This window comes from Alteromonas marina (genome assembly GCF_000808575.1).
In the GTDB taxonomy this organism is placed as follows: domain Bacteria; phylum Pseudomonadota; class Gammaproteobacteria; order Enterobacterales; family Alteromonadaceae; genus Alteromonas; species Alteromonas marina_A.
In genome coordinates this window covers 230,687-288,357 of the sequence record NZ_JWLW01000066.1, presented here as the reverse complement: position 1 = coordinate 288,357, position 57,671 = coordinate 230,687, and the positions used below count along the sequence as shown (strand labels likewise).

The window sequence follows — 57,671 nt, the reverse complement described above, 5'->3', positions numbered from 1 at the left end:
GGAAAGGGGCGTATACGGATTTTAATCGGGAAGATTTTAGTCGCAAAGGATCGCGGAGAAGGATACTCAAAATTCCAGGAAAAAGGGGAGCCGTTAGGTTCCCTTTTTTTGCGTTTATTAGAATCAATCCGTATGCACTTGTTGTAAAACTTGACCTAAATGCTATTAGGAGCCGCCAACGCTCTTCGACATAGAAGCTTAAACCCTATGCGGCGGCACCTCTGTTCGCATAACCCTTACACCTATCAATTCAACTTCCCCAGTATATCGGTCCTCACCATTACTCGAAAACTCAAAGTTGAATACACTGTGCCAGTCAGGCTTTCCATATTTGAATGAAAATCGTGTTTTGGCTCTCGCCACACTCAGCAATTGTAAACCGTATTTATCGCAGTATTGCTTAAGGTAAGTGTTTGTTTGCTCAGAAATGGCTCGAATGCGCCAAAACTGGTAGCCAGTAAACCCAATAACCATCCACACCACTAACTCAAGTAACGTCATTTACTTTCTCGCTTGTGCAAACAATTGTTGAAATGCATTGCTGAGAATCTGAGGGTTGGCTTCGGAATGCAGGAGTGTTAGCACTTGTCTGCGTAACTTCGGGATTTGAACTAAATCTGAAAAGAACCCTGCAAATAAGGCGCCTTTATGACCCTCTTTTTCATCAACGTTTGCCGCCTGCTCTAAAAAGGCACTAAGCAGTAGTGGTTCCATTTGCTCGAAATGACGTGCTGCAATAACGCTTAAAATATCAAGCCTCTGCGACTTTTCGCTTTTTAATAGTTCGAGTAGTTTGTTGTTAATGGTCGGGTTAAAGGTACCCTCTGACGTGCCTCTTAACGCCGCTAAATTGATGTCGTCACTTTTATCTATCTCATCCAAATACGCCGCTAATAAATTTTCAGGCAGAGAAACGCTTTCACTCATTTCCATCAATGTGTTAAGGAAAACGTCCGAGTAAAGTGAGGTGTTGTTTTTAATTGCCTGCGCTAATACATCTTGTTTGGGGTGATGGCTTAGGCTATGTACAAAGTCGGCCACGCTCTGCATGGATATTTGCTGCCAATCAACAAGTTGCGGGGCTTGAATGTAGGCCTCAACTTTCTGCGACTCTTCACTTAAAGGTTGGTTTAGGGTGCGTTTAACTAATGCGTTAAATTGAGCGAGCTGCGATTGATTGGGAACAAACGAATAAGGATTATCAGGCAAAGTTTGCGCGTTTTCAGTATCTTCAGCAACAGACTGACCAAGTGCATCAACTATGATCTCTAGAAAATGATTTCTTGCTGCGGCCACCACTAAGCCTTGCTCATCAAGCGGCAGTTTCACAAACCAAATATAGTGTTGCGTGGAGGCATTTTTATTCCAAAAGACGATGCCGAACCACGCATGCTGCTGACGAGGGTAGGGCGCGTAAGCACTGCCGTTTTCTATTTCTAGAAAGGTTTGACTATCGGTGGGTTCAAGGCGACGACCTAAATCAAAAACCTGATATTCAGTGCCTGCATGTAACAAAAACTCGCTGATAGAATTAATACCGTTAGCGCTCATAACTCGTTCCAAAATACTGCTTTAATCAAAATTTGCCAGGCTGTCACATCTATTCAAAGGGGCACATCGATGAGATACCGCCAACAAAGACGGGTAATGGTATCACAGCAGAAGAAATTCAACGATAAGACACGCGGACTTATGTTGACCTTTAGCCCCTGATATACTGCGCGCTTCGAAATAGAAGCGTTTTTGAATTGCGGAGAGGATGTGATTAAAACGAATAGCACTCATCACATAGCATTAAGTAAAGCATTGATACAATTAGAAACAGACATGTATCAGGATGGTATTTGGCCAAATGAAGAGCCTTCGGAACAAGACCTAAATAATGCTATGGAAAGTGCGGTTCCTTTTGCGGTCGACTGTTTAGCGTTTGAGAGTTGGTTGGCTTTTATTTTTATACCCAAAATGCGCATTTTGTTGAAACAGGAAATGCCTTTACCACCCATGCAAATTGCGCCCGCAGCAGAAATATATCTGTCATCGGCGCATCAGCGCACTCTGTCCCAGCTTCAAGTTATTGATAATATTGCCAATGGAGACATTGGGTGAGTAAACACAACGCACTATGCAGAACGATTTAAAAGGCCAATTAACTGTGCATTCAGATGAGCAAACAATAGGAAAGGTAGACGTTGGTGAGGAAGATAGCGTTAATGCTCTTCATTTACCTGTGCTGTACCAAGATGAACATATCATCGCGATTGAGAAGCCGCCTGGCCTACTAGTACACAGAAGCCCGATTGATAGACATGAAACGGTGTTCGCAGTACAGACACTTAGAGACCAAATAGGCCAGCACGTCTATCCTGCTCATCGTTTAGACCGACCCACTTCAGGTGTGCTGGTGTTTAGCTTTAGCTCAGAAATTGCAGCAAAGCTTGGACAGCAGATGATGGACAAGCAGGTAGTAAAAACGTATCACGCTATAGTTCGCGGTTTTGTGCATCACACAGGGTATATCGATTACGCCCTAAAATACCGCTACGACAAAATTGCAGACAAGCATAAGCGCCCGCAGCAGCCGCCACAACCTGCATCAACTATGTATCAGTCAGTGGCAAAATTCGAAGTGCCTGAGCCTGTGGGCAAATACCAAAGTGCACGATATTCGCTAGTTAAGCTTTCTCCTAGTACCGGTCGCAAACATCAGCTTCGTCGGCACATGGTTCATATTCGTCACCCCATTATCGGCGACACGACCCACGGGGACGGTAAACAAAACAAATTCGCCAAGCAGCACTTTAATTTTAACAATTTGGCCTTAAGTTGTACTCAAATGGGCTTTTCTCATCCTATCACTGGAAAGTGGGTAACGATTAATTCACAGATGCACAGTGAAATGCGACTATGGCTCGAAAAATTAGCGCCGTTTTGCGTTTAGGTTGATAAAATAGTAAGAATTTCCGCCTGTCGACAAAGGCGACGATCATTGGTTTAAGAGGTAAAAATGGCAACATTGAAAATTATTGCGGGTACAGTTTACGGCAATGCGCAACACGTAGCTGAGCAGGTGGAAGAGAACTTAGCTGAACAGGGCGTGGATTGCTCACTTGAAAGCGACCCGTCGGTTGCAGATTTTACTGATGCTGACGCACTTTTGATCATTACCTCTACAACAGGGCAGGGCGATGTACCACCAAACCTTGAGTTTGTGTTTTCAGATCTGAAAGACGAATCGCCTATGCTAACCGGCAAGCCATTCGCGGTGGCAGCCCTAGGCGATAGCAGCTATGGCGAAAGTTTCTGTGGTGCAGGTAAACAGTTTCATGCGTTGCTTACCGAGCTACAAGGTAACGCCGTTGCCGATATGTTAGAGGTTGACGCGATTGAAACCCTAGAGCCCGAAAAAGACGTAGTTGAGTGGGTCAACACCATTAAAGACAAGCTGTTGGCTTAATTCTTAGAGATGTTCTGATTACGAAAAGAAAGAGGCGCATAAGCGCCTCTTTTAATTTGTGAGTCTTTCAGCATGTGGCTCGGCTAATTGAAATTAACCCGAGCCGTTAGCGATAAGCCAGAAGTACTGCTTATTCTACGCCGCGAAGTAGCGCGTTGATACCTACTTTCGCGCGGGTCTTCGCATCTACTTTCTTCACGATGATAGCGGCGTAAAGGCTGTATTTACCATCTGCGCTTGGCAGGTTGCCCGCCACTACTACTGAACCTGCTGGTACACGGCCATAGTGAACTTCACCGGTTTCGCGGTCATAAATACGAGTGCTCTGACCGATGTAAACGCCCATTGAGATAACAGAACCTTCTTCAACAATCACGCCTTCTACGATTTCAGAACGGGCGCCGATAAAGCAGTTATCTTCAATAATGGTGGGGTTAGCCTGAAGTGGTTCTAATACGCCGCCAATACCCACGCCACCTGAAAGATGAACATTCTTACCAATTTGCGCACACGAGCCTACCGTCGCCCATGTATCAACCATAGTACCTTCGTCAACGAACGCACCAATGTTTACGTAAGAAGGCATAACAACCGCGTTCTTACCTACGAATGTACCGGTACGTACCGCTGCTGGTGGAACAATACGCGCGCCGTCGGCTGCAAACTGTTCAGCAGTATAGTTTGTATACTTAAGCGGTACTTTGTCATAAAACTTACTTTCGGCGCCTTCAATTACATCGTTGTTGTGAAGACGGAAGAAAAGTAGAACAGCTTTTTTAAGCCATTGATGTACTACCCATTCGCCAGCAATTTTTTCTGCAACGCGTGCTTTACCTGTGTTTAAAAGGTCAATAGCTTGTGCTACTGCATCTCTCACTTCATCAGGTGCAGATGAAGGGCTAATGCTATCGCGATTTTCGAAGGCGTCTTCAATGATGGCTTTCAATTCATTCATGGTATTGTGATATCTTCAAGTTGATCGAGTTTAAACAGGATACGCTTTTTAAGGTTCACCTGTTGTTCTTGGGTTAATGCTTTGCCAGCCTCATTGCTGACGATAAAAATATCTTCGGCTCGCTCGCCAATGGTGGCAATTTTCGCAAGCTTAAGCGTCATATTAGTATCAACGAATGCGTGACCAATTTTAGCTAAAATGCCCGGAGCGTCTAGGGCTTCTAACTCAATAAGCGTGGCTTCATCGTTGATATTGAAAAAGCGTACCTTAGTAGGCACGTCAAGTTGTTTCATTTGCCGAGGCAATTTACGCTTATTTTCGTGCGAACGCCCCGGCTTTTCAAGTTGGGCAGAAATAGCATTTTCAATGGACGCAATGCGAGACTCTGAGCTTATACGACTGCCGTCATTTTCAAGAATAAGCATGCTATCGAACACATAGCCATCTCTGGTAACGGTAACGTGGGCGTCGTGAATTGAACAGTTGCGACTGTCTAGCACTGAAGCGACTTGCGCAAACAATGCTTTTCTATCTTTGCCGTAAACAAACACCTCAGTGCCACCTTTCGCACTGTTATCATTTGCCTTTACTAACAGACCATCGTGCTCTGGTGTTAGCCATTCATTCTGAGCTTTAATAATTTCATCAGTATGCCACGCGATTTGCGTAGGCTTAAAGCGAACAAAGTAATCGTCGTCCAGGCGGGCCCACAATGCATCAATAGCAACAGGCTCAATAGCGCGCTCTTGCAAAATTTGCCTTGCTTGGTGTTTGTGAGTAGTTACTCGCTCGTTCAATGTTACTTGACACTGTAGTCCATTATCCAATGCCTTTTGCGTCATTAAATATAATTCGCGAAGTAAAGATGCTTTCCAGTCGTTCCAAAGATTGTCATTGGTGGCACGAATATCGGCAAGGGTGAGCGTATAAAGCAAATTAAGGTGATTGTGGCTTCTTACCGCGCCAGCAAACTCGCTTATAACGTCAGGGTCATAAATATCACGGCGTTGGGCTACCACTGACATTAGCAGGTGGTTTTCTACAAGCCATGCAATCATTTCAGCATCGTCGCTGGGAACATCGTGTTGCTGACAGAACTTTGCTACATCTTGGGCGCCTAATGTGGAATGATCGCCATTTCTACCTTTGGCGATATCGTGGAAAATAGCAGCGATGTAAAGTATTTCAGGTTTGTCGAGGTTTTTGCAGATTCTGCCGCAGCGCGGAAAATCTTTGTTTTCTTTCGAGAAAAAATAATTTACATGCTTCACTAGTCGATGCGTGTGCTCGTCAACCGTGTAGGCATGGAATAAGTCAAACTGCATCATACCTACAATGGCATCCCATTCAGGAAGATAAGCTTGTAAAATGCCGTATTGATGCATGATGTCCCATGCAAAATCAAAGAACTCAGGCTGTTTCATTAAGCGCATGAATTTTTCGCGGCACAGCGGGCGCTCAACATAGTATTCTGCTTCAAAAGCGCGGTGAGCGTTGCGCAGCTGACGTATGCAAATCGTACTGAGGCCTTGTACCTCTGGCGTGTTGGCCACCAAATGCAGAAAGTCCAAGATTGCTTCGGGAGAGGAGAACACGGTTTCGTGTCGTGGCGATATCATATTATCGAGCAGCTCGAAATCTTCGTTTATGATCACGCTCTTCTGAACGCTTTGGTTCAGCATGTCGTACTTGAAGCGCTGAAGCAGCATTTGATTCAGTTCAGACACCCGCGCCACGGTGCGGAAAAAGTCCCGCATCATTTTCTCTACTGAAGCCTTACCTTCTTCACCGTAGCCCATCATTTTTGCAACGTCAGGTTGGTAATCGAAAAGCAGACGGTTTTCGCTTCTGCCGGCAACTAGATGCAGCGCACAACGCATTTTCCAAAGATGCATGCGACAGGCAATTAATTCACTGTGCTCTTGCTCGGTAAAGTAGCCATGACCTACTAGATTCCAGCCGTCGTATTCTTTGAAATGCTTTTTCGCTACCCAACCAATAGACTGAATATCACGCAAACAGCCCGGGTTTTCCTTGATGTTCGGTTCAAGGTTATAAGCGGTACCGTTGAATTTGGCGTGGCGTTTTTTTTGCTCGTCATACTTGGCTGAGAAAAACGCTTTGCTCGACCATGAGTTTCGACCGTTAACTTCATCCCACAATTTATCAAAGGTGGCTTCACTGCCGCAAAGTAATCGGCTTTCCACTAAATTGGTCGCTATCGTTATGTCGTCTTTCGCTAATTTAACCGTTTCTTTTATGGTGCGAACCGATTGGCCAACGTCTAATTTGATATCCCACAAAAGGGTGATGAACATGCCGATTTTTTCTTGTACATCGGGCTTGAGCTTTTTTCTGCTAACAATGAGTAAATCAATGTCTGAGTGAGGTTGTAAATGACCACGGCCATAACCTCCTACCGCGCAAAGCGATAATTCGTCAACGGTATCTAAGCCATATAGCTGCCAAAGATGGCAAAGCAACGCATCGACAAATTGTGCCCGTCCAGTAACAAGCTGATTGACTGGCGTAGCGTCGAAAGACTCAGTGATCCACGCGTAACTGGATTCCACGCACAATTTGATGATAGGGATCTCATCAACAGAATTTATGGTGTCGATATTCTTTATCAGTGATTGCAGCGTCAAAATACACCTTTGAGATAGACTTCTTTTTGGACGCTATGAACAATAGCATGAATTACCAGTAGTTCGCAGTACCAAATTTATGCATAAGTTATGTTGAATTGTGAATATTTATGGTTTTTTGTTATAGGTGTGTAGCGAGTTAAATAAGAAAGGAAAGGACGATTCACTGTCGCCATTTGAGCGTGGGAGTTCGATTTAACGAGCCAATAAAAAACGGCCGTGAGTTAAACGGCCGTTTTATTCAAATCGTTACAGCGCTATCGTTTGGTGACTGCGCTGTAAATAGGTTGTTCGACACGCTATTCGTGCTATACCAACAGAACTAACCGTGCGAAATAACGCGGTCTAAGGTCTCTTCCTCTCGAAGCGTAAGAATTTCAACACCAGTTTCAGTAACTAAAAGAGTGTGCTCCCATTGAGCACTTAAGCTTCTGTCTTTCGTTACAACAGTCCACTGATCTGGCAGTACTTTTGAATAACGCTTACCTGCGTTCACCATAGGCTCGATGGTAAAGCACATGCCTGGTTCGAGTACATCGCCCGTACCTGGCTTACCGTAGTGAACAATTTGCGGTTCTTCGTGGAAGCTTGCACCAATACCGTGACCACAATATTCACGAACTATTGAATAGTTATGCGCTTCTGCGTGGGTTTGGCAAATGTGACCAATATCACCAAGGCGCATGCCCGGCTTCACCTGCTCAATTGCTTTGTACAAGCATTCTTGAGTAACGCGAATTAGGCGTTCGGCAAGGATCGAAGGCTTACCTACCACGAACATTTTTGATGTATCGCCATGATAGCCATCTTTAATAACTGTCACGTCGATATTAATGATGTCACCGTCTTTCAGTTTCTTATCAGAAGGTATACCGTGACAAATGCAGTGGTTCACTGATGTGCAAATAGACTTTGGAAAAGGCGGGTGGCCATAATTCAACGGCGCGGGTACCGCTTTTTGCTCGTTGACGATGTAGTCGTGGCAAATAGTATTTAGCTCATCAGTGGTAACGCCTTTTTTTACGTAAGGCCCTATCATAGTGAGTACTTCTGCTGCCAACTTGCCGGCTACGCGCATTTTTTCGATTTCTTCTGGGGTTTTGATAATAGCTGTCACAGCGCCTCTCAAATCGTTTGAAACTAGTTTGATGAAGAATTTTGATTACTTACACATTATAACACTATTCAGGTCAATCTTAGTAAGGTGATGATATTGTTGGCGTTTATCTGCTAAATGCAGAGATGGAAAGTGATCCTGTTCAGGGGGGCATTCTTTCTTTAACCTAAATACTTCAAATTGTCGCTTTTTACCCTCAAAACTTGAGGCTTAGATGGGATTGTGATATAAAGCGCGCGCCCTGACGGAAAGCTCATATTGCTCTGTGTAATTGGCACCGTTTTAGAGGGTAAATTTATTTTATTAAAACACACATATACCGTCACTTCGTATCGGGGTGTTCAGTTCCGCTTAGGTTGGCCTGAATCGATACAAGGGGTATATGGAGGCCTAACCCCAAGAGGAAAATAAAATGGCTAATGTTTCTATGCGTGACATGCTGAAAGCCGGTGTGCATTTCGGTCACCAAACTCGTTATTGGAACCCAAAGATGAAGCCTTTCATCTTCGGCGCTCGTAACAAAGTTCATATCATCAACCTTGAAAAAACGGTTCCACTTTTCAACAACGCACTTAACTACCTTTCAGGTGTTGCGTCTAAGAAAGGTAAAATCCTTTTCGTTGGTACTAAGCGCGCCGCTGGCGAAGCAGTTAAAGATGCTGCTCTTAAGTGCGACCAGTACTACGTAAACAAGCGTTGGTTAGGTGGTATGCTGACTAACTGGAAAACAGTACGTCAGTCAATCAAACGTCTTAAAGATCTTGAGCAGCAAAGCCAAGATGGTACGTTTGAGAAACTAACTAAGAAAGAAGCACTTATGCTTCAGCGCGAAATGGACAAGCTTGAAAACAGCCTTGGCGGTATCAAAGACATGGGCGGTCTTCCAGACGCAATCTTTGTTATCGACGCAGATCACGAGCACATTGCTATCACTGAAGCGCGTAATCTAGGTATCCCTGTTGTTGGTGTTGTAGATACTAACTCTAACCCAGATGGTGTTGATTACATCATTCCTGGTAACGACGATGCTATCCGTGCTATCCAACTTTACTTGGATGCTGCTGCTAACGCTATCAATTCAGGTCGCGAAAGCAACCTTGAAGTACAAGCTGAGCAAGACGACTTCGTAGAAGCTGCAGAGTAATTCTGACTGCTTGCTGTCATATCAAGATAATATGGCAGCGCTATAATACGAAACGTATTGAGGGGCGGTATCGCCCCTTTTACCTAACGAATTTAAAATTTAATGCTGAGGAATTGAAAAATGGCAGTGACTGCAGCACTAGTTAAAGAACTGCGCGAACGTACTGGCGCAGGTATGCTGGATTGTAAAAAAGCCCTGGTTGAAACGGATGGTGACATTGAGTTAGCCATTGAAAACATGCGTAAATCAGGCCAAGCGAAAGCGGCTAAAAAAGCAGGCCGTATCGCAGCTGAAGGTGTAATCCTTACTAAGGTTGAAGCGGGTCGCGCGACTATGCTTGAACTTAACTGTGAAACTGACTTCGTAGCACGTGACGAAGGTTTCCTTAAATTTGGTAACGAGCTTCTAGAAGTAGCAGCAGCTAACAACATCAATGACATCGAAGCGCTTAACGACGCAGACATGAACGGCGTTAAAGTTAGTGAAGCGCGTGATGCACTTGTTGCTAAAATCGGCGAAAACATCTCTCCTCGTCGCGTTATCAACGTTGAAGGCGATACACTAGGCGCGTATGTACATGGCGGCCGTATTGGTGTTATCTCTATCCTTACTGGCGGTGACGAAGAGCTAGCGAAAGACGTTGCAATGCACGTTGCAGCTGCAAGCCCGCAGTTCGTTAAGCCTGAAAACGTTCCAGCAGAAGTTGTTGAGAAAGAGAAAGAAATCCAAATCGAAATCGCTATCCAGTCTGGTAAGCCAGCTGATATCGCTGAGAAAATGGTTGCAGGCCGCATGAAGAAGTTCACTGGCGAAGTGAGCTTGACTGGTCAGCCTTTCGTTAAAGATCCTTCAATCTCTGTTGCTGAGCTTCTTAAGAACAACAGCGCAGACGTAATCAACTTCGTACGTTTCGAAGTTGGTGAAGGTATCGAGAAGAAGACTGAAGACTTCGCTGCTGAAGTAGCTGCTCAAATGGCTGCTGCTAAGAAATAATTGAGTGTTTATCTTTTGCATTAAGCAATAGTTAGATAAACTACAAAGCACCTCTTAGGAGGTGCTTTTTTATAGCTGAACATCTTTGGTATTGCTAATGCACTACGTAAGTGTGAAGCTAGGCGAAGTATGTACGCGCCTGCCTGACAAACGAAAGCGCTTTGTCCTATGTTTTTTACGTCAATGCTTTATTGAAAGACATAGGACAAAACGGGTTTACGAGGACAATTCAAACTATGAGTATCACACCAAAATCAGCATACCGACGCATTTTGTTAAAGCTTAGTGGTGAAGCCCTAATGGGGGCGGAAGGCTTTGGCATAGACCCTAAAGTGCTAGATAGAATGGCACAAGAAATTAAAGAGCTGGTTGAGCTAGGTGTTCAAGTTGGCCTCGTTATTGGTGGTGGTAACTTGTTTCGCGGCGAAGGCCTAGCAAAAGCAGGTATGAATCGCGTAGTGGGCGATCACATGGGCATGTTAGCAACGGTGATGAACGGATTAGCCATGCGAGATGCGCTTCACAGAGCGTTTGTTAACGCGCGAATGATGTCTGCCATTCCACTTAACGGCGTATGTGATGCTTACAACTGGGCCGAAGCGATTAGCCTCTTAAAATCAGGCCGCGTTGTTATCTTCTCTGCCGGTACAGGCAACCCTTTCTTTACTACAGATTCAGCGGCTTGCTTACGTGGCATCGAAATTGAAGCCGATGCGGTATTAAAAGCGACAAAAGTTGATGGTGTTTACAGCGATGATCCGGTGAAAAACCCAGAAGCAACGCTTTATGAAGAACTGACGTACCAAGAGGTACTAGAAAAAGAACTTAAAGTGATGGACTTGTCAGCGTTTACTTTGGCGCGCGATCATAGCTTGCCAATTCGCGTATTCAACATGAATAAGCCAGGTTGCCTGAAGCGTGTTGTAATGGGCGAAAAAGAAGGTACCGTTATTCGCCACGCTGACAACGATTAATTAAGAACAATAGGATACAAATCGTGATTGATGAAATTGAATTAGATGCGCAAGAGCGCATGGAAAAAAGCCTAGTTTCTCTTAAGGGCCAATTCAGCAAAATCCGCACAGGTCGTGCGCATCCAAGCCTTCTAGATGGCATCATGGTACCTTATTACGGCGTGGACACGCCGCTAAAGCAAGTGGCTAATGTCGTTGCAGAAGACAGCCGTACTCTAGCGTTAACTGTGTTTGATAAAAGTGCCATTCAAGCGGTAGAAAAAGCCATTATGCAGTCTGATTTGGGTTTAAACCCAATGAGTGCAGGTGGTTCAATTCGTATTCCACTTCCTCCTCTTACTGAAGAGCGTCGTAAAGACCTAATTCGCGTTGTTCGCAATGAAGCGGAAGGTGGTCGTGTCGCTATCCGTAATATCCGTCGCGACGCTAACGGTGACATCAAAGATCTTCTTAAAGAAAAAGAGATCAGTGAAGATGAAAGCCGTGCAGCTGAAGAGAACATTCAATCTATTACTAACGATTTCATTAAGAAAGTTGACAGCATGCTTGCTGACAAAGAAAAAGAACTAATGGAAGTATAAGTAAGTATTATGATTGGAAAGCGTTTAAGCGCAGCCAAATCGACGAAAGCAGAGGTGCCAGCAGAATCTGCTGGCCCGAAGCATGTTGCTATCATTATGGATGGCAATGGTCGATGGGCGCAAAAGAAAGGGAAAATTCGTACCTTTGGTCATAAAGCCGGGGTAGAGTCGGTTCGTTCTGTTGTGCGCTTTGCACGTCAAAACGGTATTGAATCACTTACGCTATTCGCGTTTTCAAGTGAGAATTGGAAACGTCCTGAGGAAGAAGTCAGTGTCTTAATGGAGCTGTTCAATCTTGTCCTCAATAGTGAAGCAAAACGGTTACACAAAAATGGTGTACGTCTACAGGTTATTGGTGATGTTGAGGCGTTTGATGCCAAGCTGGTCGAAAAAATTCGTAAAGCTGAAGACATGACCAAAGACAACAAAGATTTGGTCTTAAATATCGCCGCAAATTACGGTGGTAGATGGGACATTGTAAACGCGGCTAAGCAGCTTGCTACGCAAGTGAAAAGCGGCGAGCTTGATGTGGAAAGCATCTGTGAAGACGCACTGAATGCGCACATTTCAACAGCTAACCTTCCTGAGTTAGACCTTCTTATTCGCACAGGTGGCGAACACCGTATTAGCAACTTCTTGCTGTGGCAATGTGCCTATGCTGAGTTGTACTTTACCGACGTACTATGGCCCGACTTCAACGAAGACGTGTTTCAATTGGCCGTAGACGATTTTAATGTTCGCCAACGTCGCTTCGGTTTAACCGGTGAACAGGTAGTCACAGCCGATGGTTAACACCATACAGGCAATTATCAGGCTTGCCCTGGTAACGATAGCCAAGGGCAAATTATGCTAAAACAACGAATAATAACTGCATTAATCCTAGCGCCACTGGCGCTTTACGCTATTCTTTTCCTTCCCATATTCTGGTTTGAAATAGCCATTGCCGGTGTCGTGGGCATCGGCGCCTATGAATGGGCGAATATGTCGGGCGTATGTGAACGTCCTAAAAAACTCATTTATATGGCAGGTGCCTTTGCTATATGTATTGCCTTGTCTCTTATTGTTGATGCGAGCACCATTTGGTATCAGGGGCAGTTACATGGTTTATACCGTGCCATATTAACGGTTGCCGTATTATGGTGGATAGCGTCTCTGTTTATGGTGCTAGCCTATCCCAAATATTCCAAGTTCTGGAAAGACAGCCGCAGTGTTAGAACCTTATTTGGAGCGCTCACGCTTATTCCAACATGGGTAGCAGTTGTTGCGCTTCGCACGAGCTTGCACGATGTAGACCCGTTTTACGGTGCTTCACTTATTTTCTATGTGCTAGGGATCGTTTGGGCGGCAGATATAGGAGCATTCTTTGTTGGCGTAAAATTTGGACGCCACAAGCTGCGCCCGAATGTATCGCCAGGTAAAAGTTTAGAAGGCTTATTGGGCGGTATTGCAGCCTCGTTCGCTATTATCGCTTTTGCGGCTCTTCACTATCAGGTAGAGCCTTCGCGTATTTGGCTTCACCTTGCTATTGGTGGTATTACTGTTGCTGTTTCAGCGCTTGGTGATTTAAACGAAAGCATGCTTAAGCGCTGTGCGGGCATTAAAGATAGCGGTAAAATTCTCCCTGGACATGGTGGAGTGCTCGATCGCATCGATAGCTTAACTGCCGCATTCCCTGTTTTTGCGTTCTGCTATGTAACCTGGATGGCGTAATGCAGACAGTAACAGTGTTAGGGGCCACAGGCTCCATTGGTTGTAATACACTTGACGTAATAAACCGCCACCCAGAAAAATATCGCGTATTTGCTATTACTGGCAACTCACAGCTTGAATTGCTTATGGAGCAGGCACAAAAGTGCGCGCCGCGCTATGTGGTAATTGCTGATGACGCTAACTACAAACTAGCCTGTGAGTTAGCATCTCAGTATGAAGTTGATGCAGAGATTCTTGCTGGCGCTAAGGCGCTGGAAGAAGTATCCAGCGCGCCTGAAGTTGATGCTGTAATGGCTGCAATTGTTGGTGCAGCCGGCCTTTTGCCTACACTGGCGGCGGTAAAGGCGGGCAAACGGGTTTTGCTTGCGAATAAAGAAGCTTTGGTCATGTCTGGCGCTTTATTTATCGAGGCTGCGAACCAAAGCGGCGCTGAAATCCTTCCTATCGACAGCGAACACAACGCTATATTCCAGTGCCTCCCGCACGATTATGAATACGGTAATTTGGCTGCATCTGGCATTCGTAAAATTCTCTTAACGGGATCTGGTGGTCCGTTTAGAGAAAGGTCGCTTGATAGCTTCTCGTCAATTACCATCGATGAAGCCAGCACACACCCTAACTGGTCAATGGGCAGAAAAATTACAATCGATTCTGCAACTATGATGAACAAGGGGTTGGAGTTTATTGAAGCCTGTTGGCTGTTCGGTGCTGGCGCGGATGATATCGATGTAGTCATTCATCCGCAAAGTATTATTCACTCTATGGTGCAATATGTTGATGGTTCGGTAATCGCACAAATGGGTAACCCTGACATGCGCACCCCTATCGCCTATGGTTTGGCGCATCCAGAGCGAATCGAGGCGGGTGTAACGCCGCTCGACTTTTCTGACATTGCCAATTTCAGTTTTCAAACCCCGTGTTTTGAGCGTTATCCGAATTTGAAGCTGGCTATTGATGCGTGTAAGGAAGGGCAATGCGCCACAACGCGAGTGAACGCGTCAAACGAAGTGGCAGTTGAAGCCTTTTTAGAAGGCAAGATTCAGTTTTGCGATATTGCCAAAGTGAATGACGCCACGCTTAATGCTATGCCCTATGTGTCAGTGAATTCTATTCAGCAAATACTAGAGCAAGACAGCTTAGCAAGAGCAAAAGCTAACGAGATTATTCGAGGTAAATTCCAGTGCTAGCATTTTTATGGAGCCTTGGTGCATTCATTGTAGCCCTAGGTATTTTGGTTGCTGTACATGAATGGGGGCACTTTTATGTGGCTCGAAAATGTGGTGTACAGGTAGAGCGCTTCTCAATTGGTTTTGGAAAGCCTATATGGCGTAAAACAAGTAAGTCAGGTACAGAATATGTCATCGCTATGATCCCATTGGGTGGCTACGTGCGCATGCTCGATGGACGCATTGATGACGTACCGCCCGAGTTAGAAAATAAAGCGTTTAACAACAAACCCGTTCTGCAGCGCATGGCGGTTATTGCTGCTGGCCCTGGCGTTAACTTTATCTTCGCATTTTTCGCACTGTGGTTAATGTATTTGGTGGGGCTGGACACGGTTAAGCCAGTAGTTAAACAGGTTGAGTCAGAAAGCATCGCAGCTATTGCTGGTGTGCAACCTGGTGATGAAATTATTAAAGTTGGCAGTAGAAATACACCTGATTGGGAAGCGGTAAACTTAGAAATTGTCTCAAATATTGGTGCTGAAAATACCAGTGTTACGGTTAAAAATTCAGCAAGCGTTGAAAAAGAACTGACTTTTACACTGGGTTCTTGGAACTTTGACCCAGATAGTGAGTCTCCTTTAAGCAGCTTAGGACTAACCCCTTATCGTCCAGATGCAACGTTAACGGTTGGGTTTGTAGGTGAAGGGAGTGCAGCGCAGGAAGCAGGGTTAAAACCCGGTGATGAGCTTATTGCATTAAATGGAACTAAGTTGTCATCGTGGGAAAGTCTAGTTGACGTGATTGTTGAAAGTCCCGGTGAGAATATATCACTTGATATACAAAGGGATGGACAACAACTGACGTTAGATGCCACGATAGCGCGCCGTGATACACCACAAGGGCAAAGTGGGTATTTAGGTGTGAGCCCAACATTCGAGCCTTGGCCTGAAGGGTATGTGTTTACTCATCAATATGGCATTATAGAGGCTATTGGGAAAGCGCTAGATAAAACGTGGCGTCTGATGACACTTAGTGTCGAAATGATAGGAAAGCTCATCACAGGCGACGTGTCTGTGAAGAATTTAAGCGGCCCTATCTCAATTGCTCAAGGTGCGGGAACAAGTGCTGGGTATGGACTTGCGTACTTTTTGAGTTTTCTTGCCTTAATAAGCGTAAATTTAGGCATAATAAATTTATTACCCTTGCCCATGCTTGACGGTGGTCACCTCATGTTTTTTATCGTGGAGTGGATCACGGGCAAGCCTGTGCCTGAAGCGGTGCAGGAATGGGGTTACAGAATAGGTGGCGTGCTTCTCTTTATGATCATGGGTATCGCAATTTTTAACGATATCGCTCGCATAACCTGATACAAATCAGGAAGTACAAAACAGCTAATACAAAACGCGGCCAGGAAAAGAAAAATAGATGAAGTTAAAACAGTTAGTAGCAGCCGGAGCCATTCTTTCCAGTGCTAGCTTTGCCAATGCTGCGGCGCAAGACAGCGAATTTGTCGTTGAAGACATTCGCGTTGAAGGTTTGCAACGTGTTGCACTTGGTGCAGCGCTAACCTACTTGCCCGTTCAAGTTGGTGACGAGCTTAATACATTCAGGGTAACGCAGCTTATTCGCTCGTTATACTCTTCAACTCACTTTGAAAATGTAGAAATTCTTCGCGACGGTAACACGCTTGTTGTGCGTGTGGCCGAGCGCCCAACTATCAGTAATATTATCTTTGAAGGTAACGATGATATTAAAGATGAGCAGCTTCAAGAAAGCTTGGATGGAAACGGTGTTCGCATTGGTGAACCGCTTGATAAGACCGTACTAACTTCTATTGAGAATGGCCTAAAAGACTTCTTTTACAGCATAGGTAAATATAATGCTGACGTGACGGCTATTATTACTCCATTACCGCGTAACCGTGTCGATTTGAAACTACTGTTTGAAGAAGGCGATGCCGCTGAGATTGAGCAAATCAATATTGTTGGTAACGAACTCTTCTCAGACGAAGAGCTGATGGAGGCTTTCGAGCTACAATACGACACGCCTTGGTGGGATTTCTTATCAGAAACTCGCTATCAGCAACAAACGTTGCAAGGTGATATGGAGACTTTGCGTAACCACTATTTAAACCGTGGTTACCTTCGATTTAACGTTGACTCTACTCAAGTGTCGATGACCCCGGAAAAGTCGGGTATTTATATTGCCATGAACGTGACAGAGGGGGAGCAATACACCATTTCTGAAGTGGAACTGGTGGGTGATGTACTTGGGCACGAAGAATATATAGAGCGCGTATTGCCGTTGACAGAGGGCGAGCTATACAACCAAGCGGAAGTGACTTACACAGAAGAATTTATCAGTAAGTATCTTGGTCGCTTTGGGTACGCTTACCCAACAGTAACTACGGTTCCTGAAATTAATGACGAAGACAAAACGGTTAAGCTGACACTATCTGTTGACCCAGGTAAGCGTATATACGTCAACCGTATTAAGTTTAACGGTAACGTGGTAACAGCAGATAGCGTACTACGCCAGAACGTAAGCCAGATGGAAGGCACGTGGCTGTCGAATAACTTACTGGAGTCTTCTAAGAACCAGCTTTCTCGACTTACCTATATGGAAGAAGTTGAGTTTGAAACCATACGTATTCCGGGGTCGGAAGATAAAGTAGACGTTAACTTTAACGTCAAAGAACAGCCTTCGGGCTCGTTTAACGCGGGTATCGGTTACGGTGATAGAACCAAGCTAAGCCTGCAGGCAGGTATCCAGCAAGATAATTTCTTAGGTACGGGTAAACGAGTAGGTCTTAACCTGAGCACAGTTTCGTACCAGCGCAGCGCACAGATTACCTACAACGACCCCTACTTTACGATTGATGGAATAAGCCTAGGTGGTAGTTTAGGGTATAGCGAGTTTGACGGCTCCGACTTTAACGTTATTCAGTACAACTCTAAGCGTTGGTCAATCGGTGCTAATATTGGTTACCCAATTAACGAATTTAACCGTATTAATTTTGGTTTGACCTACAGTAACGTCGAGCTATTTAACCGTGGTTACTACGAGCAAACTGAGCAGTTCTACAACCAGTTTACAAACGGTGAAGACCCTGATGCTGCAATTAAATACGATAGCTACTTAGCCAGTGTAAGCTGGAGCAGAAGCACGCTTAACCGTGGTCTATTCCCAACGGCAGGTTCTTCTCAACGTGCGTCAGTTAGTATTACTACGCCAAACTCAGACGTTAATTATTTTAAAACGGTATTTGACGGTAAGTGGTATTTCCCATTATCTCGTAATCAGCGCTGGTCTTTCCTAACTCGTGTACGTCTTGGCTATGGTAACGGTTATGGCGATATCAACGGCAATGAGCAAATACTTCCGTTTACGGAAAACTTCACTGCCGGTGGTTCAGACTCATTACGCGGTTTTGAAAACAACACAGTAGGCCCTCGTGGTGTGTTTCTTGGTAACTCGGGAAGCATTAGCGGCCCAGATGGTGAAGTGTTCCCAGCAGATCCAGCTGACGCAGCACTCTCATGGTCGACGCGAAGCCTAGGTGGTAACGCTATGGTGCTTGGTGGCGTTGAGCTAATTGTTCCTACGCCATTTGTAGATGAAGAAATGGATAACTCAGTTCGCACAAGTTTGTTTGTGGATGTGGGTAACGTATGGGATACTGAGTTCGATTATGACTACTACAGTCAGTTTAATGTAGCATCAACTCAACGTGGTGAGCTATTGGACTATTCTGACTGGAGTCTGTATCGTAGCTCGGCAGGCGTATCGGTTCAGTGGATTTCACCAATGGGACCTATGGTATTCAGCTTCTCGAAAGCGATACAAGAACGTGATGGTGACGATGCAAGATTCTTCACTTTCAATATTGGTCAAACTTTCTAAGACATTAAAGCGAGCGCATCTAAGATGCGCTCTATAATAAGATTCACAAAAGGAGTTCCCTTTGAAACAGTTGGTTAAACATATCGTTGCAGGAGCAATGTTGGGTAGCGCTTTAGTTAGTACATCTGTAATGGCAGAGCAGAAAGTTGCGGTTGTCGATGTGCAAGGTATTTTCCAAGCGATGCCTCAAGCGGCTGAAATTCAAAACGCTATTCAGGCTGAGTTTAAAGATCAGCTTGAAGAAGTGAATCAACTGCAGCGCGATGGTCAGTTCTATGCAGAACGTCTTCAACGCGACGCGGCAACAATGAGCGATGCAGAGAAGAAAGAACTAGAACAAAAAATCTTGTCAGTACGTGAAGAGCTAGCTAAAAAGGGTCAACCTTTACAGCAAAATATCCAACGTCGTAGCAACGAAGAGCGCAACAAACTTCTTGGTCTTATCAAGCAAGCTATCGACTCTGTTGCAGCGAAGCAAGGTTACGACCTAGTGCTGAATGCTGGTGCAGTTGCGTTTGCAAAAGAAGAGCACGACTTATCTGAGCAAGTTCTTCAGCAAGTAAGCAAAACCAACTAATCAACTACACGAGTAGTTGTAAAATTTATCAGGCCAACTCCCCAAAGGTGTTGGTCTGATTTGTTTTTTGCGCTTAACAGCGTATGGTTGCCGCCGTTTTTAGTTTTTACGGCGAGTTTGACCAAAATACCAATCACAAACATTGGTATAAAACAGTTGTAGGTCATGCTTGTATACAGGAGAAAGTTTTTGGCCAATTCACTTAATACCATCGAAATTCAGGAAATATTGGAATTACTACCACATCGGTATCCGTTCCTACTTGTTGATCGTGTAACAGACTATGTTCTGGGTGAGTCTGTAAAGGCTTATAAAAATATCACTATCAATGAGCCGTGTTTCATGGGGCACTTCCCTGAACAGCCAATTTTCCCAGGTGTATTAATTCTTGAAGCGATGGCACAGGCCGCCGGCGTTTTAGGTTTTAAGACCATGGGCAACAATGATAAGTTATACTTGTATGCAGGGATTGATAATGCACGCTTTAAGCGTCCTGTTGTTCCAGGTGACAGGCTTGAGTTTGATGTTGCTCTGGTAAAAGAGCGCAGAGGGATTTGGAAATTTAAAGGTACTGCAAGCGTCGATGGTGACATCGCTTGTGTTGCAGAGTTTATGTGTGCGATGAGAGAGATAGCGTAACGTGATCCATCCTACTGCGGTAATTTCAGAAAGTGCAAAAATTGGTGAAAATGTCACTATAGGTCCATTTTGTGTGGTAGACGACAACGTCACCATAGGCGATGGCTGTATTCTGAAATCACATGTGGTGGTACGCGGCCCAACGCGTATCGGTAAAAACAATAAGTTTTATCAGTTTTCTTCAATAGGTGAAGACTGCCAAGATAAAAAATATGCGGGTGAACCTACTGAGCTTGTTATTGGTGATGATAATGAGTTTAGGGAAGGGGTAACCGTTCACCGAGGCACTATCCAAGACAACAGCATCACTATTATTGGCTCTCGTGGTTTATTTATGGCTAATGCACACATTGCCCATGACTGTGTACTTGGTGACGATATCATAATTGCAAATAACGTTGCTGTTGCAGGTCACGTTCATATTGATGATTTCGTTATTGTTGGAGGTGCTACAGGTATCCACCAGTTCTGCAAAATCGGCGCTCATGCATTTTTAGGGGCTGGCGGTATTATTCTCCGTGACGTCCCGCCTTTTGTAATGGTAAGTGGCCAGAAGAATATTCCTCAGGGGATAAACTCTGAAGGCTTGAAACGCCGTGGTTTCTCAAAAGAAGAAGTGCTTGAAATTAAGCGCGCCTATAAAGCGATTTATCGTGAAGGCAATACTATTGACGAGGCAGTGGATAAACTTGCTGAACCATCGGAAAAATTTGATGGTGTGGCATTAATGGTCCAGTTTTTACAAGACTCGAAGCGAGGCATTATTCGCTAATTATGTCTAAACCAATCCGTATCGGCATGGTTGCCGGAGAGCCCTCTGGTGACATCCTTGCCGCCGGAATGGTTGCAGAGTTAAAACGCCAATATCCCGATGCGGTTATCGAAGGTATTGGCGGTCCAAATATGATAAACGCGGGTTTTCATAGTCTGTTCGATATGGAAACCTTGTCAGTTATGGGACTTGTTGAAGTCCTTTCCCATCTACCTGCCATCTTAAAAGTTAAAAAGCAGCTGCTCGCACACTTCGAGCAAAACCCACCCGATATTTTTGTGGGTATAGATGCGCCTGATTTTAACTTAAGAGTAGAAAAAGCACTTAAAGTCCGCGGCATCAAAACCATGCACTATGTGAGTCCTACTGTATGGGCGTGGCGTGAAAAGCGCATTCATAAAATAGCGAAAGCGGCTAATCGCGTATTAGGTTTATTTCCTTTTGAGCAGCAGGTTTACGACAAATACAATGTTCCCTACACCTTCGTAGGGCATACAATGGCTGATGCTATAGCCATTGTGCCGGATCAACGCGCATCACGAGACGCATTAGGTATAGATGGTAATGCTCCCATACTGGCAGTACTTCCCGGCTCGCGACGCGGCGAAGTGGATACACTACTTCCAGTTTTTCTTGAGACCATAGAAGCTATTCATGCTAAACGCAGCGACATTCAATTTCTAATTCCTGCGGCTAACGAGCATCGGTTTGCGCAAATAAAAGCAATTTTGCTTGAAGCTGATAATGCAGAGGAACGCTTACCCATTCAGGTAACCCAAGGCACATCGCGGGATGCGATGATAGCTAGCGATGTTATCTTGCTCGCATCAGGCACGGCTACCTTAGAAGCGATGCTGTGCAAACGCCCTATGGTAGCTGCCTATAAACTGGCACCGCTCACGTATAAAATTATGCAGCGCTTGTACAAAGCGCCGTTTTTCACTTTGCCAAACTTATTGGCTGATGAGGCAATTATTCCTGAATTACTTCAAGAAGAGGTAAACGCAGAGAATATGAGCAATCAGTTACTTAACTTTTTCGAAAGTGATAATTCTGCCCTGATTTCCCGTTTCACCGACCTCCACCATACGCTAAAATGCAATGCTGATAAAACAGCAGCAAAAGCTGTCGTGGAGGAATTGTTTGCATAAGTTAATTGCCGGCGTTGATGAAGTGGGTCGCGGCCCGTTAGTAGGTGATGTGGTCACCGCCGCGGTCATTCTCGACCCTGAAAACCCCATTGAAGGGCTAACCGACTCTAAGAAACTGAGTGAAAAAAAGCGCGTAGCCCTTGCCCAAGAAATTCGTGAAAAAGCACTCTACTGGAATATCGGTAGAGCTAGCCCTGAAGAAATAGATAAGCTCAATATACTGCACGCTACCATGCTCGCTATGATCCGCGCAGTGGAAGGCCTGCCAGTAAGGCCTGACTTTGTGCGCGTAGATGGTAACCGGGTTCCTGCGTGGAATTTTGAGTCTGAAGCGGTAGTGAAAGGCGATAGCCTGCACGCAGAAATTTCCGCTGCGTCCATCATTGCCAAAGTAGAGCGAGACAACGATATGATTTCGCTTCACGAGGCCTACCCGCAATATAACTTTGTCGGGCACAAAGGTTACCCCACAAAAGCACACTTTGAAGCCATCGCTGAATATGGCATCTTAGATTGCTATCGAAAAAGTTTTAAACCTGTAAAAGCGCTACTCGAAGAGAAATAACATCATGTCATCGCCATTTATTCATTTACGTGTTCACAGCGACTTTTCGATGATGGACGGCCTGAATAAGGTTAAGCCTATTCTAGGTAAAGTGGCCGCGCTTGGCATGCCTGCCGTGGCGATCACCGACCAAATGAATATGTGTGGCTTGGTAAAATTTTATTCAGAAGCACATAACTTAGGTATAAAACCCATCATTGGTACCGATTTTTGGGTTACCAATGAAGTCTTTGGCGATGAACCTTTCAGACTAACCCTTATTGCAATGAACAATGAGGGATATAAGAACATTACAATTCTTATCTCCAAGGCCTACCTTCGTGGACACTTGGCACACCGTGCGGTTATCGATCAAGAATGGTTAGCAGAGCATAGTGAAGGTGTGATTGTGTTGTCAGGCGCACAGCACGGTGACGTTGGTGTGGGTTTAATGAAAAACAACGCCAAAATTCTCGATAGTGCCCTTGAGTTTTATCAAACGCATTTTCCTGACCGTTTCTATTTAGAGCTTATTCGAACCGGCAGACAGGGTGAAGAGGATTACTTACACCTTGCCGTTGAGCTAGCTGAGCAGCGTGATTTACCCGTGGTCGCCACTAATGAAGTGTGCTTCATAGACCGGGAAGGTTTTGATGCTCACGAAATTCGAGTATGTATTCACGATGGCTACACGCTTGATGATAACCGCCGACCTAAACGATACAGCGACCAGCAATATCTACGCACTGCTGAAGAAATGGTGGAGTTATTTAGCGATATTCCTGAAGCCATAGAAAATACGGTTGAAATTGCTAAGCGCTGTAACGTTACCGTACGGTTAAACGAGTACTTCTTACCGCAATTTCCAACCGGCGGCATGACCACCGAAGACTTCTTAGTTAAGGTGTCTGAAGAGGGGTTGGAAGAACGTTTAGAATTTCTATTTCCCGATGAAGAAGTGCGCAAAGCGAAACGTCCGGAGTACGATGACCGACTTCGCATCGAGCTTGAAGTTATCAACCAAATGGGTTTCCCAGGCTACTTCCTTATTGTAATGGAGTTCATTCAGTGGAGTAAGGATAACGGAATTCCGGTAGGGCCAGGGCGGGGTTCTGGTGCGGGCTCATTAGTGGCCTATGCCCTAAAAATTACCGACCTAGACCCGCTTGAATTCGACTTGCTATTCGAACGTTTCTTGAACCCAGAGCGTGTATCCATGCCCGACTTCGACGTCGACTTCTGTATGGATAGACGAGACGAGGTAATCGATCACGTTGCTGAGCTTTACGGGCGTCAGGCGGTATCGCAGATCATTACGTTTGGTACTATGGCGGCAAAAGCGGTTGTACGCGACGTAGGCCGTGTACTTGGTCACCCTTACGGTTTTGTAGACAGGATCTCAAAGCTTATTCCACCAGATCCAGGCATGACGCTTGAAAAAGCGTTTAAAGCAGAGCCACAGCTACCAGAAGTGTATGAAAGCGATGAGGAAGTGAAAGACCTTATCGATATGGCGCGAATACTTGAAGGGGTTACCCGAAATGCCGGTAAGCACGCCGGTGGTGTTGTTATTGCGCCAACCACTATCACAGATTTCTCGCCGTTGTATTGTGATGACGAAGGTAAAAACCCCGTAACCCAGTTCGACAAAAACGACGTTGAAACGGCGGGCTTGGTAAAATTCGACTTCTTAGGTCTTCGTACGCTGACTATTATTCAGTGGGCAATAGATATGATCAAAGAAGGGAAGAACGTTGATGTCGATATCAGCGCCATTCCTCTTGAAGATCCTAAGAGTTTCAGAACCCTTCAAAACGCCGAGACAACTGCGGTATTCCAGCTGGAATCTCGCGGTATGAAAGAACTAATTAAGCGCCTTAAACCTGACTGCTTCGAAGATATTATCGCACTGGTGGCCCTTTTCCGTCCGGGCCCGCTGCAATCAGGCATGGTAGATAACTTTATTGATCGTAAGCACGGACGTGAAGAAATTTCCTACCCCGATGCAGAATATCAGCACGAGTGCTTGAAAGAAATTCTAGAGCCTACCTATGGCATTATCTTGTATCAGGAACAGGTAATGCAGATAGCCCAAGAAATGGCGGGCTACTCACTGGGCGGCGCTGACTTGCTTCGTCGTGCTATGGGTAAGAAAAAGCCTGAAGAAATGGCGAAGCAGCGCGGCACGTTCGCCGAAGGTGCGAAGGGCAATAATATTGACCCGGACCTTGCGATGAAAATCTTCGACTTGGTAGAAAAGTTCGCGGGTTACGGTTTTAACAAATCTCACTCTGCCGCTTACGCTTTAGTGTCTTACCAGACTTTGTGGCTGAAAGTGCATTATCCTGCGGAATTCATGGCTGCGGTAATGTCGGCAGATATGGATAACACCGATAAAATCGTGACGCTTGTCGATGAATGTGAGCGCATGGGCATCGAAATACTGCCGCCAGATTTAAATGCGGGTAAATACAAATTTACCGTCGATAGCGAAGGTCGCATTGTTTACGGTATCGGTGCGATTAAAGGGGTAGGTGAAGGCCCGATTGAAGCGATTATTGAAGCGCGGGAGACCCAAGGGGCATTTAAGGATCTTTTTGATTTCTGCGCCAAGATAGACATTAAACGGGTAAACAAGCGAGTGCTAGAAAAGCTAGTACTAGCGGGGGCAATGGACAACTTAGGACCCCATCGCGCTAGTCTTATGGCGAGCTTACCCGAAGCCCTTGCCGCCGCTGGACAGCATGCAAAAGCTGAGTCTTTTGGTCAGTCAGACATGTTTGGCCTACTGACTACCGAGCCAGAAGACGTGAAGCAAGCGTTTGCCGACGTCCCTGAGTGGCCTGAAAAAGTATGGCTAGAAGGTGAAAAAGACACGCTAGGCTTGTACTTAACCGGCCACCCCATCAATCAGTATGCGGAAGAACTGCGTTACTACACCGACGGCCGGCTAGTTGATTTAAAACCAACCAACAAAGATCAAATGGCCAGTGCAGTAGGATTGGTACTTGGCGTACGCGTAATGACGAACAAGCGGGGTCGTCGCTGGGCCATAGTGACACTGGATGATAAGAGTGCCAGAATAGACGTACGTTTCTTCCCAGATATGTACGAACAGTTCGAAAGTGTGTTAGAAACTGACAGAATATTGCTTATAAAGGGACAGGTCAGCTTTGATGATTTCTCTGGGGGCAATACAATCACCGCCCGTGATGTAATGGACATTGTTCAGGCACGAGAGAAAAACGCGAGAGCGCTGGCACTTAATATTGATACCCAGCTGCTTGAACCGAAGAAAATGAGTCAGATGCAATCTATCCTGCAGGCATTTAACGGCGGAAGTTGTCCTGTTCAGTTAGCGGTAACCCATCCAGACGCGGAAGTAACCTTGGCGTGTGGTGCAAGATGGTACGTTACCCCTGAAGACCAACTTTTGCACGATCTCAAACAATGTTTGGGAGACAAAGCCGTTTCAATTCTCTACCATTAGGGGCAAGAGGTCGATAGATTGGACATCTCGCGTTTGCATAGACGAGCGTAGTACGAATAGGACATGAAATGAGTATACAGTTTTTGGACTTTGAACAGCCAATAGCCGAACTAGAAGCAAAAATTGAAGAGCTTAGGTTGGTGAATCAAGGTGGCGAGTTTGACGTTGGTATTGAAGAAGAAATCAATAAGCTTCGCGGTAAAAGCGCAGAGCTGACTAAAAAGATCTTTTCTGATCTTGGCGCATGGCAAGTTTCTCAACTTGCACGTCACCCAATGCGTCCTTACACGTTAGATTACATTCCTCGTATTTTTACCGAATTCGACGAGCTAGCTGGCGACCGCGCGTTCGCTGACGATAAAGCGATTGTTGGTGGCCCAGGAATGCTTGATGATCAGCCTGTGATGATTATTGGTCATCAGAAAGGGCGTGACACCAACGAAAAAATTAAGCGTAACTTCGGTATGCCTAAACCAGAAGGCTACCGTAAAGCTTTGCGTCTTATGAAGATGGCTGAGCGCTTTAACATGCCTATCATCACTTTTATCGATACGCCGGGAGCGTATCCAGGTGTTGGCGCTGAAGAGCGCGGCCAAAGTGAAGCAATCGCGAAAAATTTATTCGAAATGGCTGAGCTTACTGTTCCAATCGTGTGTACCGTAATCGGTGAAGGTGGTTCAGGTGGTGCACTAGCGATTGGTGTTGGCGATCGCGTTAATATGCTCCAATATTCTACGTACTCAGTTATTTCACCAGAAGGTTGTGCGTCTATTTTGTGGAAAAGCGCAGAAAAAGCCCCACTTGCTGCTGAAGCGATGGGCGTAAGTGCGCCACAGATTAAAGAGCTAGGCCTGATTAACAGTATTGTTGAAGAGCCTTTAGGTGGTGCACATCGCGATCACAATGGCATGGCGGCTAATTTGAAGGCCGTGATTAAGCAGCAGCTTAACCAGCTTAAAGAACTAGATAAGACTAAATTGATGGAAGAGCGTTACCAGCGTTTAATGTCGTTTGGTTATTGCTAATTTCATTAAGAAAACTAGCATAAAATTGCATTTAGCCGCTATGTACACCTGCGCTCTATCAGTTTAGACGCTTGATATAAAATCTCGCGAGCGGTGGCTTAATTCATGTTGGTTCATGTAATGTGGCATAAGAACATGGGGGTTGTTTACCATAGGTAACCAACCCCTTTGTCTTATTAAAAAGTGTGTTATTAGAAAGTGTGTTATTAGAAAGCCAGTGCTAAGCCAAGTACCCCTAATAGAAATTGAGTTGAAAGAATAAGGTATTATCGGTCTGTGACCCCTCTACAATCCCCAACAATCGAACATATCGTTAGCCGCATAGCGACATCTCTTACCGATGTAAAGCTACCACTTCAAACGCCACTCGTCGTTGCTTACAGCGGTGGTGTGGATTCGACCGTCCTGCTCCAAGCCGTTATTGCGTATAGGGAACAGTTTGATAGCCCAATTCATGCTGTACATGTACATCACGGTTTAAGTGATAATGCCGAACAGTGGGCAAAGCACTGCGAATTACAGTGTCGTCTTGAAGACGTAGCATTTCATTTGTATCGAGTTGATGTTGATACGGGGTCGAGAAAAAGCCTGGAAGCAGAAGCGCGTAAGGTTCGATACAACGCATTGTTAGAAGTGTGTGACCAAATAGGCGGTGTACTGTTATTAGGACAACATGCCGAAGATCAGCTTGAAACCGTATTGCTCCAGCTCAAACGCGGTGCTGGTCCTCAGGGCTTAGCGGGTATGGGAGAAGTTCAGTACCGAGGTGACACCTTGATAATGCGCCCTATGCTAGCACTAGAGAAAGCCGAGATTGTGGCTTATGCCGAAGAGGAAATGTTGCAGTGGGTTGAGGATGAATCTAATCAGCAAAATAGCTTTGATAGGAACTTCTTAAGGAACGAAATTATACCTCACTTGCTGGCGCGATGGCCTAAGTTGACCAAAACCGTGGGGCGCAGCGCCGAGCTTTGTGCTGAACAAAGCGCACTAGTCAGCGATTCTGCCCAAAAATATTTTGAAGATTGTAAACGAACAGCTCTCAGGCTCGACGGGCAACAACTCGCTGCATTGTCGTTACCGTGGCAGGCTATGGTCATTCGCGCGTGGTTTCGAGCTCAAGGCGAGCTGTCGCCGTCAAAAGCACAGACAGACCAAGTTCTCGCAATGCTAAAGGCAAAGCACGACGCAACCCCTGAAGTAAACTTTAAATGGGGCAGGGTAATACGGTTTGACCAAGACCTTTATTGGGTGGTGAACGCTACTCATGAAGTACCGCAAAACCTAGAATTAGCGCCCAACCAAGATATCGCGCTTCCTTGGCTTAGAGGCCATATTCGAATTGCAGTGCCAAAAGCGCGAGAAGAAGATACCGTTTCTCTGCAAACCAATGCTCGCAACCTTAAAGTAAAGCCAGAAAATGCGAACGTATCTAAGTTGCTGAAAGAATGGTTTAAGGTATGGCGCGTGCCAAGGTGGGAGCGAAACGGCGTGCCGGCAATCTTGATTAACGACGAGCCCATCGCACTGATTGTTGAAGGACGGTGTGTTTATCTGCAGCCCAAAGCGCCAGATATAGAAATAACCTTTAGTCTCGACTGAATCTATGTAGCACTAAAAGTGCCTTTTTTTGGAAAGGGCTAGATACTCTTGTTTATGGTATCCATGGCAATAATGTGCAAAAGCGGCATTGCTTTGCCGCCATCCTGATAAATTCAAATCGCGACGTTACGCTGCGTGATAGCTATTTTTGCCAGAGTTTTTCACGCGATACAGGGCGTTGTCAGCACGGTCAAACAAGCTGCTTATCGTGTCGCCGTCGCGATAAATCGCGCCACCAAGGCTGGTTGATATTCCTAAGCGAGACAAGTAGTTGGAGCTATTTATGCTCATTTGTATTCGTTGAGCGGCGCACGCTAATTGTTGCTGGGTCTGGCAGTCTAACAAGCAACAAAACTCATCGCCGCCATAGCGGAACGCTTCGTCTTCATCCCGCAAAACATTAGCTAAATGTGATGCAACATGGACAAGTACTTTGTCACCTTCACTATGACCAAAATTATCATTCACGTATTTAAAGTTATCTAAGTCGATCACCAAAAGTGCGAAAGGGTCGTCGTGTCTATGCGCCCAACCGAGTTGTCTTGTCATTGACTGCTCAAAGCCCGTACGGTTACCCAAGCCAGTTAACACATCTTTAGTTGCCATCTGCTGCACACGCATCAATGAAAGAGCGTGCTTTACTTGTTTTCCAAATAAATCATGCAGTTGGAATAGACCCTCCCGTTGCGATAACGATAAGGGTGAACTAATGTAATAATAGACATGAGCTTGATCGCCATTAACGGCATTAGCACCTTGTAGTGGTAAATCCATCAGTGTTGACGATATTTTTGCATTACCGTACACCCAACGGGAGTCAAAATCAGATAAGCTGAAACCAACAACCGGCAGTAACGTATTTAGCTGCTGAAAATACACGCCACCTAGCTCTTGTAGTTCAAGCGTAGAAAGTAGCTGCGTGATAAAGCCTGATAATTCACTAAAAGAGAGTGATTTACCTGTGCTCTCAGCAGGGTAAAAATTGTTATGTTGTGTGCTATCGTAGACTGACGTTGAAAAATCCACAGTAGTGCCCCTATACAAAATGCGTTGGTATGCAAAGAAACAAGTGTCAAAGCCCTGACGTTTCTGTGGCCACAATCGCATTTTCGCGATATTTATGACGATCACAGCGGCAAAACTTGCCGGATCTGCATTTGTAAAGGGGATACTGCAAGCTAAATGCCAACAACATGATTATGGCGCTAGTCTTTAGCTTAAAACGCAAAGCCGTCCTGTTTGACGAGTTTTTTTACGAATGGAAGTGAACGTGTTCTAGGAGGTTACGTGGGAACGAGTTTTTTGAATATCGTAATACTGATGTTTATATCGGTATGTGCCGTCGCATTATTTAAACGCATTCATCTCCCTCCAATTCTTGCTTACCTCTTTGCCGGAGTGCTCGCTGGTCCACAATTACTTTCCGTGTTTGCACACCCAGAAGAAATGCACCTGCTCGCTGAAGTAGGCATAGTGTTCTTACTCTTTTCACTAGGTCTTGAATTTTCGTTACCTAAATTGTTGGCAATGCGCTCTTTAGTATTTGGCGTGGGACTCGGGCAAATGTTATTCACTACTGCAGTGTTTACCTGTGTTCCTCTGTTTCTCGGTATTCCAATAAGTGCGTCCATCATTATTGGTGGTACGCTGGCGTTAAGCTCAACCGCTATTGTAATTAAGCAAGCCACCGAAATGGGTATTCTTAATAACAGGCGTACACAGTTAGCGGTGAGTATCTTACTCTTTCAAGATTTAGCGGTGGTTCCTTTCCTAATTGCTATTCCTCTTTTAGCACAAACTGGCGAGGTAAGTATTGCGCTAGCTTTAGGCGAGGCGTTGCTTAAAGGTGTGTTTGTCATTGGGTTTCTAATGTCAGTGGGTAAGTGGTTACTACCTTGGGTGTTTAGAGAGGTAGCAAGAACAAGGACTGACGAGCTGTTTGTTCTGACCACTATATTGATTGCCCTATTGGCAGGAGGGCTAACTTATTACTTCGGGCTATCCATGGCGCTAGGCGCTTTCTTGGCGGGTATGATGTTGGGGGAAAGCCAATACAAGTATCAACTTGAAGCCGACATTCGTCCGTTTCGAGATATTTTAATGGGGTTATTTTTTGTTACCGTGGGTATGCAGTTAGAACTCACTGTACTGTGGAACAGCCTGTTTGAGATTGTTTTTGGCGTTTTTGCTTTGATGATAGCTAAAGTCATTTTAGTAAGAGGCGCATCTCTATTAGTTAAAACCGATGCAATAGATGGCTGGTCTGCTGGGGTTAAACTTTGTCAGATTGGCGAGTTTAGTTTTGTAATTGCTGCGCTTGCTACGACACACGGCGTGCTAACGTCTGAGCAGTCATCGCTGATTGTGTGTATGGGTGTAATCAGTATGGCGTTAACGCCCTGGCTTATGAATAACAGCGTCACCATAGCAAGACGCATTGTTAACAAGGATATCTCGTTCGATGAAAATGCGAGCTTTGGTAGTGCAGAGCCGTTAACCAACCACGTCATTATTTGTGGGTTTGGCCGCGTAGGACAGTCGGTAGCTCGCATGCTGAAAATGGAAGGCATTCATTTTGTTGCTATAGATATGGACCCTGTCAGGGTGCACGAGAGTCGAAACGCGGGAGAGCCCGTTATTTTCGGTGATGCGAGTCAAAAAGATATATTGATTAATGCCAATGCAGAAAGCGCCAAGCTTGTGCTTGTTACCTTTGATCAAGTCGATAAGGCGAAGCAGGTGATAACGCAGACACGCAGTATAACGAACACTACTGATGTCATGGTGCGTACTAAGCGAGATTATCAACTAGAAAGCTTGTATAACGCAGGCGCTAATCAAGTCGTGCCCGAGTTACAAGAAGGCAGCTTGATGTTGGTATCGCAGGTGCTCCACTATGCTGGTGTGCCGATGTCGCGAATTTTGAAACGGGTTCGCGCTGAGAGGAAAGGTCGTTATGATCATCTGCATGGCTTTTACCCGGGAGAAACGACAGAAATCACCTACGGCACCGAAGACAAGTTAGAGTTTATCCATGCTGTGGTGTTGTCCGAACATGCGTCCTGTATTGGCAAAGCCATAAAAGATATTGATTTTTCGAGAATGCGAGTGGCGATTAAAGGGTTAAGGCGGGATGGAAATGAAGTTAAAGACCCAGATCAAGATGCTATTTTGAAAGCCCATGACGTACTGGTGATCGCGGGTAAACCCCGTCGGGTAGAGCGGGCGGAACGCAAGTTACTAGAAGGGAGCTAGCGCGCATTTAAATGTAGCGCGCTTGCCGGAGAATAAGTGTTGCATTATGTGAATTAAAACTTAGGCAACGCGGTCGCTTTCTAAGTCTGCAAATTGCTTTTTTAGGTCGTAGCGCTCATCTGTCACTATCTTCTCGAGCACTGAAACACGCTCCTTAAGTTCTGCAATTTCGGCTTTGTAGGCTTCGGTCTCTTTACTGCTAAGTTTCTTTTTACTTTTGTCTTTTGCACTTTCGACAATGGTAACTAACGCCCAAGCACAAATGGCTACTATTGCAATCGCTGTCATGTCCACGGTGGTATCCCTCACAAATGGCTTTAAAAGAGTGTAGGTGAAAATTTGGTTTGTTGCCTAATTCACCCAGTATTTTGTCAAATACGTATTGGTAATAATTACTGCATTGCTTCAAGTACTATAGTGGTTATCTAATATGGTTTTTAGTAAAAAATGTAACCAGTTAAGTCCTTCACACCAGCAGTGTTATAATGAGAGCTTGCAAGTAGGTTGCCAAGTGACAAAAGTCATTACATTCTAACAAGTTAGAATGTTTACCTAAGCTAAAACAAAATAATTTTTAATGAAATTCACCAAGTAAAGTAGCAAAATTGACGAATGAGTGACCAAAATAGCAACTGTTCATCTTCAGACTTAGGCCTTGTAAATAAGCAAGCGCTGCAACCAGAAGCTGTGCAAGAACAGCAGGCTGTAATTTCTACGGAAGAAATCGTGACGCAAGAAGACGAGATGTGGATGAGACATGCACTCGCGTTAGCTGATAAGGCTGAATCGCACGGCGAAGTGCCTGTTGGTGCCTGTGTGGTGTTAAACGGCAAGCTTATAGGTGAAGGGTTCAATACCCCGATAACGGATAACGACCCGTCTGCCCATGCAGAGCTGCGCGCTGTTAAAGAAGCCGCATCTTTTGTACAAAATTACCGACTTATTGATGCTACCTTGTATGTTACGTTAGAACCTTGTTCTATGTGTGCAGGTATGCTTGTGCATGCACGAGTAAAGCGTGTGGTGTTTGGTGCTAAGGATGCGAAGACTGGCGCTGCAGGTTCAGTAATGAACCTCTTACAACATCCTGCGCTTAATCATCATCTTGAGATCGTATCTGGCGTACTAGCTGACGAGTGCGCTAACAAGTTGTCAGATTTTTTTCGCAAGCGCAGGAAAGAGATCAAGGCAGCCAAAAAGGCGAAACGATTGCTAGAGGGTGATGCTTCAAGCTGATTTTATAGCTTTGTATGAAGACGTGCTTATTAGCGTGTTCGCCTTTTGGGTTCGTATGGTTTACAGGTTAAATCATAAAGAACCAAACAGCATAAAGTTAGCTTAGCTAGGTGTGCGGGTTAACTGGGTGAACATATCACTCGTAACAAATAGCTTGCGGCGTTGAAGTACTTTTTGGTGACAACGCTTAAGCATAAGTCTGCGTCTATTGTTGTTTTTCAATTTTATTCCTTTTTTCATAAATCGATTTTTTTTCATTTACTTTCCTTTCTCATATTGTGGGCACTCCTTGCTTGCCGAGGCCACTTTCTTCCGTCATACAAAGCGCTTTGTTTTTTGGCTCGATCCCCGCGTTTATCCAGGGGAAGCCTAAGAGAGCGTGCGCTCTTAAAGTGCCTAAGCTCTTTTGGGAGCTTATTATCGTTAAGAAAAACCGTTGTTTAGAGAAAGTAAGTCAGCGTCTGACTAACTTCCTTTAAGAGTACGGCATAAAGATGACATCGAAATGACAATTTTCAATAGAATGAGAAAACGAACAGCATTAAATTTTTCCCTGTTCGTCTAGCCAAACTAAGCTGTCATAATAGCGACGAATGTTTTCGACATATTGCAGCGCTTCATCGCCTCTGGCATAGCCATAGCGTGTAGTGCGGTAATATTTCTTTTGCCTCAATTGTGGCAAGCGGCGTTTCACATCTACCCACAAGTCAGGGTTACCGCCCTGTTGCTCGGTAAGTACCCGCGCATCTTCTAAATGACCCATACCGATATTATACGACGCCATGGCCATCCAAGTTCTATCAGGCTCGCTTATTCGCGCGGGTATGCGATTGAGTAAACTGGCAAAATAACGCGACCCTCCGCGAATACTTTGTTCGGGGTCGGTTCTGTCATCCACATCCCAGTCACTTGCTGTATCCAGTGTTAACATCATTAGTCCGCGGACCCCAGTTCTTGAAATGGCGTCACTGTCCCAATGACTTTCTTGATAGCTCATGGCCGCAAGTAATCGCCAGTCTAAGTCACCAGCGTACTGTTGAAATAAGGGTTTGTATTGGGCTAGAGCTGTCTCGGCGGCATAATTAAAGGCGCGACTGTCGACGTAATCAAACTGGCGAATATGACCAAAGTATTTGTCTTCTAACACCGTAAACCAGCCTGACTGATGTACGGTACCAAAGTATTCTATCAGTGCTGCTTTCACCGAGTCGTCTTGATTTAATGGGAGCGCCCACGCCATCGGCATATCTTCATGAAGCGTTTTGGCTACGGCGAGGTTAGGGTAGCGTCTGCGCTGTAAGGCCAAGCGGTTGCTATCGGCAACTGTGTATGCGATGTCGCCATTAGCAACCTGCTGCAATAGTTCTTCAGAGTCAGAATCTTCAGTAGTGACGACTTCGGTTCTTAATGAGACTTTCTGGCTATCTGTTTCTTTATCGCTAAAACCGTTAAGTAAATCTGAAAGTAGGTGTGCTTGGCTGCTTCCTGCAACTGCAATGATAGGGGAGTCGAGTTCTAACAGCTCTCTTGGTTTTGATGTGCCTGCCTGAAAAACCAGTTCTTGTTTCACGTGTTGATAGGCAGGCCCGTAAGCGAAGCGGTTTTTAAGCGATGACGTTACTGCATCGCCTGTTGCGACAATGTCTAGGTTACCTTCTTCTAATTGTTCCAGCATGACTTCGTAGCTGTAGAACGGATACAGGTCGAGCGTTACGCCAAGGTAATCGGCAAAACCCGCCAGTAATTCATATTCAAAACCTTGTGGGCCTTCTGCGCCGTTATAAAATGTCCCTGCACCATAAACGGTTCCCACGCGGATCGATTCCCGTTCCAACAATGAAGAAAGGGCAGTGGGGACTGTAGGAACGCCACAGCTCATAACAGCAATAGATAATATGATTATTAATTGTAGTTTTAATCGTTTTTTATAGTCTTGTGACTGCATAGACCTTTACTTATTGTCATTAAACCATCTAAGTTTAAAAAAAAGTTCATGTAAGCGCGTTATGAGGTTACTTACTGCGCATAATTACTCTATAATCCGCGCCGAAATACTCATCAATCCAAGAGGCAACGCGTCGCATTGGTGGTCGTTGTTTCTAACAAACCAGGTAAATCAATATGTTGGTCCTTCGAGGCGCTCCTGCACTATCAGAGTTTAACCAAACTAAACTGATTGCAAAGCTGGGTCAATCCGGCGTTAGGGTTAAAAACCTATATAGCGAATATGTTCACCTAGTCGATTCCCAAGGTGACTTGTCTAAGCAGCAAATAGAGATACTCGAGAAGCTGCTCACTTACGGCCCCGCGAGGCAAGCACAAACCCCTTCTGGAACCTTCTTCCTCATTACTCCTCGCCCCGGCACTATCTCTCCCTGGTCTTCTAAAGCCACCGACATCGCTCACAACTGCAGTCTAAAAAATATCAACCGCATAGAACGTGGTTGTGCGTTTTATATAGAAACAGAACATGCTGTGAGTGAAGATGATTTTGCGCTTATCGCTAGCTTCTTACACGACAGAATGACTGAGTCAGTGTTTACGAACACTGAAGAGGCGGCGGTATTATTTGCTCACACCGAAGCTAATACTTTTACCAGTATAGATGTATTAGGCGAAGGCAAAGACGCGCTAGTTAATGCAAATGTGTCGTTAGGCCTTGCATTGGCTGATGATGAGATTGACTACCTGTTTGACAGCTTTACTAAGCTAGGCAGGAACCCGACTGACGTTGAACTTTATATGTTTGCGCAAGCAAACTCTGAACACTGTCGTCACAAAATTTTTAACGCTAGCTGGACCATTGATGGCGAGGACCAAGAGAAGTCGCTGTTTAAAATGATCAAAAACACCTACGAGTTGTTACCTGATCACGTGTATTCAGCTTACAAAGATAACGCAGCGGTAATGGAAGGATGGCAAGCAGGTCGCTTCTTCCCGAACCCGCAGTCACACCAATACGAATACCATCATGAAAATATTGATATTTTGATGAAGGTAGAAACCCATAACCACCCAACGGCAATTTCACCTTTCCCAGGTGCGGCAACAGGCTCTGGTGGTGAAATCCGTGATGAAGGTGCTACTGGTCGTGGTTCAAAACCTAAAGCGGGTTTGGTTGGTTTTACCGTATCTAACTTGCGTATTCCTGGTGCTGAACAGCCTTGGGAATTTGAATACGGCAAGCCACAGCGTATTGTAAGTGCTCTTGATATTATGCTTGAAGGCCCACTAGGTGGCGCTGCGTTTAACAACGAGTTTGGTCGTCCTGCTCTACTGGGTTATTTCCGTACCTTTGAGCAAGAAGTAAATAGCTTCAACGGTGTTGAAGTGCGCGGCTATCACAAACCTATTATGTTAGCTGGTGGTTTAGGTAACATTCGTCGCGAGCATATTGAAAAAGGCGAAATCACGGTAGGCGCTAAGCTTATTGTGCTTGGTGGCCCTGCAATGAATATTGGTCTTGGCGGCGGTGCAGCATCATCTATGGCGTCTGGCCAATCAAACGAAGACTTAGATTTTGCTTCAGTACAGCGAGACAACCCTGAAATGGAGCGTCGCTGTCAGGAAGTGATTGATGCATGTTGGCAGTTAGGGGATAACAATCCTATCCAGTTTATCCACGATGTGGGCGCAGGTGGTCTTTCAAATGCACTGCCTGAGCTGGTTAATGACGGTGGCCGTGGCGGTAACTTTGAGCTTAGAAAAGTATTGTCAGATGAGCCAGGTATGACACCTCTGGAGCTATGGTGTAACGAATCCCAAGAGCGCTATGTTTTATCTGTTGCGCCTGAAAATATGCCAGTGTTCGAAGCAATTTGTGCCCGCGAACGTGCGCCGTTTGCTGTGGTTGGTGAAGCCACTGCCGAGCAGCACCTCAACCTGAACGACAGCCAGTTTGACAACAAACCAATCGATATGCCTCTTGATGTACTTTTAGGCAAGCCGCCTAAAATGCACCGCGACGTAAGCTCGACCAAGGTTAGCTCGCCAGCGCTAAACGAGGCAGGCATTACCTTAAGTGATGCAGCAAATCGCATTTTATCTTTGCCTACCGTGGCAGAGAAAACCTTCCTTATCACCATTGGCGACCGCTCAGTTACCGGCCTTGTAAGTCGTGATCAAATGGTGGGCCCATGGCAGGTGCCAGTGGCAGATGTGGCGGTTACTGCAACAGCGTTTGACACCTACCACGGTGAAGCGATGTCGATGGGTGAGCGTACGCCTGTCGCGTTACTATCGCACGGCGCGTCTGCGCGTCTTGCTGTGGGTGAAGCGTTAACCAATATTGCCGCAGCAAACATCGGCGATATTAAGCGCATTAAACTGTCTGCAAACTGGATGGCAGCAGCCGGACACCCCGGTGAAGATGCAGGTCTATATGAAGCGGTTAAAGCCGTGGGTGAGGAGCTTTGCCCAGAGCTAGGCCTAACCATTCCTGTGGGTAAAGACTCTATGTCGATGAAAACGGCATGGAATGAAAACGGTGAAGATAAAGCGGTGACTTCTCCGCTATCACTCGTTATCTCTGCCTTTGGCGCAGTAAAAGATATTCGCAAGACCCTAACGCCTCAGCTACGTACAGACAAAGGCGCAAGCCGCTTGCTGCTACTCGATTTGGGCGAAGGTAAAAATCGCTTGGGCGCGAGCTGCCTGGCACAAGTCTATACTCAGCTTGGTGATAGCCCAGCAGATGTGGTCTCTGCAACTCGCCTTAAAGCCTTCTTTGACGCAATGCAGACGTTAATTGAAAAAGGCTTGGTGTGTGCTTATCACGACCGTTCAGACGGTGGCCTGTTTACCACCGTTGCTGAAATGGCCTTTGCTGGTAAAACAGGTGTAAGCATCAACCTTGATAGCCTAGTTGGAAACGACATTGCCGTATTGTTCAATGAAGAACTAGGTGGCGTAATCCAAGTGCTTGAAAGCGATATGGATGCCGTTAACGCAGTACTGACTGAATTCGGTTTAACTGAATTGACTCACGATATCGGTACGCTTAATAGCACTGACATGATTGAGTTTAGTCGCGGTGGCGTTGCTGTACTTGCAGATAGCCGCGTATCTATGCGTACGACGTGGGCACAAACCACGTTTGAAATGCAGAAACTGCGTGATAACCCTGAGTGTGCTGAACAAGAACACGCGGCAAAGCAAGATGCTGCCGACCCAGGTTTGCATGCTGCGTTGTCTTATGATGTAAACGAAGACGTGGCAGCTCCCTATATTGCCAAAGGTGTTAAGCCAAAAGTGGCGATTTTAAGAGAGCAGGGCGTTAACTCGCATCTTGAAATGGCAGCGGCGTTTACTCGTGCTGGCTTCGATGCTATCGATGTGCACATGAGTGACGTGTTGGCTGGCCGCATTACCCTTGAACAGTTTGCGGGTCTTGCGGCTTGTGGCGGTTTCTCTTACGGCGATGTGTTAGGTGCAGGTGAAGGCTGGGCAAAATCTATATTGTTTAACAGCATAGCTCGCGATCAGTTTGAAAGCTTCTTTAACCGGAACGACACGTTCAGCTTAGGTGTGTGTAACGGCTGTCAGATGCTATCGAACCTTAAATCATTGATTCCTGGCACTGAGCACTGGCCACATTTCGTGACCAACCAGTCGGCGCGATTTGAAGCCCGTGTTGCAATGGTCGAAGTGATGGAATCTAAGTCTGTGCTGCTTGATGGCATGGCAGGTTCGCGTATGCCTATTGCTGTGTCGCACGGTGAAGGTCAGGCTGAATTTGCCAATGACAACGCGCTATCGCAAGTAGGCGCGCAGGTGGCGATGCGTTACGTAGACAACTACGGCAAGCCAACCATGCAATACCCGGCTAACCCGAACGGTTCACCACAAGGGATTACGGGCTTAACTTCACTAGACGGGCGAAGCACTATTATGATGCCTCACCCTGAACGTGTATTTAGAGCCGTTGCAAACTCATGGCGTCCAGACGATTGGCAAGAAGACGGTGCGTGGATGCGTATCTTCAGAAATGCCCGTAAATTTGTTGGGTAATAAAACACGCTTATTTTGACTAAAACAGGGGGAAACCCCTGTTTTAGTCAGTAGAAAAATACTGTTTAATAAATATACATACTATAAATAGGCGTCAAAGCTTTGGCAAAGTGTCAAAAATCTGATTTTTGCCCTTGTCATCAGTTTGTCACTGATCTATTGTAGTGCAAGCAAGGATTGCATCTAGGTTACAGGAGTTGAGTTAGGGTTGTACCAGTATTTGGCATTTGCTTACTGGTTTTAATAATAAGAGACGACCAATGAATCGTTCTTCAAAAGGGTTTGGCTTAACCGGAGTGGCTGTAGCTGTAGTGCTGATGTTCGTAACTGCTGTTTTTAGCACATCTGCGAAGTCTGCCGAAGCTCCAACAACGCTAAGTGTGCTGTCTTCAGTTAAGTAGTCTGAAAGAAAAATTCTAACGCCCGTATCAAGTTACTTGATACGGGCGTTAATCATTGAGGCTATGAAAAAACTTTTGGCTTGTTGCGTTTTATAAAAAGCTTAAAAAGAGACGAACCAAATGCACAGTCGAAGCCTACAAAACTTATCTATCACTTTAACCTTTCTTATTTTTTTCTCTGTTTATTAGTTTTTGCTGAGGATGCTTTTTCAAAAGCACATATGTAGCACCAAACCCGCCGTGCATGGGTTGCGCAGTATGATAGGCAATGACTTCGTCTAGTTCTCTTAGCCAATGGTTAACATAACTTTTTTTCAAAGCGGGAAACGGCTTACTATTTTCCCCTGTTCCATGCTTTATGAGCATGGCACGAACCCCACGTTCGTGACTTGATTTAATAGTGCTATAAATCAGGTCGCGGCTTTGCTCTAAGGTTTTTCCTGAAAGTGTTATGTTAGCCTCTAAAGGGTATTTACCAAGGCGAAGCTTTTTAAAAACGCCGTCTTGAATACCGGGCTGTTGGAAGTGTATAAAATCATCAGGAGGTACTGGCTTTACACCTTCCATGCTCAGTGGATTAGCGAGTTTCTCGCGGACGCTTAACTGCCTTGCGGCACGTTTTTGTTTTTCAGCGAGCGCCTTTTCAGGGTCGTGTAATAAAGCCTTATCATCTGATGCAATAGGTTTTACATCTTGCATTTCTGCAAAAAACGAATCGATATCGTCGTTTTCAAATTGGCTCATACTATTCCCCGTATTAACTACTACATCATTATTTATACGTTATTTTTTGCCTGATGGTCTATGCGAAGTGTACTTATTGGAAAGCTAAACGCGCAGATAGACGATGCTTAAAATAGGCAACGGCTATAAAAGTGGGGATTAATTTTGAAATTTCATCGTTTAGAAAATAGCACCGGGCTCAGATAGTGCCTCTATGGCAAACCATTCCTCTTCGGTAAATGTTGAATCACTAGGTGTTTCAACATCATCGCCAGTTTCTTTTTGGGGGGACGAATCGAAAGTCATTGTACTCTCCTGTTTAGCAGAGTATTGCTCAATTCGATTGAATTACAACCAAAGTAGATGAAATAAACATGATGATAGGGGAGCGAAATGTATAGCAAGGTTTACTGTATTTTGGGTTTAAGCCCGCCAGAATGGCGTCCCCAGCTGGAATCGAACCAACATCTAAGCCTTAGGAGGGCCTTGTTTTATCCATTAAACTATGGGGACCTAATGCGTAAGAATATCTATTATACGTAGTTCCGCAAAATACGAAACCCTTCGATTAATCAATAAGGTGCAGTGTTTTACAACAGCGCACTTATGCGGCTAAAGCGGCTTATCTATGCAGATTAGTATTGAATACCATGTGGTTCTAGGCTACCCAATAAAAAGCCCCCGTCGAATGCGAGGGCTTTAGGTTAACTTCACAACAAGATTAGATGTCCGTTGGTGGAAGTTTATCTATCGCTGTTTTCAGCACTTCGGACTCTGTCGGAGAAGCGGTAGTCACGTCACCGCCACTTTCTTTAGACGTATCGCCTACAAGTCCGTCACTAGCATCAGGAGATGCGCCCTCACCATTTGAATCGACTGAAGTAGGCTCTGTTGATGGCAGAATCAACTCTTCTGGGGGAAGATCAATGTCGACGACGTCAACAGTTACCTCTGTCACCGGACCCCCAGAGACTATATCGTCTTCTTCTGGAAGCGTGATGGTGTCATCAGGCAGAGTACTTTCAGGCGTCGAAGCCTCAGGTGAAAGTGGGTTTGTGCCTTCATTCGGTGCAGTAGGCAAAGGTTCACCTATATCAACGGTATCAATCTTAATACCAGACAAGTCAATAGTGTCTCCTCCACCAAAACCATCGCCAACATTGGTGCCAAGCGTGCTCACTTCCTCTTCAGGTAGCGTGATGATGTCTGGCGTACTCTCAATAGGTTGAATGCTCTCGACAGGTTCAGAGCTCACAAGCGGCGCACTCGGCTCGTTTTCTGGCGTTACCAGTTGAGTTTCAGCATTCAGGTTAACGGTTTGAAGCGTTTGCCCCGTTAGGTCAATCACATCAGGTGCTGTAGGCTCGTCAGTAACAACGGTGCCGCTGCTGTCTGACGCGCTTACAGACTCAGATGAAGTGGTTGTCACGACCTCAGGTACACCTTCACCAGATGCCGTCACAAACACGTTAAACTCTGCCTGCTCGACAGTACCGTCTGGATACTCTATACGATAAGTAAAGGTATCCGTTAAGGTGCCACCAAATACGGCTAGCGTGTTGTCTGGGGTATAAGTGTACGCGCCAGTTTCATCAATTTGCAACGTGCCATACTCGCCCAGTAACGTAATGCCGCCTGAAGCGTCTTGGAAGTTAATTCCATCGGTAGATACCGTCACGTCGTATGTTGGGCCAAACAGTATATCGTTTTCGAACAGGTTGCCTGTGGCGGTTTGTACGCCGCTAACTTCAAACTGGTCAAGGTAGTTGATGGTAGAGGATAGGTCTACACTAATGCTGCCTATTAATCCAGCAGCAACAGTGCCGTCCATTGATAAGCGATAAAGTCCTTCGGTTAACCCGTTGACAGTAAGTGCGGTATCGCCATCAATACCTAACAAGCTGATAAGCTCATCGTTGGGGAACACTCTATAGGGTTCCCATGCTCCGTTTATAAACTTTTCAACCGTTATTGTGATGCTAGAGCCTAATGAGACTAACCCCACCGCATCTACATTTAACGTGATATCTTGAGTAGTATTTGCAGTCACATTAATAGGGCCAAATTCATCGCTAAAACTTGTAATCAACAAACTTAGGAGATAATCATGCTGTAGCGCATCCAGTACACTAGGGCCTGCTTCCGAAACAAAGTCGTAGGTCAATTCAGCACGTGCCGAGTCTGCGGATACGCCTTGCCCTGATAGATTGAAGTTCAAGTTTGCAGTAGACGTATTGGTGCCATCTGAAATGGTGTAGCTAAAGCTATCTGTATTGCCTAAGCCGTCACGCACACCGTTGGCTACATAGGTGTAGCTGCCGTCTTCAAAGATGGTGAGGTCCCCATAGTCACCTTCAATGGTAATACCAGATAAACCAGTACCCAATACAGTCACTGACTCTCCATTGGTATGAGTAACTTGCGTCACTACGCCGCCCTCGGCAATGCTATCGGCTACATCGCCTGTGTTGGCCGCATCAATAACATTCCCCGACGTTGTCGTGCTACCTTCAAATGCATATTCAGTAAGTGTTGAAGTTATATCGGTAGATTGTAGTAAAGTGACCGTGTTGCTCAGCAGTGCTGCCGCAACCGCATCTAGAGCAGCACTTGCAAATGTGCCTAAACCTAAGAGATTAAGTCCTGTGGTAATGGTACTTACTAAGTCGCCGGCGCCTATCGTGTCTGCGGTGCTTAAAGCTGGCTCAAGAATAAGGTTTCGAACAATCGTACCTAAACCAAGCCCATTTAATAAACTGGCTTCAGTACCGTTTAGTGCGTCTTCAACAGCAGTTAGCACCACCTCTTGGTTCTCTTCCCCAAGCACTACGCCGCTATCACCTAATTCTGTTAGCGTAATCGAGCCGTCGCTATTTTGATCGAATAGTGTCTCAAGGGCACTTTCATCATTGCGCACAACCACGGTGTAATCACCGGCAGGTAGCCCAGAGAATTTAGCAACTAACGTGTCGTCACCGGTGAGTCCGATAAGGTTTACACCAGCTACATCACCTATTAACGGGTTGTCTGGTGTCATAGCTGAGGCGACCACGTTGCCATCTGCATCGACAATATCGATACGATACGCATCAGCGACGGCGACTAACGCTGTTTGGCTAACTTCTACAACCACTTCGCCAAAGAAACCAGCATCAACGGTAAGCGTTGTGCTAGCCTCTGGTGACCCTGCCACAGGTGAGACTGCGTCCGAGCCAATGACTCGGAAGTCACTGTCGCTAACCGGTGCATTCACAATGGCCGTTTGTGCGCCCAACTCCATGTCATTGTTATCGGTTTGAGCTACTACTGGCGGGAAGTCGCTCCCTGATATGGTGATGGTAAGCGCCGCAACGTCAGAAGTTTCACCATCTGATAAGGTGTAGTTAAACACTTCGTCTTGGCCAATTGCACTACGATCGCCATCAGCGGTATAGGTGTAAGTGCCGTCTGCAGCAATTTCCAGTACGCCATAGTTACCTTGGATAGTAACCGTACCTGAAGCAGGAACCACAACACTGTCACCTGATGCGTTAGTAACCAGCGTCACTTGAGCGCCGTCTAAAATGGTATCGGTACCCACGCCACCTAAATCGCCGTCGATTAGGTTACCTTGGGCCACTAAATCACCCGTATAGGTGTATTCGGTTAATGTGGTGGTGATATCAGTGTCTTGCAATAAGGTTAATGTATTGCTGAGCAATGCATCGGCAAGAACATCGGCCACAGCGTCGAGGAGGCCTGTGATACCAAGCGCGTTTATTGGCGTAGTTAGTAGACCAACCAGCTGACCTGCGCCAATTACAGTAGTTGTATCAAGCAGACCTTCAAGGATCCCTCTAACTTGCGTGCCAATGGTTCCGGGCAAGACGACATTTAAAATTCCACCGTTTAACGTTGTTTCAACGAAATCAAGAATTTCCGTTTGGTTATCGGGCCCAAGCACGACACCTGCTGTCCCTAGTTCATCAAGGTCAACGTCGTTACTATTGTCATTGTCTAATAAATCTTCCAATATATCTTCATCATTTCGGACCACCACGCTGTAGTTGCCAGCGTCAAGGCCTGCTAACGAGAACGAAATAGTCTCATCGCCAGTCACATTGAAGATGTCTAGGCCACCGACATCGGCAACTTGTGAGTCTGCGCTTACTCCTTTGTAAACGAGTTGGCCGCTCTCGTCATACACCTCAACAATGTAGGCATCGGCAACAGCCACTAGTGCTATTTGGTCAACCTCTACTAACACTTCACCTACATGGTTTGGGGAAACAGTAAAGGAGGCGCTTGCATCCACGCCACCTGTAGATTCTGCTAAGCCGATAACATCTACGTTGCTAGTGGTTTCCGGTGGGTTTACAGTAACCACAGGTTCGCCCATATCAACGGTGTTACCGTCGTTTATAGCATCAAGGGCCTGTACAACAACATTCTGACTTGCTGTACTTGCCGAATTACCTGCTTCGTCGGTAACGGTTGCCACCACCGCGTAGGTACCTGCTGGTAGCGTTGTGCCTGTTAAATCAAGGCTCCAATTACCGCTGCCATCAATGGTAAGTTCAGGGTCAGTGCCAAAGATATAGGACGTGCTATCAACGGTAACGGTTAGGGTAGTATTGTCACCAAGGTCAACCGTTCCATTAAAGATAAGCGTACTATCGCTAGTAATAAAGTCTCCAGCCACCCCAGAGTCGTTTGAGATACTGTCGAACGTTACTGTCTGACCATTATTGTTTTCATCAATACTCGTATCGATAACAACTGTACCTGAAGCTGAGTTAGAGTTACCCACAGCATCTGTAGCGGTGACTACAGCCGTGTAATTGCCTTCAGCAAGCAGGGCGACGATATTATCAGCCAGTGTCCACGTGCCATCACCATTGTTGGTAGCGGTGTAATCATTGCCGTCAATGGTTACCACCACAACCGCATTGGGATCGTTCACCGTACCGGTAAGCTCTGGCGTGGTGTCGTTGGTAGTAAGATCGTTTATTGCAACGGTAGGCGCGGTGGTATCGATTATCACTGTATCAGTATTGGTCACCGTATTGCCCGCGGCGTCTGTTGCGCTTACCGATGTAGGGTAGCTGCCTTCAGCGAGCGTGGCGACTACGTTGTCAGCCAACGTCCAGGTGCCATTACCGTTGTTGGTAGCGGTGTAACCATTGCCGTCAATCGTTACCACCACAACCGCATTGGGGTCGTTCACCGTACCAGTTAGCTCAGGCGTGGTGTCGTTGGTAGTAAGATCGTTAATTGCAACGGTAGGTGCGGTGGTATCAATTACCACTGTACCTGTATTAGTCACCGTATTGCCCGCGGCGTCTGTTGCACTTACCGATGTTGGGTAGCTGCCTTCAGCGAGTGTGGCGACTACGTTATCAGCCAACGTCCATGTGCCATCACCATTGTTGGTAGCGGTGTAATCATTGCCGTCAATCGTTACCACCACAACTGCATTGGGGGCGTTCACCGTACCGGTAAGCTCAGGTGTGGTGTCGTTGGTGGTTAGATCGTTTATTGCAACCGTAGGCGCGGTGGTATCAATTACCACAGTACCAGTGTCGGTATCGGTATTGCCCGCATCGTCAGTTGCAGTAACAGATGTTGGGTAACTACCTTCAGCGAGTGTAGCGACTACGTCATCGGCCAGCGTCCACGTACCGTCACCGTTATTGGTAGCGGTGTAGTCAACGCCGTCAATGGTGACTACTACAGTAGCCGTTGGGTCATCAACCGTACCCGTTAGTGCAGGCGCAGTGTCGTTGGTCGTTACATCATTGATGGTTACGACAGGTGCCACGGCATCTACCGTGTCAGATGCCGGCCCACTGGTGTTACCCGCTTCATCGGTAGCCGTTGCCGTTACTACAGCTCCATCTGCTAATGGTGTATCTGGCGTTACGCTCCAATTGCCGTCACCATCAGCGATGACGGTGAAATCTGGCGTGCCGTCTCCGTCTACATCCACATTTACCGTAGCGCCCGCTTCGGCTGTGCCGGTAATTTCAGTGCCGTTGCCCGCTTCAACGGTAGGCGTTGCTGGTGCTGTGGTATCAATAACCACTGTACCAGTATTCGTACCCACATTACCTTCTGGATCGGTTGCAGTAACCGTTGCGGTATAGCTACCTTCAGCAAGTGCCGCCACCGCATCGTCAGCCAGCGTCCACGTACCGTCACCGTTATTGGTAGCGGTATAGTCAACGCCGTCAATGGTGACTACTACAGTAGCCGTTGGGTCATCAACCGTACCCGTTAGTGCAGGCGTAGTATCGTTAGTCGTCACATCATTGATGGTTACAACAGGTGCCACTGCGTCTACCGTGTCAGATGCCGGCCCACTGGTGTTGCCCGCTTCATCAGTAGCCGTTGCCGTTACTACAACTCCATCTGCTAATGGTGTATCTGGCGTTACGCTCCAATTGCCGTCGCCATCAGCGATGACGGTGAAATCGGGCGTGCCGTCGCCATCCACGTCCACATTTACGGTTGCGCCTGCTTCAGCGGTACCGGTAATTTCGGTACCGTTGCCCGCATCCACAGTAGGTATGGCAGGTGGTGTAGTATCAATCACTACCGTTCCTGAATTTGAACCTACATTGCCATCGGCATCCGTGGCAGTAACGGTAGCGGTATAGCTACCATCTGCAAGTGTAGCCACTGCATCGCCAGGCAGGGTCCAACTTCCATCGCCATTGTTAGTTGCGGTGTAGTCCACGCCATCAATGGTCACTACTACGATAGCGCTTGGATCGTCAACCGTTCCGGTTAGCTCTGGTGTAGCGTCATTAGTGGTTAAGTCATTGATTGCAACGACTGGCGCAACAGCATCTACTGTATCTGACGCTGGTGCACTGACGTTGCCAGCTTCATCAGCCGCCGTCGCCGAAACAACCACGCCATCGGCCAGCGGTGTAGTGGGGGTTACTGACCAATTGCCATCGCCATCGGCGATGACGGTGAAGTCTGGCGTGCCGTCGCCATCCACGTCTACATTTACAGTTGCCCCTGCTTCAGCGGTACCCGTAATTTCAGTACCGTTACCAGCATCGACAGTAGGCGCTGCTGGAGTAGTGGTATCAATCACAACAGTACCAGAGTTAGTTCCGGTGTTACCATCGGCATCAGTGGCAGTAACCGTAGCGGTATAGCTACCTTCAGCCAGCGCGGCAACGATATCGTCAGCCAGTGTCCAGCTGCCATCACCATTGTTTGTCGCGGTATAGTCTGTACCGTTAATGGTAACGACCACAATGGCGGTTGGGTCGTCCACCGAACCGGTAAGTGCAGGCGTGGTGTCATTAGTCGTTAGGTCGTTAAAGGCAACGATTGGCGCAACAGCATCTACCGTATCAGACGCTGGGCTACTCGTATTGCCAGCTTCATCGGTTGCTGTTGCCGTTACAACCACGCCATCGGCTAGCGGTGTTGTGGGTGTTACTGACCAGTTACCATCGCCATCAGCAATCACTGTGAAATCAGGTGTGCCATCACCGTCAACGTCTACGTTTACGACAGCGCCTGCTTCGGCTGTGCCGGTAATTTCGGTACCGTTGCCTGCATCAACAGTAGGCGCAGCTGGCGCAGTAGTATCGATAACGCCGCCATTTTCGTTTGCGGTTGCCGTATTACCCGCGCCATCTGTTGCACTTGCGGTGACTGAATAATTACCTTCAGATAAGGCTGCTGGCACATCTACAGAGAAGGTGCCATTAGCTTGAACAATGGCGTTAAATGTTTGGGTGTTTCCTGCACTATCGGTAACGCTGATGGATACGGCGCTGCCTGGCGCAATATCTGTAGTACCGGAAATGGTTGGTGTTGTGTCGTTTCCTGTGCCAAGCGGATCCAAGGTTAGGTTTGGCACGGCTGTATTGATATTGCCGCTGGTAGTATCAGACGCCGAGTTTCCAGCGGCATCAGTGGCGGTAGCAGTAACATCGAAGTTTCCGTCTGCCATTGCATTGGGCACGTCGGCGCTGAAATTACCAAGGCTATCGACAATAGCCGTAAATGTCTGTTCTGCTCCCGCGCTGTCGGTGACGGTTATGGTCACTGAACTACCTGGGCTTAAATCGGTGCTACCGGTGATCGTTGGCGTAGTATCGTTACCTGTGCCTTGTGCATCTAAGTTGATAGTCGGCGCGGTAGTGTCTACGCTACCGTTTGTTTCAGTGGCAGTCGTCTCATTGCCTGCTGGGTCTTGGGCAACGGCGGTAACAGTATACCCTCCTTCAGCCATGGGGCTTGGCACATCGGCCGAGAAACTGCCGTCTCCCTGAACGGTTGCATCGAAGGTTTGACTTACACCTGCGTTATCCGTAACCGTAATCGTTACTGTCGCGCCTGCAGGCAGGTCAGTATTCCCTGATATTGTAGGTGTTGTGTCGCTGTCTGAGGCTAGTGTATCTAACGATAGAGTAGGGGCTGTTGTATCAATAATACCTGTGTTGTCTACGACGGTAGTGCTATTACCCGCTTCATCACTCGCCGTGGCTTCAACACTGTATGCACCTTCAGCTAAAGGCGCAGGCACATCCACTGTAAAGTTTCCATTTACATCAACTGTAGCTGTGAGGGTTTGAACATTTCCTGCGCTGTCAGTTACCACAAGCGTAACTTCACTACCCTGCGCAAGGTTTGTGCTACCAGATAGAGTAGGTGTTGTGTCATTGCCTTCCTCAAGTGGCGTTAATGTTAGTGATGGTGCTGTAGTGTCTATGTTTCCAGCATCACTGGCTGTTGCTGTATTACCTGCCTCATCACTGATGGTAGCGCTTACCGTGAAGTCGCCTTCAGCTAAATCCGTACCTGGGGAGATAGAGAAAGAACCATCGGCCTGTACCACTGCAGTTAAGGTCTGGGTCGCACCAGCGCTATCCGTTACCAAAATAGTGACCACAGAGCCCGCAGGTTCATCGGTTGTACCGGTAATGAGTGGCGTCGCATCGTTAGTGGTATCGGCAACATCTATAGTAAGAGTAGGTACTAGAGTATCAACTACGCCTGCCTCGTTGTCGGTTGTACTGTTGCCAGCTGTATCAGTGGCGGTTGCTGAAACAGTGAAGTTTCCTTCAGCCATCGCCGCTGGTACGTCGGCAGAGAATACGCCGCCCGCGCCAACCAATGCAGAGAACACCTGTGTATTACCCGCACTATCAACAACAGTTATTTGCACTGTAGAACCTTGCGGTAAATCTACAGTACCGCTTATGGTTGGGGTTGAGTCGCTGACTGTGCCTGGCTCGTCCAGCGTAATAACAGGTGAAATTGTGTCGATTAAGCCGGTTTCAGCGTCGGACGCTGTATTGCCAGCTTCATCAACAACAGTAGCCTGAACTGTGTAGCTACCCTCAGCCAAAGTGGTGGGTACGTCTACGCTGAAGGAGCCATCACCTTGTACGGTTGCTGTTAAGGTTTGTATATTACCAGCGTTATCGGTGACGGTAATTGAAACCGTGCTTCCGGCTGGCTGGTCTGTCGTTCCGCTAATGGTCGGTGTTGCATCATTGCCAACACCTTGCTCTGCCACATCAATAGCCGGTGATATGGTATCTACCACACCGCCAGTTTCAGAGTCAGAACCGGTATTTCCGGCACCGTCAGTCACCTCTGCGACAACTGTGTAGCTACCTTCGGCCAGGTCTGACGGTACGCTTGCGCTGAAGGTGCCATCTCCTTGTACGGTTGTAGTAAAGGTTTGAACTGCTCCAGCACTATCTGTCACTGTTAAAGTGACGGTGGCACCAACTGGCGCGTTAGTTGTACCTGAAATAAGAGGGGTAGCGTCGTTTGTCTGGCCAAGGGCATCTAGGGTAATGTCCGGGGCGCTTGCATTAATATTGCCGCTATCTGACACTGTCGTGCTATTGCCCGCAGCATCGCTCGCACTGACTGTTACATCGTAATCGCCATCAACAAGCGCGCTGGGTACTTCAACTGAGAAAGTGCCATCCGCGTTTACCGTAGCGGTAAGGTTTTGTACATTACCGCCTGCATCGGTGACAACCAGTGTAATTGTTGCTCCCTCTGACAAGTCGGTAGTACCGCTTAATACTGGCGTTGCGTCATTGCCGCTGGCCACTGGATCTAAGTTGATAACAGGTGGGGTGGTGTCAACTGTGCCGTTGTTATCAACCGCTGTGTTTTGATTACCTGCATCATCAGTCGCCGTCACTTCTACGGTGTAATCACCTTCTGCAAGGTCAACCGGCACATCAGCGCTAAAGCTGCCGTTCGCTTGAACGGTGGCAGTGAAAGTTTGCGTATTGCCTTGGCTGTCAGTCACGCTAATGCTTACAGTGTTGCCCGCAGCCAAGTCGGTGGTTCCCGATATAGTCGGTGTAGCGTCGTTGGTTAGACCTTGTGCGTCTAACGTTATGGTGGGGGCTGCTGTGTCTATGACACCGTTATTATCTATTGCCGTTGCTGAATTACCCGCATCGTCAGTCGCAGTGACAGTCACACTGAAACTGCCTTCAGCTAAATCGGCAGGAACATCAGCACTGTAAGTACCATCGTTTTGAACGGTTGCAGTGAATGTTTGGGTATTTCCAGCGTTGTCTGTCACGCTTATGCTAACTGTGTCGCCAGCATTGAGGTCTGTGGTGCCAGAGATAGACGGCGTTGCATCATTGCCAAGCCCTTGTGTATCGATGGTTATCGATGGGGCTGTGGTATCGATGTTACCGCCATTTTCGGTTACCGATGCACTGTTGCCAGCGCCGTCTGTGGCGGTGGCAGTAACAGAATAGTCACCTTCAGGTAAGCTTGCAGGAACATCAGCCGTAAAGCTTCCATCACCTTGAACTATGGCACTGAATGTCTGTGTGTTTCCAGCACTGTCAGTCACAGTCAGCGTTACAGTGCTACCTGGCGCTACGTCGGTATTACCTGAAATGGTCGGCGTCGTGTCGTTGCCCGACCCAAGAGGATCAAGGGATAGGGTAGGCGCGGCAGAGTTTATGTCGCCGCTCACTGTATCTGTAGCAGTATTGCCTGCAGCATCAGTGGTCGTTGCAGTAACGTCGAAGTTTCCGTCAGCCATAGGATTAGGCACATCTGCACTGAAGTCGCCGTTACCATCAACAGTTGCAGTAAACGTCTGCACAGTGCCAATGCTGTCAGTTACTGTAATCGTTACTGTACTTCCTGCGGCCAGGTCGGTACTTCCGCTAATAGTAGGCGTGTTATCGTTACCTGTACCAAGCGGATCCAAAGTGATAACAGGCGCTGTGGTATCTACGCTGCCACCCGTTTCAGAATCAGAACCTTGATTGCCAGCCGCGTCTTGAGCCGTTGCGGTAACCGTATAGTCACCTTCAGCTAGTGGTGAGGGTACGTTGGCGGCAAAACTGCCGTCGGTTTGTACCGTTGCGGCAAAGGTTTGCGTGTTACCAGCACTGTCGACCACCGTTAGTGTGACAATGGCGCCAGCTGGAAGGTTTGTGGTGCCAGAAATAGTTGGCGTAGCGTTATTCTCTGGCGTTAGTCCGTCAAGGTTTAGCTCAGGTGGCGTGATATCGATAACGCCTGAATTATCAAGAACCGACGTGCTGTTGCCTGCTTCATCAGTGGCAGTAGCTTCAACACTGTAAGAGCCTTCAGCAAGGGCACTGGGCACATCAACCGTAAAGTTTCCTGCAGCATCAACTGTTGCTGTAACCGTTTGAATGTTGCCAGTACTGTCTGTAATAACCAAGGAAACCACGCTACCTTCGGTTAGATCTGTACTTCCCGAAATGGTTGGCGTTGTATCATTGCCTAATCCTTGAGCGTCTAAGGTTAGGGTAGGTGCAGTGGTGTCTATGGTGCCTGTTGCATTGGCTGACGCACTGTTGCCAGCATCGTCGGTGGCCGTTGCAGTAACCGTATAGTCACCTTCGGCCAGTGCGGCTGGCACATCCACAGTAAAGTTGCCGTTTGCATCAACCGTTGCGGTCACTGTTTGTGTATTGCCAGCGTTGTCGGTGATCGACAGCGTTACGCTCTCACCTGCTGCTAAGTCTGTAGTGCCTGAAATGGTCGGCGTAGTATCGTTATTTGAACCCAGCGCATCTAGTGAAATAACGGGGGGGACAGTATCGACGATACCGTTATTGTCGGTGACAGAGGCACTATTTCCGTTGCTGTCTGTAGCGGTAGCGGTTACTGAGTAATCACCTTCGGCAAGAGGCGCGGGGACATCAGCACTAAAGTTACCGCTTGCATCAACAAGTGCAGTAAAGGTTTGGGTGTTGCCTGCACTGTCAGTGACAAAAAGCGTCACGGTTGAACCCGCGGGTAGGTCAGTCGTACCCGAAATGGTTGGTGTAGTATCGCTAACCGTAACTTGCGCATCTAGTGTCAACGCAGGGGCGCTGGTATCTAACGTACCGATATCAGAGGTGGTGGTTGTATTACCTGCATCGTCTGAGGCACTTGCTGTTACCGTGTAGCTGCCGTCTGGTATAGCGTTTGGAAGATCTGCGCTGAAGTCACCATTCGCGTCCACAATGGCGTCAAAGGTTTGTGTATTGCCTGCGCTATCTGTTACGGTTAACGTTACTGTGCTTCCCGGCGCTAAATCAGTGCTGCCCGATATGTTAGGCGTTTCATCGTTGCCTGTGCCCTGCGGATTTAGCGTAAGTACAGGGGCGGTGGTGTCAATATTGCCACCGTCTTCTATTGCGGTAGTTGAATTACCTGCATCATCTGTTGCAGTAACTTCGACGCTGTAGTCTCCTTCAGGCAGTGGAGACAATACGTCTGTTGCAAAGTTACCGTCTGCATCAACCAATGCGTTAATGGTTTGCGTGTCGCCATTGCTGTCAGTCACGGTGATCACAACAACAGCGCCTTCAGGTAAATCTGTATTACCTGAAATAACCGGCGTAGTGTCACTACCTGAATCTAACGGGTTCACGTTAACAATAGGTGCTTGAGTATCAATACTTCCATTTGCTTCGTTTGCCGTCGCGGTGTTGCCTTGTGCATCGCTTACTGTTGCCGTAACGGTGAAGTCGCCCTCGGCCAGTGCGTTAGGCACGTCCGCGCTGAATGTTCCATCTGCTTGCACGGCTGCTTGGAAACTTTGCGAATCACCATTGGCATCGACTACAGTAATGGTAACCAGTGTGCCGGGAGCAACATCAGTAGTGCCTGTGATAGTTGGCGTAACGTCGCTAGTAGCGCCTTGTATATCAAGGGTTAATAGCGGCGCTTCGCTATCTACATTACCTGTTGTATTGGCATTCGCGGTATTGCCTGCACTGTCGGTTGCAGTGGCAGTAACAGTAAAGTCGCCGTCAGCTAGTGCGTTTGGCACATCTACACTGAAGCTACCATTTGCATCGACCAAGGCATTGATAGTTTGCGTGTTTCCAGCGCTATCTGTAACGACAAGCGTAACCGTGCTTCCTTCAGGAAGGTCTGTCGTGCCTGAAAGTGTTGGTGTGGTGTCACCCGTGCTGCCAGGATTTTCTAGGGTAAGCGTAGGCGCGGTAGTATCTACAACGCCGCCATTGTCGGTTACTGTTGTCGTATTGCCATCGCTGTCAGTAGCGCTGGCGGTAACGGTGTAAGCGCCATCAGCGAGTGGGGTGGTAACATCCGCACTAAATGTTCCGTCTGCACCTACTGTCGCGGTAATCGTTTGCGTGTTACCTGCGCTATCCGTCACGGTTAAAGTAACCGTGCTTCCTTCAGGCAAGTTGGTAGTGCCTGAAATAGCGGGCGTGCTGTCATTCGTTTCGCCTTGTCCATCAAGCACTAACGTAGGAGCACTAGTATTAATGTTACCCGTTGCGTTGTCTGTAACTCCATTGCCTGCTTCGTCTTCTGCCGTGGCAGTAACAGTAAAGTTTCCATCAGCCAGTTCTTGCGGTACGTCGACAGAGAAATTACCGTTAGCATCGACTAAGGTGTTGATGGTTTGCGTGTTGCCTGCGCTATCTACGACGGTTAGCGAGACAACACTTCCTTCGGGCAGATCGGTGCTGCCCGATAAAGTTGGTGTGGGATCGTTACCAGAACCCACTGGATTTAAAGATAGCGATGGCGCGGTTGTATCTACAATGCCGCCGTTTTCTGTCACGCTAGCGGTATTACCATTTTCATCGACAGCGGTTGCTGTAACGGAGTAGTTACCTTCTGCTAATGCGCTAGGTACTTCAGCGCTAAAGCCTCCGTTTTCATCAACAACGGCTTCAATAGTTTGCTGATTACCTAAGCTATCGGTGACGACCAGTGTTACCGTGCTACCTTGGGGTAAATCTGTCGTGCCACTAATTAGCGGCGTGGTGTCGTTGTCAATGTCTTGTGGGTCAAGCGATAGCGTTGGAGCTGCGGTATCAATATTGCCCTGTGTTGTTGCAGAATCTTGATTGCCCGCATCGTCTGTGACAGTGGCAGTAACGGTAAAGTTGCCGTCGGCAAGCTCTGCCGGCACGTCAACAGAGAAAGTACCGTCACTTTGGACAAGAGCGTCAAAGGTTTGCGTATTGCCCGCACTGTCTGTAACAGTGATTGATACACTGCTACCCGGTGCCTGGTCTGTGTTACCTGAGATGGTTGGCGTAGTATCATTGGTACTGCCTTGAGCATCAAGGTTAACCAGCGGCGATGTAATATCGATATTACCGCCAGTTTCCGTTGCCGTTGCAGTATTGCCGTTGGCGTCGGTCGCTGTAGCCGTTACGCTATATTCACCTTCAGCTAACGGATTGGGCACATCGACACTGAAATTACCAGAACCGTCTACCGTTGCCGTAAATGTTTGCGTATTGCCAAGTGCATCGGTAACAGACAGTGTAACAGTGCTGCCAGCGGGTAAATCGGTAGTACCTGAGATAGTAGGCGTGGTGTCGTTATCATCACCCAGTGGGTCAAGGGTTAAGCTTGGCGCATTGCTGTCCACGGTGCCAGTTTGTGACGTTGAAGCACTATTTCCCGCAGCATCGGTAGCTGTTGCTTCAACAGTGTAGTCGCCGTCAGCGAGTTCAGCAGGAACGTCTGCACTAAATTCGCCGTTCCCGTCTACTGTGGCAGTAAAAGTTTGGCTGTTTCCAGCACTATCGGTAACGGTAAGTGTAACCGTGCTGCCCGCTTCCAAGTTTGTAGAGCCGCTAATTGACGGTGTCGTGTCATTCCCTGTGCCAAGTGGCTCTAGTGAAATGGTGGGGGCTTGCGTATCAATGTTGCCGCCATTTTCAGTGACAGTCGTTGTATTGCCTGCTTCGTCTGTTGCACTGGCCTCTACGGTATATTCACCCTCAGTAAGCGGCGTTTGCACGTCGACGCTAAAATCACCGTTCTCATCAACGATGGCATCGATAGTTTGTGTGTTGCCCGCGCTGTCGGTCACCGCAATGGTTACTGTTGAACCAGGTGGTAAATCGGTAGAGCCTGAAATCGTTGGCGTGGTGTCGCTACCGTCAGTTTGCGGGTCTAAAGAAAGCGCTGGTGCGGTAGTGTCTATGTTGCCACTGTTGTCGACAACGGTAGTTGTATTACCCGCTGCATCAGTTGCTTCGACAGAAACCTCATAGTTGCCTTGTGCTAGCGCTTCTTCGACATCGGCGCTGAAATTACCATTTTCATCAACAAGGGCGGTAACAGTCTGTGTATTACCCTGGCTATCGGTAACGGTAATAACGACTTCGCTGCCCGCGGGCAAATCCGTATTACCTGAAATCGTAGGTGTTGTGTCGTTAGTATCCGTTTGTGGGTCGATATTCACAACCGGTGGGGTGGTATCAAGTACAGTAGTGGCCGTTGCGGTAGAGCTATTGCCATTTTCGTCTGTCACCGTTACTTCAATCTGGTATTCGCCCTCTTCAGATCCAGGAGGGAATGCTACATTGAAGTTGCCATTCTCATCAGTTGTCCCCGTTATTGTCTGGCTGTTGCCGTCGCTATCGGTGATAACAACCACAACCTCTGAATTAGGGGCGTCTGACGACCCCCCTATGCCTTCACTACCGTTGGTAGGAGAGCCGGTTTCAATGACAACATTAGGGCCTTGGGTATTAATAACCGCATCGATTGTCGTTGAAGCGGTATTGCCCGCCACATCAGACACAGTAGCGGTTACCGTGAAGTCGCCGTTTGCGAGTGCTTGCGGCACTTCAGCACTGAAGCTACCGTCTTCTTGCACTGTTGCAGTAAGGGTTTGCGTAGTGCCATCTGAATGTACGATTTCTAGCGTGACTATTGCACCCGGCTCTGCGTCGGTGTCGCCATTTATCACTGGCGTGTCATCATTGGTTGATCCAATAGGATCAAGGTTGATTATCGGCGCCGTGGTGTCAATTTCGCCAGTCACTGTGGTGGTAGAGCTATTACCAGCTGGTGTTGTTACAGTAACATCTACCGTGTACTCACCTTCGCTAAGCTCCGCTGGTACATCTTCGTTGAACGTGCCGTCAGCGCCCACTGTAGTGACGATTGTTTGCTCGTTACCCTCGCTATCTGTAACAACAATCACGACTTCACTGCCAGGAGGGGCATCGGTTTCACCAGAAACGTTTGGCGTAGTATCGTTCGTTGGCGCAGGTTGATTTACGGTCGTCGAAGGACTTGTAGAATCGTAATCGCCACTTGCTGTTGCTTGTGCGGTGTTACCCGCACCATCTGTCACCTCGGCAGTTACGCTGTATGTACCCTCAGCCACCGCATTTGGAACTTCAACGGTAAAGGTGCCATCGGCAAGCACAGTAGTGGTAAAGGTTTGAGTAACGCCAGCACTATCGGTAACGGTAAGGGTTATCGTGCTTCCGGGCACCGCATCCGTTAAACCAGAAAGTGTGGGTGTAGCATCGCCATTTATTCCTGGATCGTTTAATGAGATGGTTGGTGCCGTCACGTCGATAGCACCTTGTGCTTCGGCATTGGCCGTATTGCCTGCTTCATCGGTAACGCTGGCGTTAACGGTAAATTCGCCTTCAGCTAATTCAGCCGGTACATCAACGCTATAGGTGCCGTCGGCTAGCACAGTGGCAGTAACTGTTTGCGTGTTGCCCGCGCTATCGGTAATGGTTAGCGTAACTGTACTGCCCGGCGTAGCATCGGTGGTACCTGAAAGGGTCGGCGTGGTGTCGTTACCTGTAGCTATAGTATCGATAGTGATCGACGGTGCAGTGGTATCAATTTCGCCGGTAGTATCTGTGGTTGCTGTATTGCCAGCCTCATCGGTCACGCTGGCGTTAACGGTAAATTCGCCTTCCGCTAATTCTGCAGGTACATCAACGCTATAGGTGCCGTCTGCTTGCACAATAGCTGTCACGGTTTGAGTAACGCCCGCGTTATCGGTAATGGTTAACGTAACTGTACTGCTAGGTGCGGCATCCGTGGTACCTGAAAGAGTAGGCGTGGTGTCGTTACCTGTAGCTATAGTATCGATAGTGATCGACGGTGCAGTGGTATCAATTACGCCCGTGGTGTCTGTGGTTGCTGTATTGCCCGCTTCGTCGGTCACGCTGGCGTTAACGGTAAATTCACCTTCGGCCAATTCGGCAGGTACATCAACGCTATAGGTGCCGTCGGCTAGCACAGTGGCAGTCACGGTTTGAGTAACACCTGCACTATCGGTAATGGTTAATGTTACTGTGCTACCAGGCGCGGC

At 46.9% G+C, this 57,671-nt stretch carries 35 protein-coding genes and 1 tRNA gene (1 of these 36 cut by a window edge); 24 read left to right on the top strand and 12 right to left on the bottom strand.

Features of this window, described 5'->3' with window-relative positions; genetic code table 11:
* Positions 1 to 198: 198 nt before the first annotated feature.
* Together RJ41_RS16960 and RJ41_RS16955 are read right to left on the bottom strand one after the other, a co-directional pair.
* The gene (locus tag RJ41_RS16960) at positions 199 to 501 is read right to left on the bottom strand and encodes a DUF3301 domain-containing protein (RefSeq protein WP_039223264.1); all 303 of its coding nucleotides are present in this window, start codon (positions 499 to 501) and stop codon (positions 199 to 201) included.
* On the bottom strand, positions 502 to 1,551 hold the full coding sequence (locus RJ41_RS16955) for a DUF3549 family protein (RefSeq protein WP_039223261.1): 1,050 nt from the start codon (positions 1,549 to 1,551) through the stop codon (positions 502 to 504).
* 210 nt (positions 1,552 to 1,761) lie between these two features.
* On the opposite strand from RJ41_RS16955, the gene RJ41_RS16950 reads away from it, so the two are divergent.
* The 3 genes from RJ41_RS16950 to RJ41_RS16940 all read left to right on the top strand — a co-directional run bounded on the left by RJ41_RS16950 (position 1,762) and on the right by RJ41_RS16940 (position 3,454).
* Positions 1,762 to 2,106: a YqcC family protein gene (locus RJ41_RS16950; RefSeq protein ID WP_231506420.1), complete on the top strand. Its 345-nt coding sequence runs from the start codon at positions 1,762 to 1,764 to the stop codon at positions 2,104 to 2,106.
* Between the two features lie 16 nt (positions 2,107 to 2,122).
* Positions 2,123 to 2,938: a tRNA pseudouridine(65) synthase TruC gene (truC, locus tag RJ41_RS16945; protein WP_239219865.1), complete on the top strand. Its 816-nt coding sequence runs from the start codon at positions 2,123 to 2,125 to the stop codon at positions 2,936 to 2,938.
* A gap of 66 nt (positions 2,939 to 3,004) precedes the next feature.
* On the top strand, positions 3,005 to 3,454 hold the full coding sequence (locus RJ41_RS16940) for a flavodoxin domain-containing protein (protein WP_039223258.1): 450 nt from the start codon (positions 3,005 to 3,007) through the stop codon (positions 3,452 to 3,454).
* Positions 3,455 to 3,584: 130 nt separating this feature from the next.
* On the opposite strand, the gene dapD is transcribed toward RJ41_RS16940, so the two are convergent.
* From dapD to map, 3 genes are all read right to left on the bottom strand, one after another.
* The gene (gene dapD, locus RJ41_RS16935) at positions 3,585 to 4,409 is read right to left on the bottom strand and encodes a 2,3,4,5-tetrahydropyridine-2,6-dicarboxylate N-succinyltransferase (RefSeq protein WP_014948549.1); all 825 of its coding nucleotides are present in this window, start codon (positions 4,407 to 4,409) and stop codon (positions 3,585 to 3,587) included.
* Positions 4,406 to 7,057 (bottom strand): [protein-PII] uridylyltransferase, encoded by a 2,652-nt coding sequence (gene glnD, locus RJ41_RS16930; protein ID WP_039223255.1) that lies wholly within the window; start codon positions 7,055 to 7,057, stop codon positions 4,406 to 4,408. Before glnD ends, dapD begins: the two co-directional genes overlap by 4 nt.
* 322 nt (positions 7,058 to 7,379) lie before the next feature.
* Positions 7,380 to 8,174, bottom strand: coding sequence for a type I methionyl aminopeptidase (gene map / locus RJ41_RS16925; RefSeq protein ID WP_039223252.1), 795 nt, complete (start codon positions 8,172 to 8,174; stop codon positions 7,380 to 7,382).
* 412 nt (positions 8,175 to 8,586) lie between these two features.
* Here map and rpsB point away from each other — a divergent pair, with 412 nt between their 5' ends.
* From rpsB to tilS, 17 genes are all read left to right on the top strand, one after another.
* Positions 8,587 to 9,318 carry a 30S ribosomal protein S2 gene (rpsB, locus tag RJ41_RS16920; RefSeq protein ID WP_039223249.1) on the top strand — a complete coding sequence of 244 codons (732 nt, stop codon included), beginning with the start codon at positions 8,587 to 8,589 and terminating at the stop codon, positions 9,316 to 9,318.
* 120 nt (positions 9,319 to 9,438) lie between these two features.
* On the top strand, positions 9,439 to 10,311 hold the full coding sequence (tsf, locus tag RJ41_RS16915; protein WP_014975850.1) for a translation elongation factor Ts: 873 nt from the start codon (positions 9,439 to 9,441) through the stop codon (positions 10,309 to 10,311).
* A 236-nt stretch (positions 10,312 to 10,547) separates the two neighbouring features.
* Positions 10,548 to 11,285: a UMP kinase gene (pyrH, locus tag RJ41_RS16910; protein WP_014948554.1), complete on the top strand. Its 738-nt coding sequence runs from the start codon at positions 10,548 to 10,550 to the stop codon at positions 11,283 to 11,285.
* A 23-nt stretch (positions 11,286 to 11,308) separates the two neighbouring features.
* Positions 11,309 to 11,866 (top strand): ribosome recycling factor, encoded by a 558-nt coding sequence (gene frr / locus RJ41_RS16905; RefSeq protein ID WP_014948555.1) that lies wholly within the window; start codon positions 11,309 to 11,311, stop codon positions 11,864 to 11,866.
* Between the two features lie 9 nt (positions 11,867 to 11,875).
* On the top strand, positions 11,876 to 12,658 hold the full coding sequence (uppS, locus tag RJ41_RS16900; protein ID WP_014948556.1) for a polyprenyl diphosphate synthase: 783 nt from the start codon (positions 11,876 to 11,878) through the stop codon (positions 12,656 to 12,658).
* A gap of 54 nt (positions 12,659 to 12,712) precedes the next feature.
* Complete coding sequence (locus RJ41_RS16895) at positions 12,713 to 13,576, top strand: phosphatidate cytidylyltransferase (RefSeq protein WP_014948557.1); 864 nt, start codon at positions 12,713 to 12,715, stop codon at positions 13,574 to 13,576.
* Complete coding sequence (gene ispC, locus RJ41_RS16890; protein WP_039223245.1) at positions 13,576 to 14,763, top strand: 1-deoxy-D-xylulose-5-phosphate reductoisomerase; 1,188 nt, start codon at positions 13,576 to 13,578, stop codon at positions 14,761 to 14,763. Before RJ41_RS16895 ends, ispC begins: the two co-directional genes overlap by 1 nt.
* Positions 14,757 to 16,109, top strand: coding sequence for a sigma E protease regulator RseP (gene rseP / locus RJ41_RS16885; RefSeq protein WP_039223243.1), 1,353 nt, complete (start codon positions 14,757 to 14,759; stop codon positions 16,107 to 16,109). The genes ispC and rseP overlap by 7 nt, the downstream gene beginning before the upstream one ends.
* A gap of 58 nt (positions 16,110 to 16,167) precedes the next feature.
* A complete protein-coding gene (gene bamA, locus RJ41_RS16880) occupies positions 16,168 to 18,645 on the top strand; it encodes an outer membrane protein assembly factor BamA (protein WP_039223241.1) in 2,478 nt (825 codons plus the stop codon).
* 61 nt (positions 18,646 to 18,706) lie between these two features.
* The gene (locus RJ41_RS16875; protein ID WP_014948561.1) at positions 18,707 to 19,222 is read left to right on the top strand and encodes an OmpH family outer membrane protein; all 516 of its coding nucleotides are present in this window, start codon (positions 18,707 to 18,709) and stop codon (positions 19,220 to 19,222) included.
* Positions 19,223 to 19,411: 189 nt separating this feature from the next.
* Entirely contained in the window at positions 19,412 to 19,861 is a 450-nt protein-coding gene (gene fabZ / locus RJ41_RS16870) for a 3-hydroxyacyl-ACP dehydratase FabZ (protein ID WP_014948562.1), read from the top strand.
* Position 19,862: 1 nt separating this feature from the next.
* Positions 19,863 to 20,633: an acyl-ACP--UDP-N-acetylglucosamine O-acyltransferase gene (lpxA, locus tag RJ41_RS16865; protein WP_039223235.1), complete on the top strand. Its 771-nt coding sequence runs from the start codon at positions 19,863 to 19,865 to the stop codon at positions 20,631 to 20,633.
* Between the two features lie 2 nt (positions 20,634 to 20,635).
* Positions 20,636 to 21,784: a lipid-A-disaccharide synthase gene (gene lpxB, locus RJ41_RS16860; RefSeq protein WP_039223233.1), complete on the top strand. Its 1,149-nt coding sequence runs from the start codon at positions 20,636 to 20,638 to the stop codon at positions 21,782 to 21,784.
* Positions 21,777 to 22,349, top strand: a complete 573-nt coding sequence (gene rnhB, locus RJ41_RS16855) for a ribonuclease HII (protein ID WP_084081944.1) — start codon at positions 21,777 to 21,779, stop codon at positions 22,347 to 22,349. Before lpxB ends, rnhB begins: the two co-directional genes overlap by 8 nt.
* Before the next feature lie 4 nt (positions 22,350 to 22,353).
* A complete protein-coding gene (dnaE, locus tag RJ41_RS16850; RefSeq protein ID WP_014997576.1) occupies positions 22,354 to 25,818 on the top strand; it encodes a DNA polymerase III subunit alpha in 3,465 nt (1,154 codons plus the stop codon).
* Positions 25,819 to 25,886: 68 nt separating this feature from the next.
* The gene (gene accA / locus RJ41_RS16845; protein WP_039223230.1) at positions 25,887 to 26,843 is read left to right on the top strand and encodes an acetyl-CoA carboxylase carboxyl transferase subunit alpha; all 957 of its coding nucleotides are present in this window, start codon (positions 25,887 to 25,889) and stop codon (positions 26,841 to 26,843) included.
* Positions 26,844 to 27,119: 276 nt separating this feature from the next.
* Positions 27,120 to 28,445 (top strand): tRNA lysidine(34) synthetase TilS, encoded by a 1,326-nt coding sequence (gene tilS / locus RJ41_RS16840; RefSeq protein WP_039223228.1) that lies wholly within the window; start codon positions 27,120 to 27,122, stop codon positions 28,443 to 28,445.
* Between the two features lie 126 nt (positions 28,446 to 28,571).
* On the opposite strand, the gene RJ41_RS16835 is transcribed toward tilS, so the two are convergent.
* Complete coding sequence (locus RJ41_RS16835) at positions 28,572 to 29,471, bottom strand: GGDEF domain-containing protein (protein ID WP_039223226.1); 900 nt, start codon at positions 29,469 to 29,471, stop codon at positions 28,572 to 28,574.
* 261 nt (positions 29,472 to 29,732) lie between these two features.
* On the opposite strand from RJ41_RS16835, the gene RJ41_RS16830 reads away from it, so the two are divergent.
* Positions 29,733 to 31,700, top strand: coding sequence for a monovalent cation:proton antiporter family protein (locus tag RJ41_RS16830; RefSeq protein ID WP_084081942.1), 1,968 nt, complete (start codon positions 29,733 to 29,735; stop codon positions 31,698 to 31,700).
* 60 nt (positions 31,701 to 31,760) lie between these two features.
* Here the strand turns inward: RJ41_RS16830 and RJ41_RS16825 are convergent, their stop codons facing one another.
* Positions 31,761 to 31,988, bottom strand: a complete 228-nt coding sequence (locus tag RJ41_RS16825; RefSeq protein ID WP_052235510.1) for a hypothetical protein — start codon at positions 31,986 to 31,988, stop codon at positions 31,761 to 31,763.
* A 324-nt stretch (positions 31,989 to 32,312) separates the two neighbouring features.
* On the opposite strand from RJ41_RS16825, the gene tadA reads away from it, so the two are divergent.
* Positions 32,313 to 32,936 (top strand): tRNA adenosine(34) deaminase TadA, encoded by a 624-nt coding sequence (gene tadA, locus RJ41_RS16820; protein WP_039223219.1) that lies wholly within the window; start codon positions 32,313 to 32,315, stop codon positions 32,934 to 32,936.
* 541 nt (positions 32,937 to 33,477) lie between these two features.
* Here tadA and mltF read toward each other — a convergent pair.
* Entirely contained in the window at positions 33,478 to 34,881 is a 1,404-nt protein-coding gene (gene mltF, locus RJ41_RS16815; protein ID WP_039223216.1) for a membrane-bound lytic murein transglycosylase MltF, read from the bottom strand.
* Positions 34,882 to 35,057: 176 nt separating this feature from the next.
* Here mltF and purL point away from each other — a divergent pair, with 176 nt between their 5' ends.
* Together purL and RJ41_RS19235 are read left to right on the top strand one after the other, a co-directional pair.
* Positions 35,058 to 38,945, top strand: a complete 3,888-nt coding sequence (gene purL / locus RJ41_RS16810) for a phosphoribosylformylglycinamidine synthase (RefSeq protein ID WP_039223213.1) — start codon at positions 35,058 to 35,060, stop codon at positions 38,943 to 38,945.
* 260 nt (positions 38,946 to 39,205) lie between these two features.
* Entirely contained in the window at positions 39,206 to 39,346 is a 141-nt protein-coding gene (locus RJ41_RS19235; RefSeq protein WP_012517588.1) for a hypothetical protein, read from the top strand.
* Between the two features lie 156 nt (positions 39,347 to 39,502).
* On the opposite strand, the gene smrA is transcribed toward RJ41_RS19235, so the two are convergent.
* The 4 genes from smrA to RJ41_RS16795 form a co-directional block, all read right to left on the bottom strand.
* Entirely contained in the window at positions 39,503 to 40,090 is a 588-nt protein-coding gene (gene smrA, locus RJ41_RS16805; protein ID WP_039223210.1) for a DNA endonuclease SmrA, read from the bottom strand.
* Positions 40,091 to 40,249: 159 nt separating this feature from the next.
* Positions 40,250 to 40,375, bottom strand: coding sequence for a hypothetical protein (locus RJ41_RS19535; RefSeq protein ID WP_276203244.1), 126 nt, complete (start codon positions 40,373 to 40,375; stop codon positions 40,250 to 40,252).
* Positions 40,376 to 40,507: 132 nt separating this feature from the next.
* Positions 40,508 to 40,582, bottom strand: a tRNA-Arg gene (locus tag RJ41_RS16800).
* Between the two features lie 208 nt (positions 40,583 to 40,790).
* Positions 40,791 to 57,671: the 3' portion of a BapA/Bap/LapF family large adhesin gene (locus RJ41_RS16795; RefSeq protein ID WP_039223208.1), read on the bottom strand. The gene runs 1,740 nt beyond the window's last position; only the last 16,881 of its 18,621 coding nucleotides appear in the window; the start codon falls outside the window, past its right edge; its stop codon occupies positions 40,791 to 40,793.

Excerpts from the sequence above, each read along its gene's own strand:
- RJ41_RS16960 (WP_039223264.1), bottom strand. The coding sequence starts at position 501 with ATGACGTTACTTGAGTTAGTGGTGTGGATGGTTATTGGGTTTACTGGC.
- RJ41_RS16955 (WP_039223261.1), bottom strand. The coding sequence starts at position 1,551 with ATGAGCGCTAACGGTATTAATTCTATCAGCGAGTTTTTGTTACATGCA.
- truC (WP_239219865.1), top strand. The coding sequence starts at position 2,123 with ATGCAGAACGATTTAAAAGGCCAATTAACTGTGCATTCAGATGAGCAA.
- RJ41_RS16940 (WP_039223258.1), top strand. The coding sequence starts at position 3,005 with ATGGCAACATTGAAAATTATTGCGGGTACAGTTTACGGCAATGCGCAA.
- dapD (WP_014948549.1), bottom strand. The coding sequence starts at position 4,409 with ATGAATGAATTGAAAGCCATCATTGAAGACGCCTTCGAAAATCGCGAT.
- rpsB (WP_039223249.1), top strand. The coding sequence starts at position 8,587 with ATGGCTAATGTTTCTATGCGTGACATGCTGAAAGCCGGTGTGCATTTC.
- tsf (WP_014975850.1), top strand. The coding sequence starts at position 9,439 with ATGGCAGTGACTGCAGCACTAGTTAAAGAACTGCGCGAACGTACTGGC.
- pyrH (WP_014948554.1), top strand. The coding sequence starts at position 10,548 with ATGAGTATCACACCAAAATCAGCATACCGACGCATTTTGTTAAAGCTT.
- uppS (WP_014948556.1), top strand. The coding sequence starts at position 11,876 with ATGATTGGAAAGCGTTTAAGCGCAGCCAAATCGACGAAAGCAGAGGTG.
- RJ41_RS16895 (WP_014948557.1), top strand. The coding sequence starts at position 12,713 with ATGCTAAAACAACGAATAATAACTGCATTAATCCTAGCGCCACTGGCG.
- ispC (WP_039223245.1), top strand. The coding sequence starts at position 13,576 with ATGCAGACAGTAACAGTGTTAGGGGCCACAGGCTCCATTGGTTGTAAT.
- bamA (WP_039223241.1), top strand. The coding sequence starts at position 16,168 with ATGAAGTTAAAACAGTTAGTAGCAGCCGGAGCCATTCTTTCCAGTGCT.
- lpxB (WP_039223233.1), top strand. The coding sequence starts at position 20,636 with ATGTCTAAACCAATCCGTATCGGCATGGTTGCCGGAGAGCCCTCTGGT.
- dnaE (WP_014997576.1), top strand. The coding sequence starts at position 22,354 with ATGTCATCGCCATTTATTCATTTACGTGTTCACAGCGACTTTTCGATG.
- accA (WP_039223230.1), top strand. The coding sequence starts at position 25,887 with ATGAGTATACAGTTTTTGGACTTTGAACAGCCAATAGCCGAACTAGAA.
- RJ41_RS16825 (WP_052235510.1), bottom strand. The coding sequence starts at position 31,988 with ATGACAGCGATTGCAATAGTAGCCATTTGTGCTTGGGCGTTAGTTACC.
- tadA (WP_039223219.1), top strand. The coding sequence starts at position 32,313 with ATGAGTGACCAAAATAGCAACTGTTCATCTTCAGACTTAGGCCTTGTA.
- mltF (WP_039223216.1), bottom strand. The coding sequence starts at position 34,881 with ATGCAGTCACAAGACTATAAAAAACGATTAAAACTACAATTAATAATC.
- purL (WP_039223213.1), top strand. The coding sequence starts at position 35,058 with ATGTTGGTCCTTCGAGGCGCTCCTGCACTATCAGAGTTTAACCAAACT.
- RJ41_RS19235 (WP_012517588.1), top strand. The coding sequence starts at position 39,206 with ATGAATCGTTCTTCAAAAGGGTTTGGCTTAACCGGAGTGGCTGTAGCT.
- smrA (WP_039223210.1), bottom strand. The coding sequence starts at position 40,090 with ATGAGCCAATTTGAAAACGACGATATCGATTCGTTTTTTGCAGAAATG.
- RJ41_RS19535 (WP_276203244.1), bottom strand. The coding sequence starts at position 40,375 with ATGACTTTCGATTCGTCCCCCCAAAAAGAAACTGGCGATGATGTTGAA.